Origin of the sequence: Achromobacter sp. UBA4530 (genome assembly GCF_002388205.1) — a bacterium.
Classification (GTDB): domain Bacteria; phylum Pseudomonadota; class Gammaproteobacteria; order Burkholderiales; family Burkholderiaceae_B; genus Achromobacter; species Achromobacter animicus.
This window is the reverse complement of record NZ_DGMA01000050.1, coordinates 1-56,467: the sequence shown is the minus strand read 5'-3', so window position 1 is coordinate 56,467 and position 56,467 is coordinate 1. Positions and strand designations below refer to the sequence as shown.

At 66.9% G+C, this 56,467-nt stretch carries 49 protein-coding genes (1 of these 49 cut by a window edge); 26 read left to right on the top strand and 23 right to left on the bottom strand.

What is annotated here, in order from left to right; all coding sequences use genetic code 11:
* Both B2W22_RS28110 and B2W22_RS28105 read left to right on the top strand, forming a co-directional pair.
* On the top strand, positions 1–37 hold the final stretch of the coding sequence (locus B2W22_RS28110) for an alcohol dehydrogenase (protein ID WP_286940444.1). It extends 1,076 nt beyond the left edge of the window; 37 of the gene's 1,113 nt are visible here — the last part of the coding sequence; its start codon lies off the left edge, out of view; it ends in the stop codon at positions 35–37.
* Positions 34–1,455, top strand: a complete 1,422-nt coding sequence (locus B2W22_RS28105) for an aldehyde dehydrogenase family protein (protein ID WP_286940443.1) — start codon at positions 34–36, stop codon at positions 1,453–1,455. The genes B2W22_RS28110 and B2W22_RS28105 overlap by 4 nt, the downstream gene beginning before the upstream one ends.
* 37 nt (positions 1,456–1,492) lie before the next feature.
* Here the strand turns inward: B2W22_RS28105 and B2W22_RS28100 are convergent, their stop codons facing one another.
* Positions 1,493–2,713: an MFS transporter gene (locus tag B2W22_RS28100; protein WP_286940442.1), complete on the bottom strand. Its 1,221-nt coding sequence runs from the start codon at positions 2,711–2,713 to the stop codon at positions 1,493–1,495.
* 97 nt (positions 2,714–2,810) lie between these two features.
* Between B2W22_RS28100 and B2W22_RS28095 the strand changes: the two genes are divergently transcribed.
* Positions 2,811–3,746 carry a LysR family transcriptional regulator gene (locus tag B2W22_RS28095; protein ID WP_175123784.1) on the top strand — a complete coding sequence of 312 codons (936 nt, stop codon included), beginning with the start codon at positions 2,811–2,813 and terminating at the stop codon, positions 3,744–3,746.
* Positions 3,747–3,777: 31 nt separating this feature from the next.
* On the opposite strand, the gene B2W22_RS28090 is transcribed toward B2W22_RS28095, so the two are convergent.
* The 3 genes from B2W22_RS28090 to B2W22_RS28080 form a co-directional block, all read right to left on the bottom strand.
* On the bottom strand, positions 3,778–4,758 hold the full coding sequence (locus B2W22_RS28090) for a quinone oxidoreductase family protein (protein WP_286940440.1): 981 nt from the start codon (positions 4,756–4,758) through the stop codon (positions 3,778–3,780).
* Between the two features lie 41 nt (positions 4,759–4,799).
* Positions 4,800–5,735: an ornithine cyclodeaminase family protein gene (locus tag B2W22_RS28085; protein ID WP_286940470.1), complete on the bottom strand. Its 936-nt coding sequence runs from the start codon at positions 5,733–5,735 to the stop codon at positions 4,800–4,802.
* Positions 5,736–5,865: 130 nt separating this feature from the next.
* On the bottom strand, positions 5,866–6,798 hold the full coding sequence (locus B2W22_RS28080) for an N-carbamoyl-D-amino-acid hydrolase (RefSeq protein ID WP_286940468.1): 933 nt from the start codon (positions 6,796–6,798) through the stop codon (positions 5,866–5,868).
* Between the two features lie 469 nt (positions 6,799–7,267).
* On the opposite strand from B2W22_RS28080, the gene B2W22_RS28075 reads away from it, so the two are divergent.
* The gene (locus B2W22_RS28075) at positions 7,268–8,788 is read left to right on the top strand and encodes an EAL domain-containing protein (protein WP_286940439.1); all 1,521 of its coding nucleotides are present in this window, start codon (positions 7,268–7,270) and stop codon (positions 8,786–8,788) included.
* 174 nt (positions 8,789–8,962) lie between these two features.
* A complete protein-coding gene (locus B2W22_RS28070; protein WP_175185629.1) occupies positions 8,963–10,015 on the top strand; it encodes a helix-turn-helix transcriptional regulator in 1,053 nt (350 codons plus the stop codon).
* Positions 10,016–10,031: 16 nt separating this feature from the next.
* Here B2W22_RS28070 and B2W22_RS28065 read toward each other — a convergent pair whose 3' ends face one another.
* Positions 10,032–10,811 (bottom strand): Sir2 family NAD-dependent protein deacetylase, encoded by a 780-nt coding sequence (locus tag B2W22_RS28065; RefSeq protein ID WP_286940437.1) that lies wholly within the window; start codon positions 10,809–10,811, stop codon positions 10,032–10,034.
* A gap of 247 nt (positions 10,812–11,058) precedes the next feature.
* Here B2W22_RS28065 and B2W22_RS28060 point away from each other — a divergent pair, with 247 nt between their 5' ends.
* Positions 11,059–14,469: a TM0106 family RecB-like putative nuclease gene (locus tag B2W22_RS28060; RefSeq protein ID WP_286940436.1), complete on the top strand. Its 3,411-nt coding sequence runs from the start codon at positions 11,059–11,061 to the stop codon at positions 14,467–14,469.
* Between the two features lie 96 nt (positions 14,470–14,565).
* Here B2W22_RS28060 and B2W22_RS28055 read toward each other — a convergent pair whose 3' ends face one another.
* The 3 genes from B2W22_RS28055 to B2W22_RS28045 all read right to left on the bottom strand — a co-directional run bounded on the left by B2W22_RS28055 (position 14,566) and on the right by B2W22_RS28045 (position 18,328).
* Positions 14,566–14,778, bottom strand: a complete 213-nt coding sequence (locus B2W22_RS28055; protein ID WP_175123779.1) for a DUF1059 domain-containing protein — start codon at positions 14,776–14,778, stop codon at positions 14,566–14,568.
* A 146-nt stretch (positions 14,779–14,924) separates the two neighbouring features.
* A complete protein-coding gene (locus tag B2W22_RS28050; protein ID WP_286940435.1) occupies positions 14,925–17,036 on the bottom strand; it encodes a putative bifunctional diguanylate cyclase/phosphodiesterase in 2,112 nt (703 codons plus the stop codon).
* A gap of 182 nt (positions 17,037–17,218) precedes the next feature.
* Positions 17,219–18,328, bottom strand: a complete 1,110-nt coding sequence (locus B2W22_RS28045) for a YcjF family protein (RefSeq protein WP_175123777.1) — start codon at positions 18,326–18,328, stop codon at positions 17,219–17,221.
* Between the two features lie 339 nt (positions 18,329–18,667).
* Between B2W22_RS28045 and B2W22_RS28040 the strand changes: the two genes are divergently transcribed.
* Both B2W22_RS28040 and B2W22_RS28035 read left to right on the top strand, forming a co-directional pair.
* The gene (locus B2W22_RS28040) at positions 18,668–19,669 is read left to right on the top strand and encodes a hypothetical protein (RefSeq protein WP_218342305.1); all 1,002 of its coding nucleotides are present in this window, start codon (positions 18,668–18,670) and stop codon (positions 19,667–19,669) included.
* Positions 19,666–20,841: a glycosyltransferase family 4 protein gene (locus B2W22_RS28035; RefSeq protein WP_286940433.1), complete on the top strand. Its 1,176-nt coding sequence runs from the start codon at positions 19,666–19,668 to the stop codon at positions 20,839–20,841. Before B2W22_RS28040 ends, B2W22_RS28035 begins: the two co-directional genes overlap by 4 nt.
* On the opposite strand, the gene B2W22_RS28030 is transcribed toward B2W22_RS28035, so the two are convergent.
* Entirely contained in the window at positions 20,780–21,889 is a 1,110-nt protein-coding gene (locus B2W22_RS28030; protein ID WP_056319378.1) for an S-(hydroxymethyl)glutathione dehydrogenase/class III alcohol dehydrogenase, read from the bottom strand. The genes B2W22_RS28035 and B2W22_RS28030 overlap by 62 nt on opposite strands.
* Positions 21,890–21,912: 23 nt before the next feature.
* Positions 21,913–22,203, bottom strand: coding sequence for a metal/formaldehyde-sensitive transcriptional repressor (locus B2W22_RS28025; RefSeq protein WP_175123774.1), 291 nt, complete (start codon positions 22,201–22,203; stop codon positions 21,913–21,915).
* 157 nt (positions 22,204–22,360) lie between these two features.
* Between B2W22_RS28025 and B2W22_RS28020 the strand changes: the two genes are divergently transcribed.
* Both B2W22_RS28020 and B2W22_RS28015 read left to right on the top strand, forming a co-directional pair.
* Entirely contained in the window at positions 22,361–22,963 is a 603-nt protein-coding gene (locus tag B2W22_RS28020) for a HutD family protein (RefSeq protein ID WP_286940432.1), read from the top strand.
* Positions 22,964–23,050: 87 nt separating this feature from the next.
* Complete coding sequence (locus B2W22_RS28015) at positions 23,051–23,815, top strand: carbon-nitrogen hydrolase family protein (RefSeq protein ID WP_175123772.1); 765 nt, start codon at positions 23,051–23,053, stop codon at positions 23,813–23,815.
* Positions 23,816–23,819: 4 nt separating this feature from the next.
* On the opposite strand, the gene B2W22_RS28010 is transcribed toward B2W22_RS28015, so the two are convergent.
* Together B2W22_RS28010 and B2W22_RS28005 are read right to left on the bottom strand one after the other, a co-directional pair.
* On the bottom strand, positions 23,820–25,442 hold the full coding sequence (locus B2W22_RS28010; RefSeq protein WP_175137140.1) for a methyl-accepting chemotaxis protein: 1,623 nt from the start codon (positions 25,440–25,442) through the stop codon (positions 23,820–23,822).
* A 168-nt stretch (positions 25,443–25,610) separates the two neighbouring features.
* Complete coding sequence (locus tag B2W22_RS28005) at positions 25,611–27,020, bottom strand: MFS transporter (protein WP_175123770.1); 1,410 nt, start codon at positions 27,018–27,020, stop codon at positions 25,611–25,613.
* A gap of 438 nt (positions 27,021–27,458) precedes the next feature.
* On the opposite strand from B2W22_RS28005, the gene B2W22_RS28000 reads away from it, so the two are divergent.
* From B2W22_RS28000 to B2W22_RS27985, 4 genes are read left to right on the top strand one after another with little or no spacing between them, the layout of a single operon-like run.
* The gene (locus tag B2W22_RS28000; protein WP_175123769.1) at positions 27,459–27,962 is read left to right on the top strand and encodes a Csu type fimbrial protein; all 504 of its coding nucleotides are present in this window, start codon (positions 27,459–27,461) and stop codon (positions 27,960–27,962) included.
* 12 nt (positions 27,963–27,974) lie between these two features.
* The gene (locus B2W22_RS27995; RefSeq protein ID WP_175123768.1) at positions 27,975–28,682 is read left to right on the top strand and encodes a fimbrial biogenesis chaperone; all 708 of its coding nucleotides are present in this window, start codon (positions 27,975–27,977) and stop codon (positions 28,680–28,682) included.
* A 59-nt stretch (positions 28,683–28,741) separates the two neighbouring features.
* Positions 28,742–31,087, top strand: a complete 2,346-nt coding sequence (locus tag B2W22_RS27990; protein WP_414632040.1) for a fimbria/pilus outer membrane usher protein — start codon at positions 28,742–28,744, stop codon at positions 31,085–31,087.
* Positions 31,084–32,067 (top strand): Csu type fimbrial protein, encoded by a 984-nt coding sequence (locus tag B2W22_RS27985; RefSeq protein WP_175123767.1) that lies wholly within the window; start codon positions 31,084–31,086, stop codon positions 32,065–32,067. Before B2W22_RS27990 ends, B2W22_RS27985 begins: the two co-directional genes overlap by 4 nt.
* 67 nt (positions 32,068–32,134) lie before the next feature.
* Here the strand turns inward: B2W22_RS27985 and B2W22_RS27980 are convergent, their stop codons facing one another.
* Both B2W22_RS27980 and B2W22_RS27975 read right to left on the bottom strand, forming a co-directional pair.
* Positions 32,135–34,216: a site-specific recombinase gene (locus B2W22_RS27980; RefSeq protein WP_286940428.1), complete on the bottom strand. Its 2,082-nt coding sequence runs from the start codon at positions 34,214–34,216 to the stop codon at positions 32,135–32,137.
* Positions 34,217–34,232: 16 nt separating this feature from the next.
* The gene (locus B2W22_RS27975; RefSeq protein WP_175185644.1) at positions 34,233–35,924 is read right to left on the bottom strand and encodes an MFS transporter; all 1,692 of its coding nucleotides are present in this window, start codon (positions 35,922–35,924) and stop codon (positions 34,233–34,235) included.
* Between the two features lie 256 nt (positions 35,925–36,180).
* On the opposite strand from B2W22_RS27975, the gene B2W22_RS27970 reads away from it, so the two are divergent.
* Positions 36,181–36,612, top strand: coding sequence for a DUF2809 domain-containing protein (locus B2W22_RS27970; RefSeq protein WP_175123764.1), 432 nt, complete (start codon positions 36,181–36,183; stop codon positions 36,610–36,612).
* Between the two features lie 136 nt (positions 36,613–36,748).
* On the opposite strand, the gene B2W22_RS27965 is transcribed toward B2W22_RS27970, so the two are convergent.
* Positions 36,749–36,964 (bottom strand): hypothetical protein, encoded by a 216-nt coding sequence (locus B2W22_RS27965; RefSeq protein WP_286940426.1) that lies wholly within the window; start codon positions 36,962–36,964, stop codon positions 36,749–36,751.
* Positions 36,965–37,190: 226 nt separating this feature from the next.
* On the opposite strand from B2W22_RS27965, the gene B2W22_RS27960 reads away from it, so the two are divergent.
* From B2W22_RS27960 to B2W22_RS27945, 4 genes are all read left to right on the top strand, one after another.
* On the top strand, positions 37,191–37,922 hold the full coding sequence (locus B2W22_RS27960; RefSeq protein ID WP_056319353.1) for a TenA family transcriptional regulator: 732 nt from the start codon (positions 37,191–37,193) through the stop codon (positions 37,920–37,922).
* 72 nt (positions 37,923–37,994) lie between these two features.
* Positions 37,995–38,294 (top strand): 2Fe-2S iron-sulfur cluster-binding protein, encoded by a 300-nt coding sequence (locus tag B2W22_RS27955; protein ID WP_056566926.1) that lies wholly within the window; start codon positions 37,995–37,997, stop codon positions 38,292–38,294.
* Positions 38,291–38,626: a ferredoxin gene (locus tag B2W22_RS27950; protein WP_254594298.1), complete on the top strand. Its 336-nt coding sequence runs from the start codon at positions 38,291–38,293 to the stop codon at positions 38,624–38,626. The genes B2W22_RS27955 and B2W22_RS27950 overlap by 4 nt, the downstream gene beginning before the upstream one ends.
* A gap of 4 nt (positions 38,627–38,630) precedes the next feature.
* The gene (locus tag B2W22_RS27945; RefSeq protein ID WP_175123763.1) at positions 38,631–38,978 is read left to right on the top strand and encodes a 2Fe-2S iron-sulfur cluster-binding protein; all 348 of its coding nucleotides are present in this window, start codon (positions 38,631–38,633) and stop codon (positions 38,976–38,978) included.
* A 67-nt stretch (positions 38,979–39,045) separates the two neighbouring features.
* Here B2W22_RS27945 and B2W22_RS27940 read toward each other — a convergent pair whose 3' ends face one another.
* Positions 39,046–39,768 (bottom strand): GntR family transcriptional regulator, encoded by a 723-nt coding sequence (locus B2W22_RS27940; protein ID WP_105237069.1) that lies wholly within the window; start codon positions 39,766–39,768, stop codon positions 39,046–39,048.
* 79 nt (positions 39,769–39,847) lie between these two features.
* Positions 39,848–40,591, bottom strand: coding sequence for a sulfite exporter TauE/SafE family protein (locus tag B2W22_RS27935; RefSeq protein WP_175185646.1), 744 nt, complete (start codon positions 40,589–40,591; stop codon positions 39,848–39,850).
* Between the two features lie 230 nt (positions 40,592–40,821).
* Between B2W22_RS27935 and B2W22_RS27930 the strand changes: the two genes are divergently transcribed.
* The 4 genes from B2W22_RS27930 (at position 40,822) to B2W22_RS27915 (ending at position 45,513) form a co-directional block, all read left to right on the top strand.
* Positions 40,822–42,354, top strand: coding sequence for a hypothetical protein (locus tag B2W22_RS27930; RefSeq protein WP_175123761.1), 1,533 nt, complete (start codon positions 40,822–40,824; stop codon positions 42,352–42,354).
* Positions 42,355–42,524: 170 nt separating this feature from the next.
* Positions 42,525–43,985, top strand: coding sequence for an aldehyde dehydrogenase family protein (locus tag B2W22_RS27925; protein ID WP_286940423.1), 1,461 nt, complete (start codon positions 42,525–42,527; stop codon positions 43,983–43,985).
* A 29-nt stretch (positions 43,986–44,014) separates the two neighbouring features.
* On the top strand, positions 44,015–44,494 hold the full coding sequence (locus B2W22_RS27920) for a GlcG/HbpS family heme-binding protein (RefSeq protein ID WP_056319338.1): 480 nt from the start codon (positions 44,015–44,017) through the stop codon (positions 44,492–44,494).
* A gap of 11 nt (positions 44,495–44,505) precedes the next feature.
* Positions 44,506–45,513, top strand: a complete 1,008-nt coding sequence (locus tag B2W22_RS27915) for a 2Fe-2S iron-sulfur cluster-binding protein (RefSeq protein WP_286940421.1) — start codon at positions 44,506–44,508, stop codon at positions 45,511–45,513.
* 34 nt (positions 45,514–45,547) lie between these two features.
* Here B2W22_RS27915 and B2W22_RS27910 read toward each other — a convergent pair whose 3' ends face one another.
* The 6 genes from B2W22_RS27910 to B2W22_RS27885 form a co-directional block, all read right to left on the bottom strand.
* Positions 45,548–45,985: a universal stress protein gene (locus B2W22_RS27910; RefSeq protein ID WP_175123758.1), complete on the bottom strand. Its 438-nt coding sequence runs from the start codon at positions 45,983–45,985 to the stop codon at positions 45,548–45,550.
* Positions 45,986–46,089: 104 nt separating this feature from the next.
* Positions 46,090–47,796 (bottom strand): ABC transporter ATP-binding protein, encoded by a 1,707-nt coding sequence (locus B2W22_RS27905; protein WP_286940420.1) that lies wholly within the window; start codon positions 47,794–47,796, stop codon positions 46,090–46,092.
* Positions 47,797–47,810: 14 nt separating this feature from the next.
* Positions 47,811–48,689, bottom strand: coding sequence for an ABC transporter permease (locus B2W22_RS27900; protein WP_175137151.1), 879 nt, complete (start codon positions 48,687–48,689; stop codon positions 47,811–47,813).
* Positions 48,686–49,663: an ABC transporter permease gene (locus tag B2W22_RS27895; RefSeq protein WP_175137152.1), complete on the bottom strand. Its 978-nt coding sequence runs from the start codon at positions 49,661–49,663 to the stop codon at positions 48,686–48,688. The genes B2W22_RS27900 and B2W22_RS27895 overlap by 4 nt, the downstream gene beginning before the upstream one ends.
* A gap of 19 nt (positions 49,664–49,682) precedes the next feature.
* Positions 49,683–51,365 carry an ABC transporter substrate-binding protein gene (locus B2W22_RS27890; RefSeq protein ID WP_286940418.1) on the bottom strand — a complete coding sequence of 561 codons (1,683 nt, stop codon included), beginning with the start codon at positions 51,363–51,365 and terminating at the stop codon, positions 49,683–49,685.
* 61 nt (positions 51,366–51,426) lie between these two features.
* Entirely contained in the window at positions 51,427–52,254 is an 828-nt protein-coding gene (locus B2W22_RS27885) for a hypothetical protein (RefSeq protein WP_286940415.1), read from the bottom strand.
* A 226-nt stretch (positions 52,255–52,480) separates the two neighbouring features.
* Here B2W22_RS27885 and B2W22_RS27880 point away from each other — a divergent pair, with 226 nt between their 5' ends.
* The 3 genes from B2W22_RS27880 to B2W22_RS27870 are packed head-to-tail and all read left to right on the top strand — an operon-like array spanning position 52,481 to position 56,334.
* The gene (locus B2W22_RS27880; protein ID WP_286940413.1) at positions 52,481–53,722 is read left to right on the top strand and encodes an SfnB family sulfur acquisition oxidoreductase; all 1,242 of its coding nucleotides are present in this window, start codon (positions 52,481–52,483) and stop codon (positions 53,720–53,722) included.
* Positions 53,723–53,726: 4 nt separating this feature from the next.
* Positions 53,727–54,944: an SfnB family sulfur acquisition oxidoreductase gene (locus tag B2W22_RS27875; protein ID WP_286940412.1), complete on the top strand. Its 1,218-nt coding sequence runs from the start codon at positions 53,727–53,729 to the stop codon at positions 54,942–54,944.
* Positions 54,945–54,963: 19 nt separating this feature from the next.
* A complete protein-coding gene (locus B2W22_RS27870; RefSeq protein WP_286940410.1) occupies positions 54,964–56,334 on the top strand; it encodes an LLM class flavin-dependent oxidoreductase in 1,371 nt (456 codons plus the stop codon).
* Positions 56,335–56,467 lie beyond the last annotated feature (133 nt).

Here is a 56,467-nt window from a genome sequence, read left to right as displayed (position 1 = left end):
ATCCCCGGTCACTCTTGAACAGGCAACACAACCATGAGCATCAATCTGGATTCCGATTACACGATGACGGTGAACGGCCGCGCGGAGACGTCGCCGCAGACCTTCGACGTACTCAACCCGGCCACCGAGGAGCGCATCGCGGCCGTGCCCGATGCGTCGCTAGACCAGTTGAACGCCGCCATCGCGGCGGCCCGCGCGGCGTTCGGCCCGTGGCGCGACCGCCCTATCGGCGAGCGCCAGGCGGCGCTGCGCAAGATGGCCGATGCACTTGAACAGCACGCCGACGGCTTCATGCGCCTATTGACACGCGAGCAAGGCAAGCCGCACGCGGACGCGCGCGCAGAAGTGGGCCGCTGCGTTGCCTGGCTGCGTGCCTTTGCCGCGCGCGATCTGCCGGTGGCGCATCACGACAGCGGCGCGGGCCATCGGTTCGAAACGCGTCGCGTGCCGATCGGCGTGGTCGCCGCCATTGCGCCGTGGAATTTTCCGATGACGCTGGCCATCTGGAAGATCGCGCCGGCGCTGCTGGCCGGCAACACGGTGGTGCTCAAGCCCTCGCCGTACACGCCGCTGACCTCATTGAAGATGGGCGAACTGTTTCGCGGCCTGCTGCCGCCCGGCGTGCTGAACGTGGTCAGCGGCGGCGACCGTCTTGGGCCGTGGCTGACCGAGCATCCCGGCATCGACAAGATCGCCTTCACCGGCTCGACCGTGACCGGCCGCCGCGTCATGCAAAGCGCATCAAGCCGGCTCAAGCGGGTGACGCTGGAGCTGGGCGGCAACGACGCGGCCATCGTGCTGCCCGATGTCGACGTCAAGGAAACGGCGGCCAAGCTGTTCTGGGGCGCGTTCCGCAATTCGTCGCAGTATTGCCTGGCGACCAAGCGGTTGTACGTGCACGAGTCCATCTATGACGCGTTTGCCGACGCGCTGGCGGGCGAGGCGCACAACGTCGTCGTGGGTGACGGTTCGCAGCCCGGCACCGGACTCGGCCCCATCCAGAACCGCGCGCAGTTCGAACGCGTGAAGGACCTGATCTCCGACGCGCACCGGACCGGCGTGCGCTTTCTGACGGGAGGCGAGGTGCCGGAGGGCAAGGGCTACTTCGTGCCGGTCACCATCCTGGACAATCCGCCCGACGATGCGCGCAGCGTGGTCGAAGAGGCCTTCGGGCCGGTGCTGCCGCTCTTGAAGTACCGCGATATCGATGAGGTGATCCGGCGGGCCAACGACACCGAGTACGGATTGGGCGGTTCGGTGTGGTCCAAGGATGTGGCCCTGGCGCAATCGATTGCGCGGCGGCTGGAGACCGGCACCGTGTGGATCAACCACATCCACGTCATGTCGCCCGACGTGCCCTTTGGCGGGCACAAGCAGTCGGGCGTGGGGGTGGAAAACGCGCTGGACGGACTGCTGGAATACACCAACACGCAGACGGTGTCGGTGCTGGTGTAGCGGCAAGGGCCGGCGTGGTGATACGCCGGCCCGATCCTCACGCCGCGTAGCGGCTGGCCTCGCCGTTGCGGTTGCTGGCGGGCCACAGGCGCAGGGCCAGGGCGGCGGCCGCGGCGCCGGCTGCGGTCAGCGTCACGCCGGTCCAGCCCCAGTGGGCCAGCGCCAGGCTGCCCAGTGCGCCGCCGGCGGCCATGCCGATGAAGACGCCCGTCATCAGGATGGCGTTCAGGCGGCTGCGGGCGGCCGGATCGATGCCGTAGACGATGCTTTGATGCGCGATCAGCGAGGTCTGGATGCCCAGGTCGAAGCCGACCGCGGCGCCGCCGATGAGCCACAGCGCGGCATGCGTGGGCAGGAAGGGCAGGAAGATCATCGCGGCAAACGACACCATCGTCAGGCCTGCGCCCAGGCTGGCGACCGCCAGCGGCCCCCGTGTATCGGCCACGCGGCCAGCCAGCGGCGCGGCCAGGGCGCCCGCGGCGCCGGCAAGACCGAACGCGCCGGCAGCGCCCGCGCCCAGGTGAAACGGCGCGTCGTGCAGCATCACTGCCAGCGTCGACCAGAAGGCGCTGAAGCCCAAGGACAGCAGACCCTGCGCGGTGGCGGCGCGGCGCAGACCGGGGTGCTGGCGCCACAGCGTCAGCAGCGAACCCAGCAACGCGCTGTAGGCCAGCCGCGTCGACGGCTCGAACCGCGGCAGGCCGCGCCACAGGGCCGCGCCCAGCGCCACGATGCTGACGGCGGCGGCCGCGAACATCATGCGCCAGCCGAACTGCTCGGCCACGAAGCCGCTGACCACCCGCGACAGCAGGATGCCCAGCAACAGGCCCGTCATGACGGTGCCGACGATCTTGCCGCGCTGGTCGGCCGGGGCCAGATGCGCGGCGGCCGGCACGATGTCCTGCGCCAGCGTGGCGGACAGGCCGATGGCGAAGCTGGCGGCCAGCAGCAGGCCGATCGTCGGCGACACGCCGGCCAGCAGCAGCGCCAGGCTCAGCACGGCGGCCTTGATCAGGATGATGCGCTTGCGGTCATAGCGGTCGCCCAGCGGCGCCAGCATCAGGATGCCGAAGGCGTAGCCCAGCTGCGTCAGCGTCGGAATCCAGCCCAGCGTTTCTGCGCTGGCGTGGATGTCCGCGCCCAGCACGCCAAGCATCGGCTGGCTGTAGTAAAGAGAGGCGACGCCCAGGCCGGCGCCCACGGCCAGCAGGAAGACCAGGCCGCGCGATAGGGAGGGGTGGGAAGTGGGGGATGACATGGTGGTGTCCGGTGGCTTTGGGTACGGGGCAGATTCTGGGCTTGCCGCCGGGGTTTTGGTAGCCGACCTTCGGGTACAGGCGTTATACGATAGGCGTATGACCGCCTCCGCCCTCCCCGCCGCAGCCGGCACCGACCGCATGCTGCTGATCGAAACCTTCGTGCGCATCGTCGAGGCCGGCAGCCTGTCCGCCGCCGCCGCCCAGATGGGCGGCACTCAGCCTACCGTCAGCCGCCGCCTGCAACTGCTGGAACGCACCATGGGCGTACGCCTGTTGAAGCGCTCCACCCACGCCATCCGCCTGACCGAAGACGGCCAGCGCTGCTACGAGCGCGGCAAGGAGCTGCTGGCCAGCTGGCAGTCCTTCGAGAGCGAGGTGCGCGGCGCGGACGATGACCCGGCGGGAATGCTGCGTGTGGTGGCGCCGCACGTGTTCGGCCAGGATCAGTTCATCGAGCCGCTGGCCAAGTACCTGAAGCGTTATCCGAACATGCGGGTGGAGTGGCTGCTGCATGACCGCATGCCGGACCTGATCGCCGAGAACGTGGATTGTGCGATCCGCGTCGGGGCGGTGACCGATCCGTCAGTGATTGCGGTGAAGCTGGGCGAGGTGCCGCGCATCGTCGTGGCGTCACCGGACCTGCTTGCGGGCGGGCCGGTTCCGCAGGATCCGTCGGATCTGGCGCGCCTGCCGTGGCTGGCGCTGCGCACCTTCTATCGCACCGAGGTGACCCTCACGCACTGCGGCAGCGGCGACAGACAGTCTTTCGACATTCAGCCGCGCCTGTCCACCGACGGCCTGCACGCGCTGCGCAACGCGGCCATCCAGGGGCTGGGCGTGGCGCTGGGATCGGCGTGGGCCATGCAACCCGATCTGGCCGCCGGCCGCCTGGTGCACCTGGCGCCGCAGTGGCGTGCGGACGCCCTGCCCGTCTTTCTGGTCTATGCGCCGTCGCGCTTTCAGCCGGCGCGCCTGCGGCGCTTCATCGAGATCATGCGCGAGCATCTGCCGATGGAGCTGGCGGGGGCCTGACTTTGCGTGGCGCCGGCCCCCGCGTCGTCGATCAGGGCGTGATGACGATGGCGCCAGTGACCGCGCGGCTTTCAGCGGCGCGATGCGCGTCCTGGATCTGCGCCAGGGGATAGCGCGCCCCGATGGCTGCGCGGACCGCGCCACTTTGCATGGCGTCGAAGACGTCCGCCGCATTGGCGCGGAACGTCTGCGTGTCCGCGTTGTGCGGAAACACGGACGGACGCGTCAGGAACAGGCACCCCTTCTTGTTCAGCAGTTCCGGATCGATGGCCGGGGCAGGGCCGGACGCCGCGCCGAACAGCACCACCATGCCGAATGGCGCGGCGCAGTCCAGCGATCCCATGAACGTGTGCCGGGCCACGGAGTCGTAGACGACGCGCGCCTTTTTTCCGCCCGTGGCCGCGATCACCTGCTGGACCCAGTCTTCCTGCGTGTAGTCGATGGCCACATCGCAACCGGCCGCCCGCGCGGCCTCGCACTTCGCGGGCGAGCCCGCCGTGCCGATGACCCTGGCGCCCAGCGCATGCGCCCATCCGCTCAGAATCTGTCCGACCCCGCCCGCGGCCGCGTGCACCAGCACAATGTCGCCGGGTTGGACCGCATAGGTTTTCTTGACCAGGTATTGCGCCGTCATGGCCTTGAAGAACACGGCGGCGGCGACTTCGTCGGAGATAGCCGCCGGGATCTTCACCAGTTTGGCGGCCGGCACGTTGCGCCGGTCGGCGTAGGCGCCCACGCCGGCGTTCATGTAGACGACATGGTCGCCCACGCGCAGGTCCGTCACGCCTGCGCCCACCGCCTCGATCACGCCGGCTGCTTCATGCCCCAGGCCTGTCGGCGTGGGCAGCGGATACTTGCCCGCGCGCTGATAGATGTCGATGTAGTTGAACCCGATGGCCGTCTGGCGCAGCTGCGCTTCGTCCGGCCCCGGGGGCGGCAGGTCGGCGTCGACAAGCCGCATGACTTCCGGGCCGCCGAACTCGGTCAATTGGATGGAACGTGACTGCGTCATGCGTTGTCTCCTTTGCGTTATGGGTAAAGCACCATCTGCCCTCATTCCTTCACGGATTCATACACCAGCGTCGCCAGCGTCAGGTCTTCCAGCGCGCTGCCCACCGCCTTGAACACCGTGATCTCCTGATCGTTGCGCCGTCCGGGGGCCTCGCCTTTGGCGAGCTGGTGCAGGTTGCCTTTGATGCCATCGCGCGTCAGCACGTTGGCGTCGAATGCCGACAGCAGGTCGCCGGACTTGGTCGGCGCCTCGTCGGTATCGACATAGACGGTGGTGCCGTCAAAGCACGCGGGATCGGTCTCGCGCATTTCCGGCTTGAAGCTGCCGATCAGGTCCAGATGCGTGCCGGGACGCAGCCACGTGCCGTGGATGAGCGGTTCGGTGGATAGCGTGGCGCAGCTGACGATGTCGGCCTGCCCGGCGGCTGCCTGCAGGTCAGTGACCGCCTGCGCATCGAAGCCCTGCTCGCGCAGGCCGGCCGCCAGCGTCTCGGCGCCGGCTGGCCGAACGTTCCATACCAGCACGCGCTGGATCGGGCGCACCGTGCGCATGGCCTGCGCCACCAGCCCGGCGATGCGGCCGGATCCCACGATCAGCAGCGTGCGGGCATCGGCGCGCGCCAGGTAGTCCGCGCCCAGCGCCGCCGCGCCCGCGGTACGGTATACGGTGACGATATCGCCGTCGACCTGCGCAACCGGCACGCCCGTGGTGGCGCTGTACAGGTTGTACGTGGCGTGCAGGCCCGGCAGGCCCTGATGCGTGTTCTCGGGAAAGATGTTGATGATCTTCACGCCAAAATACCCGCGGTCGCTCCACGCCGGCATGATCAGCGACGTGCCGTGCGCGTTGCCGGACTGGATGGCGTGCACGTGGCGGGCGGGCACCGTGGCGTCTTCGCGGAAGGCGTCCCGCAGGGCGGGAATGACGGTGTCGAAGGACAGGGCGTTGCGGGTCTGTTCGGTGTCGATTAAGCGCATCGGATCGTTGCCTGCGTGGTCGGTCAATCAAGGGGCCTCGGGCAGTCTAGCAGCGTGCAGGGCGCGGCCGCCAAAAGAAAATTGCCCGCGATGACGCGGGCAATGGGTCGCTTACCGCAGGCGAACGGCGTCAATCCACTTCGGGCCGGGGCAGCGGATCGCCCGCGCCGGTGCGCTCGACGATGAGCTTGTAGTGATGCGGGCTGCGATGCTTGGCGAAGTTGAACACGTGGTCGCGGAAGGTCTGGCCCATCCCCAGATCGATGCGCGCGGTGATGACTTCGTCTTCCTCGCCGCTGGCGCGGGCCACGATCTCGCCGGACGGCGCGACGATCATCGAGCTGCCGATCATGTGATGGCCGTCCTCGTGCCCGCACTTGGCGGCCGCGCCGATCCACACCGCGTTCTGGTAAGCGCTGGCCTGCAGCACGATCTCGTGCGTGGTGGTGCGCAGGTGCGCGGGCTCGTTCCAATGGATGTTCAGCGACGGCGTGTTGTAGCCCAGCACGATCAGCTCAGCGCTTTGCAGCGACATGACGCGGTAGGTCTCGGGCCAGCGGCGGTCATTGCACAGGCACATGCCGATCTTGACGTCGTTGGTCTCCCACACGCCAAAGCCCAGGTCGCCGACTTCGAAGAACTTCTTTTCCAGATGCTGGAAGGGGGCGTCGACCTTGTGGTCCGAGTGGCCCGGCAGGTGGATCTTGCGGTACTTGCCGATGATCTTGGCGCTGCGGTCCACCAGGATGGCCGTGTTGAACTGGCGGCCTTCCGGCGTCAGTTCGGCATAGCCCAGGTAAAAGCCGATGCCCAGCTCGCGCGCCGTGTCGAACAGCGGCTGCACGTCGGCGTTCGGCATGGTCTTTTCGAAATAGCGCTCCACCGCTTCGGCGTCGTCCATCCAGTAGCGCGGGAAGAACGTCGTCAGCGCCAGTTCGGGAAACACGACGAACTCGGCCTGGCGGGCGGCGGCTTCGCGCATCATCTCGACAAGGCGGCGCACGACCACCGCGCGGGTGTCGGCCAGATTGACGGCGCCCATCTGGGCGACGGCCAGGCCCATTTTGCGGGACGGGGAAGAGGGGGTCACGGAGATCTCCAGAATCTTGCGAAGGGGCCGCCACGCGGGGGCGCGTTCAAGGCCGAAGGCGCAAGCATGCCCGCGCTCGGGCGGATCGGAAACTGCGGTCTGGCCGCCTGGCGCCGCGTTGCATTGGCCCCGTCCCGGCATGCAACCCACTGATCTGAATGGAAAAACCCGAGAAAGCGCGCCATCGCATCCGGCCCTGTGCATAACGCGGGATCATGGGCGTCGCGCAAAGTTTTATATCGGGTTTCCCCGTAGATCCGGTGATTCAGAGGCACTTTGGCGCGGACTGCCCACCGGCTTTCCTAGCAACGTGCCTATTTCCGAAAGCCACAATTAGCGGGTCAGGAGGGGCGAATTTGCCGTTTAGGCTGCTAAAAGTTCGGTTACATTGCCTTACGCGCAGAATTGCATGCCACGCGCCGCCCATGTGCACCGGTCCCCCATGTCACGTTCCAGAATTGCGGCTTTCGTGTTGTTGTTGTCGGCGCTTGGATTCCTCGCGGGGGTGCTGGCTGGACGCCAGATCGAACTGAACCAGGCCGACGACAAACTAGCCGGGCATAACGCCCGGCTGCTTGCGCACGCGCTGCGGGTGGCGCAGGAAAGCCATCGCCTGATGGCTGCGGCCACGCAGGGCGGCCCGCTGTGTTCCGAAGCCGATGTGGCGACCCTGCGCGTGCTGCTCTTCAATTCCACCTATATCCGCGACATCGGCCGCACGCTGGGCGGCATGCTGCGCTGTTCCGCGGCGTGGGGCAAGCTGCCCGATCCGCTGACCCTGCCGCCGCCGGCCTTCACGTTGGCCAGCGGGCTGCAGCTCTGGGTGGGCGCCGCCAATATCGTCGACCGCCGCATCATCGGCGACATGGCGGCAATGCGCGACATCATCGTGTTCACCGCGCCGGGCGCGTTCGACGGCTTTCCGGAACCGGGTTCCGGCATCGACGCCAAGATCGTGACGCGTGACGGCGACCATGTGTACCGGCGCTTTGGCCGCGCGCACGACCTGGACATGCCGCGCGAGAACGTGGACGACCAGGGTTTCGCGCCTGAACGGCGCGCCTCGCTGTGCGCGCCGGACGGCGGTCCCGACATCTGCGTCGTGTCGCGGTTGCGGTCCGACGCCTGGTTCCAGCTTCCGGCGATGGTGCTGTCCGTGGTCGGCGCCCTGGCCCTTGCCTTCCTGGCGGGTCTTTGCGTCATGTGGCGCATGCACGCGGGCAGCGCCAAGAGCGAGCTGCGCAAGGCCATCCTGGGCGGCGACATCCAGGTCCACTACCAGCCGCTGCGCCAGCTTGCGTCCCGGCAACTGGCGGGTTTCGAGGCGCTGGCACGGTGGCGCGCCCGTGGCCGCGATGTGTCGCCCCTGCTGTTCGTGCCGCTGGCCGAAGCCATGGGGCTGGGCCGCGCGCTGTCCCGGCTGGTGACGTCGCAGGCGCTGCGCGACCTGCACAAGCGCCTGCGCGACGACCCCGCGCTGTACGTCAGCATCAACGTGTCGGCGGCGGACCTGAAAGACGCGGGCTACCGGAATTTCCTGTTGGACGCCGTCAGCGAGCGCGGTCTGAAGCCCGGCAACGTGGCGCTGGAGATCACCGAAGGCACGCCGCTGTCCGACGGCCACGTGCTGGCGATGGTCAAGGCCTTGCGCGGCAAGGGCTTCAAGGTGTTCATCGACGATTTCGGCACGGGGCATTCCAACCTGAACTATCTGGCTGAAATGCAGGCCGACGCCATCAAGCTGGACCGCAGCTTTACCAGCGCCATCGGCGCCGAGGACGCGGGCACCCTGATCGTCGACCACGTCATCGCAATATCCCGGGAGCTGGGCATCAGCCTCATCATCGAGGGCATTGAAACCGAGGCGCAGGCCAGCTATCTGCTCGCCCGCCAGCCGGCTGCAGTGGGCCAGGGCTGGCTGTTCGGCCGTCCGGTTCCGCTTGCCGACATCGTGGCCGATTGACCGATGGCCGGCTGGTTGTCGAATGTCCATTTTATTTTTGGCACAACCGACATAATGCAGCGCCGTCGCGCAAACTACGCGGCCCGCATTATCTACACCCCGGCAAAACAATATGCGCCGCTTTTACAGATAGAATGCGGGCGGTATTTAACGGGTTAATTTGCTGCATCTGCCATGGGACATAACCAGACGCTCGTCGACAACCTGCTGCGCATCCTTCCGTATGTCCAGAACGAAGAAACCGATGCGATGGCGATGGGCATGGGCATGGCGGAAATCCGCGACCGGCTGGCCGCGCTGCAGAACCCGGTGCCCGGCGACAAGCAGATCCGCCGCACGCTGCTCAAGCTGGACAGCGTCGGCAGCGTGGGCGCCACCCGCGGCAAGCTCTGGTATCGCACCATCCAGCGCGCTGATTTCCATATCCAGAACATGAACGCGAACATGGCAATGGCGATGTGCGCGCTCAAGCAGGTGGCCGACCGCCACCTGCCGGCCGTCGTGCTGGACGATCTGGAAACCACCTTCGACAGCGCGTGGCGCTACCTGGAAACGCACCGCTCCCAGCCCGGGATCGGGCCGGCACATGACTGGGCGCGCAAGATCCTGCGCATCGACGGCACCCATCCCACCGTGTTGCCCACGGTGTCTGCCGAGGTCTACCGCCAGGTCAGCGGCGCGCTGTACTTCAACCGCAAGCTGTCGTTCCGCAACACGCCCTTCGGCGAGAAGAAGCCCGCCGACCGCCTGTACGTCATGACGCCGCTGGCGATGGTCGACCGCGCGGGCGTGCTGTACATGGTGGCGTGGGGGGCGCGCCAGCCGGGCAGGCGGTTCCTGTTCCGGATGGACAGGTTGTCCGAGGTCCGCCTGCTGGACGAGGCGGCGGACGTGGATCCCACGTTCGACCTGCAGGACTTCGTGCGCCGCGAGGAAGCGCTGAACTTCGATCCGGGCGAGGAAACCCGCATCCGTCTGCACGCCGCCGAACCGGTGCTGGACGATGGCCGGCGCCAGCGTCATCCGCTGCGCGAATTCTGGTTGTCGGCGGACCAGATGATCGACGAGGACGAGCGCGGCTTCACGCTGACAGCCACCGTGCGCCCGTCCGTCATGCTGTGGCAACTGCTGCACGGGCACGCGTCCTCGATCGAGGTGCTGGAACCCGAAGACATCCGCGACCGCTTTGCTCAAGAGGCCCGCGAACTGGCGCGCCGCTACCTCTAGTCCGCCGCCCGCGGCGTCAATCGGCGGGCCAGGCGCGGGCCAGCAACAGCGGCAGCACTTTCTCTGCCGCGCCCCGGATGCTGTGCGTCGCCACGCGATCCAGCGTTGTCGGATTGGGATTGATCTGCACCAACTGCGCGCCGCATCCGACCGCCTCGTAGCAGAGCTCGGCCGCCGCGGATGTCTGGCACGACGTGCCCGCTGTCAAGATCAGATCGGCGTTGGCCACCAGCCCCTTGGCCACCCGCCAGACGGCGGGCGCGGGCGCCTCGCCGTGCCACAACCGCCCCGGGCGCACCAGTTCGCCGCAGATACGGCAGGCGGGCGGCGCGGGGTACGGGCCGTGCCGCGCGGACTTGTCCGGCGGGGCGGTCAGCGTGTGGGGCATGCCACAGCCCGAGCAGCGCGGCTGGTCGAACCGGCCCTGCAGATGCAGGATGCGCGGGCTGCCCGCCTGCTCATGCAGCGTGTCGCCGTTCTGCGTCACCACGAACGTGCCCGGCACGCGACCGGCCAGCGCCGCAATGGCGCGGTGCGCCGCGTTGGGCGTGGCCAGCAGCGCGCGGCGCCGCCGTTCCTCGTGCCAGGCCCACACCAGCGACGGATCGTTGCGGTAGCCGGCATCGGTCGCCAGGGCCGCGGCATCGTAGCGCGCCCACAGGCCGCGCATGCCATCGCGGGTTTGTGGCAGGCGGCTGGCGGGGTTCAGGCCCGATCCCGTCACGACGACGATCAGACGCGCCGCGCGCAGCGTTTTCACCAGGGGATCAGGAATATCGAGGGAGCGAAGTTTCATGCGAACCGCCCGCCGTTTGAATGGGCCGCTGCGCGGCCAAGGCTGCAGTTAAACGTATCGAACAAACCAGGCATGTCGCTTCCATTTACTGAAACAGCCTGGAGTATGAAACTGCATTCGGACAATTCAGGGTTGAATTAATCGGAACGGATTTCAAGGGATTACTCAGGTATTGGCCGGATAATGTCCAAATTCCTGTTTTGCTATTCTTGGCCTCCGCAAATTGCGCCCGGCCTATTTACGCACCATGCAAAAAACCGGCGACCGCCTGTTGTTTTCCGCCTCCGACCTGGTCGGTTTCCTGGAATGCGAGCACCTCACCACGCTGGATCTGCTCAACCTCGAATCGCCGTTGCCGGCCGCGCCAGAGGACGAGCAGCTCGAACTGATCCAGCAGAAGGGGCTGGACCACGAGCGCGCGTATCTTGAACGGCTGCGCGCAAGCGGCCGGCACATCGTCGACGTCAGCGATGCGGGCGACGGGCTGACCACGCGCCTGGCCCGGACGCGCGAGGCCATGGCCGACGGCGCGGATGTCATCTACCAGGCGGCGTTTCGGCATGGCCAATACATCGGCCATGCCGATTTCCTGCTTAAGACCGAACGCCCTTCACGCCTGGGCGATTACAGCTACGAGGCCAGCGACACCAAGCTGGCGCGGTCGGCGCGCGCCAAGTTCGCGATCCAGCTCTCGTTCTATTCATGGCTGCTGGGCCTGGAACAGGGCGCGGCGCCGCTGCACATGCACGTGGTGCTGGGCAGCGGCCGCGAGGTGTCCCTGCGCGTGGCCGACTATGCCCATTACTTCCGCCAGGTCATGCGCCGCTTCGAGGCGCACGTCGATCAGCGGGACGCTGCGTCCTCGTATCCCGACCCCTGTGAGAAATGCGCCCAGTGCCGCTGGGATCCGCTGTGCAAGGCACGCCGCGCGGAAGACGATCACCTGTCGCTGGTCGCCAACATCACGCGGCAGCAGATCCGCAAGCTGAACGCGCAGGGCATCCGCACGCTGGAACAACTGGGCACGCTGGCGCCCGATGCGGCCGTGGCGCGCCTGGAGCCCGCCATCCTCTCCAAGCTGCGATCGCAGGCGGCGCTGCAGCTGCGCGCCCGGACCGACGGCGGCCGCCATTGGGACCGCATCGGCAAAGACCCGGACGACACCGCGCTGCGCGGCTTTGAACGCATGCCGCAGCCGGATGCGGGCGACATGTTCTTCGACATGGAAGGCGATCCGCTGGAGGAAGGCGGGCTGGAGTACCTGTTCGGACTGTACGTCATCGACGATGGCCAGGAACGCTTCGTGCCGTTCTGGGCGCATAACCGCGGCGAAGAGAAGCTGGCCTTCGAGGCCTTCATCGATTACGTCGTGGCGCGGCTGCACCGCCATCCCGATGCGCACATCTATCACTACGCGCCCTACGAGGCGACGGCGATCAAGAAGCTGATGTCCGTGCACGCCACGCGCGAGGCAGAGGTCGACAACCTGCTGCGCATGAACAAGCTGGTGGATCTGTACCAGGTCGTGCGCGAAGGCGTGCGCGTGTCCGAGCCGGGGTACTCCATCAAGAACATCGAACATTTCTACCTGCCGCAGCGCGAGGGCGGCGTGACCAACGCCGGCGCCAGCATCGTCTACTACGAGCGCTGGAAGCGCACCGGCGAGGCGCAATTGCTGCAGGACATCGCCGACTACAACCGCGACGACGTGCTGTCCACGTACAAGCTGCGCGAATGGCTGTGCGCGCTGCGTCCTGACGGCATGCCGTGGGCGAACCGCCGCGACTCGCAGCAGCAGATCGACGCCGCCCGGTTCCAGGTCGGCGAAAAGACCGCGGCCGAACTGCGCCTGGAGCCGTACCGCGCCGCGCTGCTGGGCTCCCTGCCCGCCGACGAGCTGGACTGGTCAGCGCGCGACCGCTATCGCGCGCTGGTCTACCAGTTGCTGGATTTTCATCGCCGCGAACAGAAGCCGGAATGGTGGGCCATGTTCGCCCGCATGGAGGCGACCGATGCCGAACTGATGGAAGACAACGAATGCCTGGCCGGACTGGTGCGCGATGACACTGTGGCGCCCGAACCGGTGGCGCAGTCGCTGCGCTACACCTACCGGTTTCCCGCGCAGCAGACCAAGCTGCGCACCGGGTCGGCCTGTACGGACGTGCGCGGCGGGCCGGCGATCAGCCGGCTGACGGTGGATCCTGCGGCCGGCGTCGCCACCTTCACCCTGTCGCGCAAGGCGACGCCGCCGCAGCGCCTGTCGCTCGGGCCGGGCAGGCCGGTCAGCATCGACGAACTGGCCAACGCCATGTTCCGCTACGGCGACGCGCTGCTCGCCTCGGACGATGGCGCCAGCACGCCGTTCCGCGCGGTGGATGCGCTGCTCAAGCACGAGCCGCCGCGCATTGACGGCGTACCGCCCGGCACCCCGCTGGCCGACCCGGGCGCGACGCTGCTGGATCAGGTGGTGGACATCGTCGGCCGCATGGACCAGACCACCCTCTTCCTGCAAGGCCCACCCGGCGCGGGCAAGACCTACACCGGCTCGCGCGTGCTGGTGAGCCTGCTGCGCCAGGGCAAGCGCATCGCGGTCACGTCCAACAGCCATCACGCCATCAACAACCTGCTGGCCGGCCTGGAGAACGCGGCGCGCGAGGCGGGCCTGACGTTCACCGGCGCCAAGAAGTCGGGCAAGGAGGGCGACGACTCCTGTTTCAACGGCGACTTCATCGAAGACGTCTTTGCCAACGACAAGATCGACCTGGCGCGCCATCAACTGGTGGCGGGCACGGCGTGGCTGTTCAGCCGCGCCGACTTCCAGCAGCAGTTCGATTACCTGTTCGTGGACGAGGCCGGGCAGGTCAGCCTGGCGAATCTGGTCGCGTTGGGCCAATGCGCGCGCAACATCGTGCTGCTGGGCGACCAGATGCAGCTTGGCCAGCCGACCAAGGGCACGCACCCTGGCCGCTCGGGCGAATCCACGCTGGAATACCTCTTGAACGGCCACGCCACCATCGCGGCCGATCGCGGCATCTTCCTGGACACGTCCTATCGCATGCACCCGGCGATCTGCGGCTTCATTTCCGACGCCATCTACGACGGCCGGCTGCGCGCCGCGGAATCGGCCGCGGGTCAGGGCCTGGTGCTGGGCGCGGACGCTGCGGACGCGCTGGCCGCCAGCGGCATCCGGTACGTGCCGGTCGTGCACGAGGGCAACGCGCAGTCCAGCGACGAGGAAGCGCGCGAAGTCGCCGCGCTGTACGCCAGCCTGATGCGGCAGCGCTATCTGGACAAGCACGGGCGCGCGGTGCCGATGACGCCCGACGACGTGCTGGTGGTGGCGCCCTACAACGTGCAGGTCAACACGCTGCGGCAGGCGCTGCCCGACGGTGCGCGAGTAGGCACCGTCGACAAGTTCCAGGGCCAGGAAGCGCAGGTGGTGATCATTTCCATGGCCACCTCCAGCGGCGAGACCATGCCGCGCGACATGGAGTTTCTGTTCAGCAGGAACCGCCTGAACGTGGCGGTGTCGCGGGCCAAGGCGTTGGCGATCCTGGTCGCCAGCCCCGCCCTGTTGTCGGTGCGCTGCCAGACGCCGGAACAGATGGCGCTGGTCAACACGCTGTGCTGGGTGGCCGAGGCGGGTCAGAACGAGTAGCGCGGTCGGCGTAACGCCGTCGCAATACGGGCAAGGAAGGCGGGCGCGCCGTGCCTGACAGAAATTGCCGGCCCGGCGCGCCCGCAGGCGTTGCCGTCAGCCTCGGCGGGGCGCTTCGGCGGGCGGCGTGCCGATGTGGAACAGGGACTTGAGCTGCGAGCGCAGTTCAGGCGAGTCAGCGTGCTTGTGCACCGTGGTGGCGTGCTGCACCGCGGCTTCCAGCAACTCCTCGTCCGAGTCCGCGGACAAGGCGACCGAGCAGTTCATCTCGCTCGGGTACTCACGGCAATCGATGTATTTGCGTGTCATGGGGCTCTCCCCGCGCATGCCTGCAAAGGCATTGCGTGCTTGAACAGCCGGCGCGCCAGGCGCAACACACCAGCGCGATGGCGCGTCGCATCGCGGCCGGTGTTTTCAAAGTATAGGTCCGCGGCGCGCGCCGCAGACGTCTTATTTCAGGGGGCCACACCGGGTCCGTTTCTCGCCGGCGCCGCATCGGCGGCGGTGTCGCCGTGCGATACGGGTCGACCCAGCAGATAGCCCTGGAAGTGCGAGCAGCCCTCCGCCGTCAGGCGTTCCAGCTGCGCTGGTGTTTCCACACCCTCGGCCGTCGTCGGAATGTCCAGACTGCGGCCGATGCCGTTGATGGCGCGGATGATGGCCAGCGCCTCGCGGCTGGATTCGACGTCCTGCGTGAACGACTTGTCGATCTTGATCTTGTCGAACTCGAAGGTGCGCAGGTAACCCAGCGACGAATAACCCGTTCCGAAGTCGTCCAGCGCCACCTTGACGCCCAATTCCTTCAAGCGGTGCAGCGTTGCCAGGTTGCCGGAGGAATTGGTGAGCAGCACCGATTCGGTGATCTCAAGTTCCAGCCGGCTCGCGGGCAGCCCGGACTTGGTCAGCGCAGATTCCACCAGCGACACCAGCGCGCCGTTGGTGAACTGGCTGGCCGACAGGTTGACCGCCACGGTTTCGTGGTCGTCCCAGCGCATGGCCTCGACGCAGGCCTCGTGCAGCGTGAAGGCGCCCAGTTCGTGGATCAGGCCGGTTTCTTCCGCGATGGGGATGAAGTCCTGCGGCATGATCAGACCCTTTTTCGGATGCTGCCAGCGCATCAGCGCCTCGCGGCCCACGATGCGCACGTGGCTCACGTCCATGATGGGCTGGTAATAGAGCTGCAGCTGATGCGAGATGATCGCCTGGCGCAGATCCATCTCGACTTCGTGGCGCCGCAGCGCGGCGGCTTCCATTTCAGGCTCGAAGAACGCCAGGCAGTTGCGGCCGTTGCGCTTGGCCTCGTAAAGCGCCATGTCCGCATAGCGCAGCAGGTGGTCGGCCGACAGCGCCTGTGATTCGGATATGGCGATGCCGATGCTCACGCTGACGGGCACGGTGTGCCCGGCGATCTCGAAGGGCTGGCGCACCGCCTCGATCAGGCGCTCGGCCAGCTTGCGCACGTCGTCCTGTTCGGCGATGTTGGGCAGCACGATGGCGAATTCGTCGCCGCCCAGCCGCGCCAGCGTGTCCTGTTCGCGCAGGTGCTTGGGCAGGCGCTTGGCCAAGAGGCGCAGCAGTTCGTCGCCGTATTGGTGGCCCAGCGTGTCGTTCACGCTCTTGAAGTTGTCCAGATCCAGGCACAGCACCGCGGTCGAACGCTCACGGCTTGCGCCCAGCGCGCTCAGCAGCCGGTCGCGGAACAGGCGGCGGTTGGGCATGCCCGTCAGCGTGTCGTGGTGCGCCATGTAGCGCACCTGCGCGTGCGCGGCATTCTCGTCGGTGACGTCGTCCGCGATCAGCAGCACGTAGCGCGAGCGCGGATCATTGCTGTGAAATGCCAACGTCTTGGTGTTCAGCGTGCGCGGGCCGCGCGCGGTGGCCAGTTCTTCTTCCTCTTCGCGCATGGCGCCGTCCGAACGCAGCGCGTCGTTGGTCAGGCGGTCGAAGAACGCGCACACCAATTCAGGCAGGGCTTCTTGCGCGGTCTGGCCCTGCAGGCCGCCCGGCTTGCCGCCAAACGTTTCCTCGGCCTGCCGGTTCGCCAGCAGGAACTTGCGCGACACGGCATCCAGCACCAGCACGCAGGAGGGAATGTGCGACACCACCGCCTGCAGAAAGGTCGACATGGACGTGAGCTCGCTGTTGTAGTGCTCGACCAATTGCTTGGCCTTCAACAACTGCTGTTCTCGTTCGCGGCGTTCGGTGTTGTCGCGCGTGACCTTGGCAAAGCCGATCAGCGTGCCCGTGTCGTCGTGGATGGCGTCGATGACGACGTGCGCCCAGAACAGCGTGCCGTCCTTGCGCACGCGCCAGCCTTCGGCTTCGAACTTGCCGGTTTCACGCGCGGTGGCCAGGCCGCGCTGCGGGACGCCGCGTGCCTGGTCTTCCTCGGTGTAGAAGCAGGAAAAGTGGCGGCCGACGATTTCGGCGGCGGTGTAGCCCTTGGCGCGCTGCGCGCCGGCGTTCCAGTTGGCGACGGTGCCATCCGGGTTGAGCATGTAGATGGCGTAGTCGACGACGCCTTGCACCAGGTGGCGGTACATGACGTCGGAATTGGCGAGGATCATTGGATGCGGCGGGCTCGCGCTCCGGCCGCGTTGGGGCAACGCGTCTGCGCGGATGTGCCCTGAAGAACTAGGGGTTATACGGATTTACGTCGTGAAGCCGGCAATATTTACCTTACTGTCACGAAAAAGACCAATCTATCGAATCGTGTCGTACAAACGCATTTCATTGCATCGGTCCGCGATCAGAATTTGACGCGTTGCTTCAATGCCTGCGCGATCATGGCGACGTCGATGTCCTTGCCTGGGTTCTTCAGGCAGAAGTCGTGCAGCACCGCGATGTAGGCATTGCCCAGCAGCTTGGTGATGGCGCCTGCCGTGGTGGCCGCGATAGTGCCGCCGACGGCGCTGCCTGCGCCGGGGATGAACTTCAGCATGCCCGAGACCACCGAGCGGCCGATGAGCGTGGCGGCCGACGCGCCCAGCGTGGATGTGACCAGCGTGGTGATTGCGGTGGTGTTCAGTTCCATGCCGAAGGTGATGCCGATCTTGGCGATCATGCCGACCTGGATCGGCACCAGCGCAAAGGCGTCCGAGAACGGAATGGGTGCTGCGGCGGCCGAGGCGGCCAGGCCCGCGGCCACGTTCACCTCGATCTCAGCCCGCTTTTTTTTTACTTCCAGGGCCTTCTTGTTGCGGGTGGATAGCGCGTTGGCGTAAGCGCGTTGCTGCGCCTCGGGCACGTGCTCGGCCGTCACCTCGATCAGGCGGTCCAGCCCCATGGGCGGCAATTCGGCATCCAGTTCGTCGATCCATTCCGGCAGCGCGCGCACGGCGACGACCTGCCGGGCGCGCGGCAACAGCTTGCGCGCCTCGTCGACAAACGGACTGTTCTTGCGCGCTTTGGTCAGCACGGCCACGACAGGGATGCCGGCCTTGTCCAGCATGTCGCACAGCTCGATTTCCGCGTCCTCGACGCGGTGGCTGCTGTCCTGGATGCACAGCCACGCCACGTGCAGGTGCCGGTCCTGGTCGTCGGATGCCGAGCGTTCCTGGATCAGCTCGGCAAGCTGCGCGCGCGAACCCTCGTAGTCGCCGACTTCCAGGCCGCGCGTGTCGATGATCGTGAGCGGATGGCCCGGCCGGGTGAATTCCTGCGTGGTCTGGGTGACGGGCTTGCCCGCGCCCGTCCGGGCAAGATCGCCGCGGAACACCGCGTTGAGCAGCGTGCTCTTGCCCACGCCCGTCTTGCCGGCAACCAGGATATTGACGCGGCCGGCGCCGCGCGTGGCCGTGCTGATGGCATCCGCGATGGCGTCCTGCAGGTCGGGGTGGTCGGGGCGGATGGCGCTCATGAGGGAACAAGGAAAGCGAAGGAAGGATGGCGGAACAATATCAGACGACGACTTCTTTGGCGCAAAACGTAATCGCCGCCAAACGTGTCGTCCATACGGGGGACACCATCGGCACGAGTCATGTCCCTCATGCCGCTCAGGCATCCCGTGGGAGGGAATGGGGTTTTTTCTTGCCGTAAAAGAAGGGGCCGCAGCAGACGCCGCATCAGGAATATTTGGGGGCGGATTGTCCAAGTCTTCAAAGGGTTACATCTCACATAATCCCCTCGCGCTTTCCCAAATGGCGCTGCGTAGAATCAGGCCGTTGTAAGGCTACGCCGCGGCACCCGCGCAACCATCATGCACCGTCTTGCGCTCGTCCCCCGCTTGCTGCGCTCGCGCCCCGTGACCAAGGGGCTGCGCTACTTGTACCGCTACACGCGGTCCAGGGCGGAGCGTCATAACGAAACGCTTTGGCCCTTCGTGACCGTGCGCCGCGACGGGCCGGAACGTCTGACCGGCTGCAATCTGCATGGGGTGCGCGGCCCCAAGACCCTCCCGCTGGCCGAACTGCCGCGAGGCATCGGCGGCGATGCGCACCTGATTCTCAGCGGCCCTTCTGTCGCGCAGATCGACTACGCCCAGTGCCGCATGCGTACCGTGATGGGCGTGAATGGCTCGATCGCGCTGCGCGCCCGCCATCCGGCGCTGCGGTTTGACTATTACGCCATGCTGGACGCGGGGTTCGTGAAGAAGCGCCGCGACCTGGTGGCCGAGGTGCTGGCGCAGGACCTGGTGTTGTTTGTGACGCCCGAGGTGTACCGCTGGATTGCGCTGCTGTTCGACGATCGGGCAGTGCGTTGCCGCATCGCACTGTTCGAGGAAGTGCATCAGCGCGCGCAACGGCCGCGTGCGCAACCTGCGGCGCTCGAGGCGCAGCTGCGGGCTGACGAAGAATTGGTGTTGTTCGATGCGCATCATCCGATGCACGCGCACGGCTTCAGCCTGAATGCCGCCCGCGGCCTGTTTGGCGGCGGAACGGTGGCCTACACGGCGTTGCAGCTGCTGGCCTGGCTGGGCGCCAAGACGGTGTACCTGCATGGGCTGGACCTGACGGCCACGGCGGGCCCGCGTTTCTACGAAAGCGCCGGCGCGCAGTTGCCCACCGCGCTGGACCGCCAGTTTGCGGGACACATCGAACCCGCGTTCCGGCAGGCCGGCAAGCTGCTGCGGGCGCGAGGTGTCCAGGTCTACAACCTGTCGCTGCTGAGCCGGCTGGGCGACGACATATTTGAAAAACGGCATTGGAGTTGTTTGCTGGAAGACCCCTCCCCGCAACCGCCGACGAGACCCGAATCATGAAGATCCTCTACACGAATTTCCACCAGGGCGATGGCGGCGGTCACACGACGTACGTGATGTCGCTGGCCCGCATCCTGTGCCAGAAATCGCAGGTCACGATCGGCGCGCCGCGCAAGAGCCGCCTGCTGGCCGAAGCCGAGGCCCTGCCCGGCCTGCGCACCGTCGATCTCGAATTCAAGGGAAAGGTGTTCGAACAGCTTGCCGCGCTGCGCCGCCTGCGCAACCTGGTCCGCCAGGAACAGTTCGATGTCATCCACGTCAATGGTTCGGCCGATCACCGGCTCTGCATGCTGGCCACCATGGGCATGGGACGCAAGCGCCCGTTCATCGTGTACACGCAGCATAACGACCGCGATGCCAACAGCTTGGGCGTGCGCCTGCGCGCCAAGTGGGGCACGAACCGCGTCATCTGCGTGTGCAGCCACACGTTCCGGCGCATGAAGCAGTCGGTGTTCCGCAACGAGGATCTGCGCGTGGTGCACAACGGTGTGGATACCGAGAAATACCGTCCGGCCTGCCGCACGGAAACTGCCCAGGCGCGCGCGCGTTTTCTGCCGCCCGCGCTGCGCGACCGGCTGGTGATCGGCAGCAATGCCGGCACGGCGGACTACAAGAGCTGGATCGACATGGTGGCTGCGGTGTCGCTGCTGCCCGCCGGCCAGCGCAGCCAGGTCGCCGTCCTGATTGCCGGCGCGATGCCGGGCGATGACATGCTCAACCGGGTGGCCGAGCTGGGCATGCAGGATCAGGTGGTCTTCACCGGCCTGCTCGACAACGTGGAGCCCGTGCTGGCGGCGCTGGATGTGGGGTTTGTGCTGTCGTCCCGGCTTGAGACGATTTCGTTCGCGTGCCGCGAGATGATGGCCGCGGGCAAGCCGGTCATCGTGTCGAGCGTGGGCGGTCTGACAGAAAACGTCACCGAGGGTCGCAATGGCTGGATCGTGCCGCCCGGGTCCCCGGAATCGGTGGCCCGGACGCTGTCGGACATCCTGGCGAACCGCGGCGTGCTGCACGCCATGGGCGTGGATGCGCGCAGCACGGCGCTCAAGGAGTTCTCGCTGGCGACCTTCGTCGGCAATACCGAACGCGTCTACCGCGAGAACGCTTACGTCAGTAGTGGATCACCGTCCGGATCGACTTACCTTCATGCATCAGATCGAAGGCTTCGTTGATACGGTCCAGGGGCAGCGTGTGCGTGACGAACGGATCGAGGTCGATCTTGCCGCTCATTGCGTCTTCGACCATACCCGGCAGCTGCGTGCGGCCCTTGACGCCGCCGAACGCTGAGCCGCGCCACACGCGGCCCGTCACCAGCTGGAACGGACGCGTGCTGATTTCCTGACCGGCGCCGGCCACGCCGATGATGATGCTTTCGCCCCAGCCCTTGTGGCAGCATTCCAGCGCGGCGCGCATCACGTGCACGTTGCCGATGCATTCGAACGAGAAGTCCACGCCGCCGTCGGTCAGTTCGACGATGACTTCCTGGATGGGCTTGTCGTAGTCCTTGGGATTGATGCAGTCGGTCGCGCCCATGGCGCTGGCCAGCACAAATTTGTTCGGGTTGGTGTCGACAGCGATGATGCGGCCGGCCTTGGCCTGCACCGCACCCTGGATGACCGCCAGGCCGATGCCGCCCAGCCCGAATACCGCGACGGTGTCGCCTTCCTTGACCTTGGCGGTGTTGTGCACCGCGCCGATGCCGGTGGTCACGCCGCAACCCAGCAGGCAGACTTTTTCATGCGGGGCCGCCGGGTTGATCTTGGCCAGCGAGATTTCGTTGACGACGGTGTATTCGCTGAACGTCGAGCAGCCCATGTAGTGATAAAGCGGCTTGCCTTCGTAGCTGAAGCGCGAGGTGCCGTCCGGCATGACGCCCTTGCCCTGCGTGGCGCGCACTTTCTGGCACAGGTTGGTCTTGCCCGACAGGCAGAACTTGCACTCGCGGCATTCGGCCGTGTAGAGCGGAATGACGTGATCGCCGGGTTTCAGCGAGGTCACGCCTTCGCCCACTTCCACCACCACGCCCGCGCCTTCGTGACCCAGCACGGCCGGGAACAGGCCTTCGGGATCGTCGCCGCTCAGCGTGAAGGCGTCCGTGTGGCAGACGCCCGTGTGCGTGATCTGCACCAGCACTTCACCGCGCTGCGGCGGCGCGACGTCGATTTCAACGATTTCCAGGGGCTTGCCGGGGCCGAATGCGACTGCTGCGCGTGATTTCATAGCGATGCTCCACGTAGATGGGGTTATTTCAGATAGGAACGGACGATGCGCATGAGGTCATCGATCTGCGATTCGGTCTCGGGCCTGGGGTCGGGCGGATTCGCCTGAGTAGACTGCAGGAAGGTTTCCCGCAGATGGCTTTCCAGCACTTCGGCCATCAGGCCGTTCGTGGCGCCGCGCAGCGCCGCCAGCTGCTGCAGCAGCGCGCCGCATTCCGTGCCTTCGTTCACCGCGCGTTCCAATGCTAACGCCTGCCCCTGAATGCGGCGCAGGCGCGTGACAACGCGTTTCTTTTCTTCTGGGGAGTGCGGCACGGCAGGCTCCGATTCGATACAGGGGGGGAGTATACGGATTTCGAGGGGGCGCGTCCAGGCGGGGCGTGCGCCGACGCCCCGCTGCGTCGGTCACCCGCATCGGCCACCTATAATTTCGCCTGTCTTCCGCCCGACCCGACAGGACTTATCCGTGGCCATGATTCCCTCTGATGTGCGGCTGTACCGGGCCGCGGACTATCCCCGCATGCCTTGGCGCAACGGCGGCGGCACGACGCAGGAAGTCGCCTGCAATCCGGGCGGCCATACCGCGTCGTTCGGCTGGCGTCTCTCGCTGGCCGACGTCGCGCAGGACGGCGGCTTTTCTGCCTTTGGCGGATATCAGCGGATCATCACCGTGCTGGAAGGCCGCGGTATCGAGCTGACGGTGGACGGGCAGCGCCAGCCGCCTTTGGCGCCAGGCATCGCGTATGCGTTTTCCGGCGACGCACAGGTGGCATGCCGCCTGCTCGACGGCCCCATCCGCGACTTCAACCTGATCTACGCGCCCGACCGGTGGCACGCCCGCCTGCAATGGGTGGGCGGCGCAGAGCCCTGGGTGTTTCACAGCAGCGCGACGAGCGTGCTGGTGTTCAATGCCGGCGGAGACCTGACGGTGGAGCTGGACGGCGCGCAGCATCGGCTGGCCTCGCGCTACGATTGCCTGCACGCCGAAGGACGGGATGGGTTTGGCCAGTATCGTCTTAGCGCGGAACACGGCGTCGACGCGTGTGTCATTGAACTGTCGCCGCGCGCGGGCTGATGCGCGTCGCGTGGATGTAAGCAACGCATCAGCGCCACCGAAGCCACGACAACAGCGCATCAACGGCGCTTCGAAAAAGGGGTGTGCATGCGGATCTGCATGATGGAAGGCCCGGCCGGCCTGATGCCGGAAGGCGCGAACTGGGTAGGCATCGCCGAGCGCATCCACGAGTTGGCGCCCGACCTGCTGGTCACCAACGAGATGCCGTTCGGCCCCTGGCTGGCGGCGTTGCCGTCCTATGACGCCGCGCTGGCTGCCGAGTCCGTGCGTATCCACGAGGCCGGTCTTGCCGCGCTGGCGGCGCTGAACGTGCCAGCCATCGTGTCGTCCCGCCCCGTGTTTGCCGGCGGGCGGCTTGCCAATGAAGCGTTCGCGTTGCGGGACGGACACTATGCGGCGCTGCATCACAAACAGTATTTTCCGCAGGAACCAGGCTTTTTCGAGGCGGCCTGGTTCCACAGCGCGCGCGACGGATTCGAGGTCGCCGACGTGGGCGGCATTCGCGTCGGCGTGCTGCTGTGCACCGAGCTGATGTTCAACGAACGCGCGCGCCGCTATGGCCGAGACGGCGCCGAGCTGATCGTCGTGCCACGCGCCAGCGGCGCGTCTAGCGGCCGCTGGCTGACGGCGGGCGCCATGGCCGCGCTGGTGTCCGGCTGCTACGTTGTCAGTTCGAACCGCGCCGGGCGCACGCCCGAGGGCCAGGTGTTCGGCGGCGTGGCGTTTGCGTTCCAGCCAGGGGGCGAGCCGCTGGCGCAAAGCACCGATACGGAGTCCATCGTGGCGTTCGAGGTGGACCCCGCCCGGGCGCGGGCGCAGCAGGCGCTGTATCCCTGCTACGTAAAGGAATAGCCCATCAGGCCGGCAGTAGCGCCGGCTGGCCGTAGGCAGGCACCGCGTGCTGCGCGCCGCCCTGTCCCTGCGCCGGCAGCCGGAATGCGCTGACCGCTGCCTGCAGCCGCTGCGCCTGCGTTTCCAGCGACGACGCGGCCGCCGCGGCTTCCTCGACCAGCGCCGCGTTCTGCTGCGTGACCTGGTCCATCTGCGTGACGGCGGTATTGACCTGGTCGATTCCGGTCACCTGCTCGTTGGACGCGGTGGCGATGTCGTTCACCAGCATCGTCAGCCGCTCGATGGTCTCCAGGATCTCGGTCATCGTCAGGCCCGCCGCCTCGACCTGCGTCGAGCCGGCCTGCACCGTGGCGCCCGAGGCGTCCAGCAATTGCTTGATTTCCTTGGCGGCGCTGGCGCTGCGCTGCGCCAGCGACCGGACCTCGGCGGCCACCACGGCAAAGCCCTTGCCTTCCTCGCCCGCGCGGGCCGCTTCCACCGCCGCGTTCAGCGCCAGGATGTTGGTCTGGAACGCAATTCCGTCGATCACACCGACGATGTCCTCGATGCGGCTGGAGTCCTGCGCGATCTTGCGCATCGTGCTGACCGCGGCCTGTACGGCGTCGCCGCCGCGCTGCACCACCTCGGACGCGGTGGCGGCCATCTCGTTGGCCATGCGGGCATTTTCAGCGTTGCTCGTCACGGTGGACAGCAGTTGTTCCATGCTGGCCGCGGTTTCCTCCAGCGACGCCGCCTGCTGTTCTGTGCGGCTGGACAGGTCCTGGTTGCCCGCCGCGATCTCGCTGGAACCCGTATTGATCTCGACGACGCCGTCGCGCACGGCGTGCACGGTGCGCACCAGGCTCGCCTGCATGTCCTGAAGGAACGGGATGATCTGGCCCACGCAGTTCCTGCCGAACGACGGAATCGGCGTGGTCAGGTCGCCGCCCGCGATGCGCTGGAAGTGGCCCTTCAGCGAATCCAGCGGACGCTTGACGAAATACACGACGTAGCGGTCGCCCAGGATCAGCAGCAGCAGGCAGATGCCCAGCACCACACCCATGCCGATATAGGCCTGGCGGCGGTTGGCATCGGCATTGCCCAGCAGCTGGACTTCGCGCGCCTGCGCGTACGCCTCGTATTCCTCCATGCTCTTGCCGAAGCTGCGGCTGGCGGTGACCACCGGCCCGGACGCCTGGGCGCGCGCCTTGTCGACCTCGCCCGCATCCAGATGCCGGCGCTGCACGGCAATGCCGTCGGCCAGCGCGTCGAATCCCGAACGCATGGCGTCCAGCAACGCCGCCGGGGCGTCGCGCCGGGCCAGCTCGATGAATTGCGCCTGATGCTTCTTCGCTTCGGTCAGCGCGGTGTCGATGCTGCGCCCTTCGGCCGCGGCCTGGTCTTTCTGGCCGCCGGCCACGTATTCCAGCTGGCGCGACAGCCGCAGCCGCGCGCGCATGATCTGGTCGTTGACGCGGGAAAGCGCCGATACCTCGTGCAGGAGTTCGTTGCTGGCTGCGAGCGCTTCCTCTGCGCTGCGCAGCCCATGGACGCTGATGGCCGACAAGCCGGCGATGAAGAGGCTGATCACGAGCAAGGTGCCCAGGATCATGCGGCGGATGGTGATGTCTTTCAGAAACTGTGTCATGCGCGTCGTCCCAAAGGTGCAGCAAGCCTGCATAAGGACAACGGCCCCGCCAGAACCTTATTTAGCGGATGTTGCACATCTTACGAATATGACGTCGCACCGCCCGAATATATCGACACGAACGGCAATAGTGTTGCGTGATGACGTTGTCATCGGACTACTGGCGTATCAGCGCGACGCCGGGGTCTGCACCGGTTCACTTGCGTCGAACCGCAGGCGGGCAAAGCTGGCGATGCAGGCCAGCCCGGCGCACAGGCCGCCCAGCCACAGGGCCGCGATGGCGCCGTGCGTGGTCGAGACGTTGAAGCACGCAGCGACCAAGGCCGCGCCCGTGGCTTGGCCCAGCAGGCGCACCGTGCCGATCATGCCGCTGGCGCCGCCCGCCCGCGACGCCGGGGCCGAGGTCATGATGGCGCGCAGGTTGGGCGACTGGAAAAAACCAAAGCCCGCGCCGCAGATCGCCATGCGCCACGAGATGTCCAGCACCGACGGGTCGGCCGGCATCAGCGCCAGCAACGCCATGCCCAGCGCCAGCAAAGCGAGCCCCACGCCGCCCAGCATGCCCGCCGGATAGCTGTCGGACAGCCTCCCCGCGATCGGCGCCATGATGGCCACTACGACGGGCCATGGCGTGATGAGAAAACCGGTCTGGACCTGGCTGTAGCCCAGCACCGACTGGAACAGGAATGGCAGCGACACGAAGGCCAGCGCCTGGGCGGCGAACGCGCATACCGCGGTGGCCGCGGACAGCGCAAAGAGGGGGCGGCGCAGCAGGTCCACTGCCAGGATGGGCGCGGGGTGGCCTGCCTGGCGCCGCATCAGCAGCCAGAGGCTGGCCGCCGCCAGACCGCCCTCCAGCGCCACGCGCGGCCACGGCGCGCCGTGCGCAAGTTCATTGGTCGCCAGGACAAGCAGCCCCAGCGCCATCGCGCACAGCAGCGCGGCCAGGCCGTCGAATCCGTGACCGGATCGCGTGGTGTCGGGCAGGCCGCGCAGGGCCAGCACCGCCGCCAGGATGCCGATGGGGAAATTGACGAGGAACAGCCAGTGCCAGGACCCGAGCAGCAGGATGGCCGACGCCACGGTGGGCCCGCCGGCAAACGACAGCCCCACCACCATGGCGTTCAGTCCCAGGCCGCGGCCCAGCATGTGCGAGGGGTAGATGAAGCGCAGCAGCGCGCCGTTCACGCTCATCACGCCCGCCGCGCCCAGCCCTTGCAGAATGCGCGTGGCCACCAGGACGGGCAGCGACGGCGCCAGGCCGCTTGCCAGCGAGGCCAGCGTGAATACCGCGAGCCCCACGATGTAGACGCGCCGGTGACCCAGGATTTCGCCCAGCGCGGCCGCCGGCAGCAAGCCGGCCACCATCGCCAGCTGATAGCCGCTGATGACCCAGATGGAACCCGCCTCGCTGGCCTGCAGGTCGCGCGCGATGGTCGGCAGTGCGGTATTGGCGATGGCCGTATCCAGGCTGGCCATACAGACCGCCAGCATGACGGCGATGAGTGCGCCCAGCCGTTCGGCGGCGGGCAGGCCGACGCCGGCCGGATAGACGGTGCTGCGGGAGAACGAGAGCATGAATGGGCTGCGCTGCGAGGGCGTCCGGCCGGTGCGTCCGGATTCGTAGGCACTGATTCTAATGCGCTGTTTGAATTCGGGCTTTTCGTCTGACGGCATGCGCGTCAGGGTGGGCTCGGGTCAGGGCGGCAATTCAGGATGTGCGCGCCCGATTAAACCTGTCATGCGCGGCGATTATCCGATTGGATAATCAGACGGTAATTGTCACTTAATGAAACTGCTACGGAAATTCAATCACAACAATATGTACAGCGGAAATTTCCACGATCTCTAAGGAGAGGTTAATTATTGCGGTGCAGTATTCCAGGCTGATTCGTTAATAATCGTAATAAATACCCCTGGTATATGAAACTATTTGGTGCCGCATACCAATATTTGGACGTACGATTATCCGCAGCAGGATTGATGGTGCAACCGTATACCGTGGAGGCATACCTCATGAAACGCCCGACCTTGCGCGCAGCGACGCTGTGTTTGTTTATCGGTGGTGCAGCGCCCGGCATAGCGCTCGCTCAGACCGCCACCGCCAATTTCAACGTCACGCTTACCATTACGGCCAATTGCGTCATTTCCGCGACTGACCTCAGTTTCGGCAGTCAGGGCGTGCTGAATACCGCGGTTACCGGCAATACCAACCTGTCAGTTACGTGCAGCAATACCACCCCGTATACCGTCGGCCTGAACGCGGGCACGGGCACGGGGTCGACGGAAGCCCAGCGATTTCTGAGCGGCACCGGCGCCAATACCGCGACGGTGGCTTATCAGTTGTACAAACCGGGCAGCACGACCGTCGTGTGGGGCGATGCCGACGTTGCAGCGCGAGTGGGCGGCACCGGCACCGGCGCCGCGCAGCCCATCCAGGTGAACGGCGTCGTGCCCGCGCAGACCACGCCGGCGCCCGGCACCTACTCTTCCACGGTTACCGCGACGGTCTACTTCTAAGGGGGCCGCCCGATGCGGATGTTTTTTCGGGCGCTGCTTGCCGCCTGCCTGGCAGGCTGGGGCGGCGCAGCGGTGGCGGCTGCCCTGCAGATCTCTCCGGTGCTCGTCGAGCTTGCGCCCACGCAGGGTGCAAGCGGCATCATGCTGCGCAATCCCGGGTCCACGCCGATCTACGGGCAGGTGCGCATCTACGGTTGGGAACAGGCGGACGGCGACGACGTGCTCTCGCCAACCGACGACATCCAGGCCAGTCCACCCATCATCCAGGTGCCGCCCGGCGGCGAGCAGCTCGTCCGTCTGGTGCGCGTGTCCAAGGATGCGCCGTCGCTGCAGCAGGGGTTCCGCCTCATCATCGACGAAATTCCTGACCCGTCCTCGCCCGGCGTGAATGGCGTGGTGCTGCGCCTGCGTTATTCGGTGCCGGTGTTCGTGTCCGGCACGACGCCATCTCCGGAACCCGAGCTGGCGTGGCGCGCGGAACGCTCTGGCGGCGACTGGGTGGTGAGGCTGTCCAACAGCGGCAGCCGCTATGCGCAGGTGGCCGCGCTGCAGATCCTGAATGCGGCGGGCAAGCCCGTGGCCGAGGTGGAGGGGCTGCTGGGCTATGCGCTGGCCAACCGGGCGCGCCAATGGAGCATTCCGGCAAAGCAGGGCGCGGCCGGGCCGGTAAAGATCAGGGCAATGATCAACGGCGACACGGTCACCGTCAGCCCGCGTTGACCGCATGACCGCGTTCCGGCTTGCCGCTCGGCCCGCCGGCAACCACAGAAGGGCAGTCTATGGCAGTGCGCGCTACCCGTCTCCGCGGGCAACGCGCCTTGGGAGTCGCACTCTTCCTGCTGGGTGCGCCTGCCCAGGCGGCGGATGTGCCCGGTCAACTGGTCTCGTTCGGCAGCATCGCCGAGCGTGACGTGTACCTGGAGGTCAGCATCAACGGCGTCAACACATCCCAGCTATTGCGCTTTCACGACACGCATGGCCGCCTGTCCGTCAGCGGCGCCGCGCTGCGTTCGCTGGGCGTGGACCTGTCCGTGATCGGCATGTCCGCGACGCGCGAAGTCAGCCTGGATGCCGTGGCCGGCCTGCGCTACGTGTACAACCCGGCGGCGCAGTCGGTGGATCTTGTGCTGCCCGACACGTTGCGCGTGCCGTACGAGGTGAATACCCGCGGACTGCCGGCCACGCCGCTGGCGACGGCCGGGCGCGGCGTGGTGGTGAACTACGACGCCTATGCGCAGACCGACTACGAGTACGGGCTGTCGCTGTATTCCGAACAGCGTTACTTCGATTCGAATGGCGTGTTCAGCAATTCGGGCACGGCCTACTTCGGCGGCCGCGGCGATGAATACGTGCGCTACGACACATTCTGGACGCGCTCGGATCAGGAGACGCTGCGCACGCTGCGGCTGGGCGACACGATCACCTCGTCGCTGAACTGGTCGCGCTCGGTACGCGTGGCCGGCGTGCAATGGGGGCGCAACTTCGCGCTGCGTCCGGACCTGGTCACCTTTCCCGTGTCGTCGCTGAGCGCGTCGTCGGTCGTGCCGTCGTCGGTGTCGCTGTTCGTCAATGGCGTGCAGCAGTACTCGGGCAACGTGCCGCCGGGGCCGTTCGTGGTCAACCAGATTCCGGGCATCACCGGCGCGGGCCAGGCAACCTTGATCACGCGCGACGCGCTGGGCCGCACCGTCAGCACGTCGGTCCCCTTGTACATCGACCCGCGGATGCTGGCGGCGGGGCTGTCCAGCTGGTCGGTCGAGGCGGGCTTCGTGCGCCGCCAGTTCAGCGTGCGCTCGTTCGACTACGACAGCAAGCCGGTGCTGACGGCATCGGGTCGTTACGGCTACACCGACAACCTGACGCTGGAGGCGCACACCGAGGCCGGCCCGGGGCTGTACAACGCCGGCGCCGGCGCGATGGTGAAGATGGGGCAGCTTGGCGTGCTGAGCAGCTCGCTTTCCGGCAGCGCCGGGGACTACAGCGGCGGACAGGTCAGCCTGGGGTACCAGTACGTGCGGCCCGAATTCAGCGTGGACACGCAGGTCACGCGCCTGATCGGCAACTACGGCGACCTGGGCTCGCGCGAGGACGCGCCGGTGCCGCGCCAGACCGACCGCGTGACGGTGTCGATGCCGCTGAGCCGCTCGCAAAGCGTGGCGCTCAGCTACATCGGCTACCGCATGCCGGACGTGCCGATGGCAAAGCTGGGGTCGGCCTCGTACACGGCCAACCTGCACAGCCGCGTGGTCCTGACGCTGAGCGCGTACAAGGACTTTTCGCAATCGAATTCGGAAGGCGTGTTCCTGGGTCTGGCGGTGATGCTGGGCGAACGCGCGCAGGCCGGCGTGTCGGTCGGCCGCCAGGGCGGCGAGGACACTTACAGCGTCAACGCGCAGAGCAGCGTGCCCTATGAGGGCGGCTGGGGGTGGGCAGTGCAGAACGGCCGCAGCGGCGGCATGCAGCTCAACCAGGGCCAACTTCAGTATCTGGGCCAGTACGGGCTGGTCAGCGGGCTGGTCCAGGACTACGGCGGCCGGACGCAGGCGTCGGTGCAGGCCTCGGGGTCGCTGGTGATGATGGACAGCACCGTGATCCCGTCGCGCCGCATCAACGACAGCTTCGCGCTGGTCTCCACCGATGGCACGGCCGATGTCGCGGTGCTGCACGAAAACCGCCGGCTGGGCCGCACGAACGGCAGCGGCCATCTGCTGGTGCCCGACCTGAACGCCTACCAGACCAACCGCATCTCCATCGACCCGGAAGACCTGCCCGTGGACGTGCGGCTGGACTCGACGCGGGCGGTCGTCGTGCCGCAGTCCGGCGCCGGCGTGCTGACCACGTTCAAGGTGGAAAAGTACGACGCGGCCTCGGTGATCCTGACGCTGCCGGATGGGGCGTTCGTGCCGGTCGGGGCCGAGGTTGCGCACATCGAAAGCGGCAAGCGCACGGTGGTGGGCTACGACGGCCTGACGTTCGTGGAGGACGTGGCAGCGACCAACCGGTTGCGGGTGCGCGGTGGTGGCGTGTCGTGCGAGGCCGTGTTCGATTACGCGCACTCGGATGCCGATCCGCTGCCGACGCTGGGACCGATCGTGTGCGAGCCGTTGGAAAGGGGGCAACCATGAGAATCGGCCTGCTGCTTGCCGCCATGGGCGTCTGCGCGGGCTACGCCGGCTCGGCGCAGGCTAACACCTGCGCGCTGTCGGCCGGCACGACTGCCACGCTGGACTTCGGCACGGTCAATCCGCTGCTGCCGGGCGACACGGTGGCGGACGGAACGGTTGCCGTGACCTGCAATTTTTCGCTGCTCGCCATCGGCGCGCGGCTGTGCTTCAGCCTGGGGGTGGGCAACACCAGTCCGTCCATCGCGGCGCGCGCCCTGGGCGCGGGCACGAACCGCATGAACTACAACCTGTACACGGACGCGGCGCGGACGCAGATATGGGGCGCGGCGACGGCCGGGCAACCGACGTCGCAGACGCTCACCGGCCCGCTGCTGGGGGGCGGCAACGTGTCGACCACCTTCCGGTTCTACGGCAAGCTGCCGGGCGGGCAGTCCACAGTGAGAACCGTGAACAACGCCAACACGGTCTACAGCGAAACCTACACCACCACCGGCACGCTGGACGTGCTGTTCGGCCTGCTTTCGGGCCTGTCCAACTGCCCGCTGGCGGCGCCGACGCAGCGCATCACGATTCCGCTGGTGGTGCGCACGACCGTGCAGAAGAACTGCACCATCAACGCGACGGACATGGCGTTTCCCCCGCGCGGCGTGTTGAGCGCCGCGGTCACGGCCAACAGCCAGATCACCGTCCGATGCACCAACGCCAACGCCTTCTCCCTGGCGTTGAATGGCGGCTCGGTCGCCGGCAACGTGCTGGCGCGCAAAATGAAGCACACGACCGCCGCCGACACCGTGAGCTATCAGCTCTACCAGGATGCGGCCTACGGCACGGTCTGGGGCGATGCCTCGGGCGGCGCGCCGCGGGCGGGCGTGGGCACGGGCGCCAATCAGACCTTCACGGTCTATGGCCGCGTGCCTGCGCAGACGACGCCTCGGCCCGGCACGTACCGCGACGTGGTCACCGCCACGATCACGTTCTGAACACGCGGCGCCGCAGCCGCGTCCGTTCAGGCGCACCATGTCAGTCAGGCCTGCCCAGCGCAGCGCGTCAGGATTGCACGGGCGTGGCGCGCGGCTTGACCGGCCAGAACAGCGCCGCCGGCCGCCGCAGGATGCGGCGGCGCACCCCGGCAGTCAGCGACACGCGATCGTCGCGGCGCATGTCGCGCGACGCCAGCGCCACGTTGAAGGCCAGCGCAAAACTGACGATGACGTTTAGCGCGCCTGTCGCCACCGTGCCCGCCACGGCCAGCCAGAACACCTGCGTATGCACGAGCTCCCAGCCCAGCGTCGCAATCGCGGCCGCGATCTGGCCGGCGCTGAGCGACACGTGGCGGACCTCCAGCGTCGATCCCAGCGCGCTGACGAGGGCCGGCAGCAGGCCCAGCATCAGTCCCAGCGAAACGTTGGCGGCGATCTGCGAAACGTTGCGCCGCCAGAAGCCCGCCCACCGAACGGCGCCGCGCGCCCCGAGCAGGTAGCGGGTGCGCCGGCCGTACGCCATCACGTCGTGCACGCGATGCAGCGCGAACCAGTTGTCGGCCCAACCTGCAATCAGGCTGGACACCCAGATCAATGCGCCGGTCACCGCGGCATACAGCGGCGTCGGTCCCCAGAACGACAACGATTGCAGCGTGTCTTGCGCCTTGTCGGCATCGATCAAAGGCTGTTCCAGAAACCGCATGGCCAACCATTGAATCGCCCAGGCCAGCGGAAACACCACGGCCAGGTTGCCCGCGATCGCGGCGGCGTTCGAACGCAGCATCGCCAGCGTGTCGTCGACGAAGGCCTCGCGCCCGTCGGGCGAGTAGGCCGCGTCCAGCCGGCGGGCAAGCGCAGGCCCGGTCATGGCCGGCTGCTTGGTGGCCAGCGTGAAATGCGCGAACTGGATCACGAGAAAACTGCCGGCGTAGTTCAGTGCGTTCAGCAGGCCTTCCATCCATTTGTCCAGGTGGGCCGACGTGATGATGAACTTGACGTACACCGTGAACGCCACGACGAAGCCGCCGCCCATGGACGCCTTCAGCATGTCCATGTATTCCAGCGTGTCGCGGGCGATGTAGTGTTCGCCGGTCTCGGCGCTGCGGTCCATCACGCGGCGCGCCAACTGCAAGAGCGACGACGCCGCCAGATGCCGGATGCTGCTGCGGGCCAATGTGCACCGGATCAGCTCGGCCATCAGGTGCGCGTACCGGTGGCGTTGCGTGGGGTCGATCCACACGCCCAGCAGCAGTTCGATGCGCGCCAGGCGCAGCTTCATGCACTCGATCTGGTAGACCACGTCGACCGCGACGCCATTGCGCTTGAGTTCTTCATAGACGGCGTCGCCGGCCGCGCGGCAGTCGTCCAGCAAGGCGCGCAGCACGTTCAGGCGCTGGCCCACCACCTCGCGCGGCGTGTCCGGTGTGCTGTCGAAGAGTTCTGCCGCGGTGCCCTCCAGCGTGAAAAACGGCGATTCTTCGACGCGGCCCGGCACACGGGAGCGGATATCCTGGCTGAGTCCGACGGCGCCCACCTGGCTGACGAGCACCTGCATGCTGCTGGTCAGTGCCTGGTCCAGCCGCCGGGCAAGCGCCTCGGGCGTGGGGGCTGACAACGCATCGGGTTCTTTTGCCGGGTCGTCCTCTTTCAGACGCGGCAGCGCGCGCACGCGCGCCAGCGTCTCGTCGTCCAGCGATTCGATCCATTGCGCGTCGCCGGCGCGGCGAAACAGCAGCGTGAAGAGGCCCGACATATCGCCCTGATTGACGGTCGGCGGCAGCATCCAGGCGACGACGCGGCGCCACAACTCACCCCAGAAGCCGGGGCGTGACGCCACGCCGGTGTCGCACAGGAGCGCGGTGGGGTCGTTGTCCACCAGCACCGAGCGCAGCGTGGCCGCCGTGCGCGCCGCAACAGCGGGATTGCGTTCCAGCACCTGCAACAGGTAGCGCAGGCGGGCGTGACGCGGGTCGCGCCCGTCTTCCCGTGCCGGTTCGCCGTCCGGACGGTTCAGCCAGCGGCCAAGGTCGACCAGCCACAGATTCCGTTCGGCCAGCGGGGCTTGGGGGTCGGCGTTGGACAGGATGACGTCAAGCTGCGACCCGCCACGCCGCCAGGTCCGCCAATTGCGCCACAGAGAGGTAAGCATGGTCGGGCCTCGCGCGTCATCGGGAATCGGGGGCGCGGCGCAGCGAGAAACCCTGCGCCTCGTTCATGGCCAGGTAGCTGACGTTGCGCGACACCACCGGCGGCTTGTCGTCCGCATGCAAGGCGCGCACCTCGTCCAGCACCATCTTGTCGGCCAGCGTCATGCGGTCGATCATCCGCAGGTACTGCATCCAGCTTTCCACCAGAAAGACCTCGCGCCAGACGCCCTCGCGCTCCAGGTCGCGGAACAGCTGCCACTGCTGCGCGCCATTGCGCAGCCGCAAGAGGCGCAGCGGCCGGGCGGCATGGATCAGCGCGGCCAGCTTGTCCGGGTTGATCAGGTATTCCACGGCGACCAGCACCGCGCCGCGCTGCGTGTTGAAGCCGGCGGCGGCCATGGCCGGTTCGGTGTCGTCGGCGCGCGTCAGCGACCGCGCGTCCACCTGTTCCGGCAGACGCGAGCGGTACAGCAGCGCCACGGTCACGCCCAGCACGATGCCGGCGGCCGACATCGCGCCGGACACGCCCATCGTGCCCGCGAAGTGACCCCACATGAACGAGCCCGCCGCCAGGCCGCCGAAGATCGCGGTCTGATACAGCGCCAGCGCGCGCGCCTTCACCCAGTCCGGCACCAGAAGCTGCACGGTCGTGTTGTAGGTGGCGAGCACGCCGATCCAGCAGCCGCCCGACAGGAGCAGCGCCGGAAACGCGACCCACAGCGTATCGGTCAGCCCCAGCGCCAGCAGACAGACGGCCAGGAGCGCTGCGGCCACGCTGATCAGGCCGCCGGATCCCCACGCCGCGCGCGCCCGGCGCACCACCACGCTGCCCAGGATGGCGCCCACGCCCAGCGCGCCAAGCATGTAGCCGTACAGCAGCGCGCTGCCGCTTTCGTGCTCGTGCGCCAAGAGCGGCAACAGCGCCCACAGCGCGCTGGCGGACAGGCCGAAGGCGAACGAGCGCAGCATCACCACGCGCGTCACCGTCGAATGCTGCGTGTAGCGCAGCGCGGCGACCACGCCTTCAAAGAGGCCTTCGGGCGGGAGCCTGCGCACGGGCAGGTCGCGCTTCCAGCGCCAGATCGCCCAGATCAGCCCGGCGTAGCAGAAACAGTTCAGCAGAAAGACCCAGGACGTGCCCAACGCGCCCAGCAGCAGGCCGCCGATGGCCGGCCCCACCGCCCGCGCGACGTTGAAGTTGACGCTGTTCAGCAGCACGGCGCTGCCGACGTGCTCGCGCGGCACCTGTTCGCCCACGGCGGCCTGCCATGCGGGCGTGACGATCGCGCTGCCGATGGCGATGCAGAACACGGATGCAATCAGCGTGATGGGGTGCAGCAGCCCCGCGAAGGCCAGGATGGTGATGAAGACCCCGCCCGCCAGCTCCAGCAGCATGCCCGCAAGCATGACGCGGCGCCGGTCGTGGTTGTCGGCCAGCACCCCGGTCAGGATCGACAGGGCGACCAGCGGAAACGCCGCCGCCACCTGGATCATCGCGACCATCAGTGGGCTGCTCTGCTCCGTGGTGATGACCCACGCGGCGGCCACCGATTGCGCCCAGGTGCCCAGGTTGGCAAACAGGTTGGCGATCCAGATGATGCGAAAGGCGGGAAAGGCGAGGGGGGAAAGCGTGCTGACCTGGAGGACAGGCGCGGGCGCGGCCGGTGGGGCCGCCGGCAGATCGGTCGAAGCCGAAACGGGCTGCAGCATGGGAACGTGGCCGGACGCGAGGATCGCGCCCGTTCTGGGCTGGGTCGGGGTCGCTCCATGGTACGCCCAAGGCAGGCGGTCGAGGAGGGCGGCCCGCGCTTTTCCGGTAACCTGCGCGCTGCCCTTGTTACCGGCCGGGGCGCGGGCTTAGCAGCGCTGCGTGTGCGGATTCTTGCGCGAATTCAGGCAGCGATGCGCAGCCGCCGCCAATGCAGGCGCGCGCCTCCCTGTTTCACTATTTACGTTTGCTGATTCAATGACTTTGACTTTCAACGGGCGCGCGTTCGCCGCCCTGCTTGCCGTGACCGCCGTACTGGCGCTGATCGCCACCGTGGGCGCGCCCTATCCCTTCCTGCGTGGATTCGTGGGGGACGTGGTGGCGGTGGGCTGGGCCTATCTGCTGTACCGCAGCTTTGTTCGAGCGGGCGTGCTGCCGCTGGCGCTGGCGGCGCTGTTCACGGGGTATGCGGTCGAACTGGGCCAATACCTGGCGCGACACTTTGGCTGGCGCATCGAGCAGCCGGTGCTGCGCGTGGTGTTCGGCAGCGTGCCGGATTGGTGGGACGTGCTGGCCTATACCGTAGGCTTTGCGATTGTGCTGGTGCTTGCCGGCGGCAATGCCCGGCGCCAGCGGAACGCGGCGCAGCAGAACGCCCGGATGCAGGTCAGCCTGCGCGCACGGCGCTGACGGGGCTAACAGCGCTGACGGGGGCTAACAACGCTAACGGCGCCGCGCTCGTCCGGGAAGACGTCCCGGGCGTTCTAGCCGGGGTGTTTCAATCCCGGCCTTTTCAGGCCAGGACGTTCAGTCCCAGGCTTTTCCTTCAGCCAGCTTGGCAAACGGTGCCGTCGCGTTGCGTGCGTGCGGCGGGTGCGGCTGCGCGTAGTGGTTGCAGACGCGCGTTGCGGAACGGGGCCAGCAGTTCGGCCCAGGACGACGGGAACAGCGGCGTGGCGTGGCGCACGGCGTCGCGGCGAGCGTAGTGGGTGAGCAGTTGTTGACCGATCGGGGCGTCGCCCAGCGGGTGGCGGGTGTTCATGGTATTTCCGTATTGCGTTGAAATTGTATTCATTGTACGCCTGCGGCGCGCTTTGGTCCAATTCGCCTAGTGGATGGTAAGTGCTTGATCTGGTTGAAACTGTCCCTCTTTAAGCGAGGAACTTCGGGATTGCCCTAGCGGTTCAAAACAGTAGACGGTATACAATGTTCATCATGCCCGGGCTGACACAGGCCTGGAATTTCTCCCACTGGACCTGGAGCGAGTCATGGCAGAACTGATGAACCGAGATGAATTCCGCACGGCACTGGAAAACGCGATCAAGGGCAAGAGCGCCAACGCGTCGCCCTTTTCGATCGCCTGGGCCGAAGGCAAGCTGAGCCGCGAGCATCTGTCGCGCTGGGCCGAGAACCACTATCACTATGTCGGCCCCTTTGCCGACTACCTGGGCTACCTGTACGCCCGTACGCCGGACACCTATACCGAGGCCAAGGATTTCCTGCTGGCAAACATGTACGAAGAGGAGATTGGCGGCGACCGCCACACCGACCTGCTGATCCGCTTTGCCGAAGCCTGCGGCACCACCCGCGAACGGGTCACCAATCCGGACAACATGTCGCCCACGACGCGCGCGCTGCAAAGCTGGTGTTATGCCGTTGCCATGCGCGAGGATCCGATCGTCGCGGTGGCCGGCCTGGTGGTGGGCCTGGAATCGCAGGTGCCCTCCATCTACCGCAAGCAGACGCCGACCCTGCGCGAGAAGTACGGCTTCACCGACGAGGAAGTGGAGTTCTTCGACCTGCACATCGTGTCCGACGAGATCCATGGCGAACGCGGCTACCAGATCGTGCTGGAGCACGCCAACACGGTGGACCTGCAGCAGCGCTGCCTGAAGATCTGCGAAATCGGCGCGCAGATGCGGCTGCTGTACACCACGGCGCTCTACACCGACTACGTGCAGGACGAGATCAAGCTGCCCGAACTGGGCCTTGCCGCCTGATCGCCCGAACGCGCGCGGCCCGCCCAGCCCGGCCGGGCGGTGGCCGCACCGCAGAACCTGGACGAAGACCTCATGCCTACCGTTGTGTTTCATAAAGGCGGCCAGACCTACACCGACGTGGTGAAGGACAACACCAACCTGGTGGTGCGGGCCGGCATCAAGCAGTTTCCGTTTCCGCATCTGCGCTATGAATGCGGCATGGGCAAGTGCGCCAAGTGCGCGTGCCGCATCATCGCCGGCGCTGAGCATCTGCCGCCGGTGAACTGGAAGGAAAAGAAGCAGCTGGGCGACCGTGTCGACCAGGGCTACCGCTTGGCGTGCCAGCTTTGGCTGAGCAGCGACATCGAGCTGTCGCAGGACGTGGAGGCATGATGGCGACGCAATCCACCTATGTGATCCTGACCTCCAAGCCCGGCGTCTTCCGCACCGAGGCGGGCGACGGCGCCGACATCATCGAGACCTACGACTACGTGTTCTACGGGCGCGCGCTGGCGGTGTTCAGCATTGCCCGCCTGGACCGTGAGATCAAGCTGGTGGTCACCGAGGAAACGCCGCCCTACGTGGTGAACCACGTGCCATCCAAGTTTCTGGAGAAGTTCTCGTCGGTGGACGCGGCCCGCAAGGAGCTGGCGCACCTGACGCGTTTTGGCAGCATGGCGTCGACGCTGACGCTGCGGTCCGGCGTGCGCGCCGCGGAGCACTGAATATATGGTCCAGATCACGTTCCTATCCAACGGCGGCATGGTCGCCACCGCGCCGGAAAACAGCAACCTGTTGCGCGTGTCGCTCAAGGAAAAGGGCGGTATCCCGTTCAAGTGCGGGGGCGGCCTGTGCGGCACCTGCAAGTGCCGGATCGAAGAGGGGCTGGAAAACACCGACGCCATCAAGCCGAAGGAGCGCAAGCACCTGCGGCCGGAAGACTTCGAGGCCGGCTACCGCATGGCCTGCCAGACGTTCGTGAATGGCGACGTGAAGGTGTCGTGGGTGGTGCAGAACGGCAAGGGGATCGTGGTCGGCGCGGCGCCGGGCGCGGTGGAAACGGCCACGACGGGATGAGTGGATGGCGGGGGCGCCCCGGCGCCGGCGCGGCGGCGGTGACAGCCGCTCGTCAGGGATCAGGCGCTCAGGCCACCGACGCCTGCTGTGGCGGCTGCTGCGCCTCGGTGTAGGCCTTGGCCGCGTTGTGCACGTGCTGGCTGGCCAGCAGCGCCGCCAGATCGCCGTTGCCCGCGATGACGGCATTCAGGATCTGCGAATGCTCGTCCCAGTTCTGCTTGGCGCGGCGCATGTTGCTGGGCGCGAACAGCAGGGCGGTGCGATCGCGCAGCGAGCGCATCAGGTCGGTCAGCACCACGTTGCCGCCGATCGTGGCCAGCATTTCATGGAACTGCGAATTGAGCGCCAGGAACTTGTCCAGTTTCTCGTCGCGCGCGGCTTCCGTGCCTTCGCGCAGAAACGCCTGCAGGCGCTCCACTGTCTTTTCGTCGCGGCGCTGCGCGGCCAGCTTGGCGTTCAGACCTTCCAGCGTGGCGCGCACTTCCACCATGTCGTAGGCCACGGCATCGGATAGCACCGACACCGACGCGCCGCGCCGCGGCTCGATCGTGACCAAGCCTTCGGCGGCCAGCGCCCGCAACGCCTCGCGCACCGGAATACGGGATACACCCATTTCTTCGGACAGGCGGCCTTCCACCAGGCGGTCGCCGGGCGTGAACTCGCCGCTCAGGATGCGTTCGCGCAGCTTGTCGCGGATGACGGCAAACAACTGCGGGTGCTGCTCGCCGATCTTCAGCGGGGAGGAATGCTGCGTCTCGACGGCTTGCGGACTGACGGGGGAGGTTGTCATGGCGAGCAGGTTTGGCGTAATGGATATAGTCGGCATTGTATTACCGGGTGTAGCCGTCCGTCGCTGGCGGTTTGCCGCATCAGTGCACCCAGAATGACTTCACCAGCACGCCCACCGCGCCCATGGCGCAGGCGACGAGCAGCACACCGCGCACCGCGCGGGGAGGCAGCATGGTGCGCAGCCGGCTGGAGACGGCGAATCCGGCCAGCAGAAACGGCGCCAGGCTGAGCGCCAGCCCGGCGTGATAACCCGTGTAGCGCTTGGCCAGCGCCAGCATGGCGAGCGAAAAAATGGATCCCAGAAAGAGCACCATGCCCAGCGTGGCACGCAGCCGCGGCGGCGCGGCGTGCTGCAGCACGATGGCGATGGGCGGGGCGCCCACCGACGTCATCGTGCCCATGATCCCCGAGGCCACGCCCGCCCCGGACACCCGGCCCGGCGTCGCGGAGAACTTCAGTCCCGCCACGCTGAGCGCGACGGCGGCCAGGATCATGCAGGCAAAAAGCACGCCCAGCGCCTGGGGCGCAAAGCGCGCCATGGCGTAGATCGCGATCAGGGTGCCGACGGCGCGCCCGGCTAGGGCGTAGGAGACGGCGGGCCAATCGATGGCGGCCCGCTCGCGCAGGGCGGTCAAGAGCGAAATGAAGCCGCCCAGGGTCAGAAGCGGGCCAGGCGCCAATTGCGGGAAGAACATGGCGGCGACGGGTGCGGCGAACATCGCAAACCCCACGCCGCCCACGCCTTGGGCGACGGCCGCGCCAAACACGACGGCTGCCATGGCGGCGTAATGCCACAGATCGGTGGTTATCAGGGAGGACAACATGCCTGAGGGCTTTGTAATTTATGTATACGATAGTCTATCGATGAATTCGGACGCTGATCGCAAAATTCCAAAAACTCCGGGTAATCCCTTGATTTTCAGCTGAAAATCAGGCTGAAACCCGCACTATCGGTTTCCCTAGGCGGCGCATATTTCGGTTGGTATGACTACTATCGAAATATAGTATACCGATTGTGGCGACCCAACAGCCACGCATACAAGGGGAATAGCGCATGCAATCCGACGTCGTGCTCACTGCCGCTCATTGGATTTACCTGATCAGTGTGGCCGCCATCATCCTGACGATGATCCTGCGCGCCAATGTCGTGGTGCCTTCCGTCATCGGTACATTCCTGGTCGTGCTGGCGATCACGGGCAATCCGATCAGCGGGCTGATCGGCATCTTTTCCGCCAGCTTCGTCGCCGCCAAAGAGCTCTTCAACATCTTTCTCGTCATCACCTTCATGACGGCGCTTCTCAATTCCTTGAAGACGCTGCAGGCGGACGTGCGCATGGTCCAGCCATTTCGGCGGGTCATGCGGGGCGGGCATTCGTCGTTCGTGATCATCGCCCTCTGTACCTATGTAATCTCGCTGTTCTTCTGGCCCACGCCCGCCGTGCCGCTGGTGTCCGCCATCCTGCTGCCGGCGGCCATCGCGGCCGGGCTGCCGCCGCTGGCCGGCGCCATGGCCATCGCGATCGCGGGGCAGGGGATGGCCTTGTCGTCGGATTACGTGATCGGCGTGGCGCCGAGCATCAGCGCCAAGGCGGCGGGGGCGGCCGTCAGCGCCGCCGTCGTGGCCGACCGCGCGCTCGTGCTGTCCTTGATCACCGGCGGGATCGCGCTGGTGGCGGCCTACCTGCTGGTGCGCCGTCACATCGTGCCGGCCGATCCTGCACTGCTGACGGCCTGGCAGGCCCGCGCGCAGGACGGCAGCCTGGCGCGCATGGAACAGGCCGGCTCGTTCGACAAGGCGGAACTTGCCCGCGGCACGATGGGTGCCGATCCCGCGCTGCCCGCCGGTCCCGCGCTGAGCGAGGAAGAGCAGCGCCGTGTCCGCTGGTCGAAGGTGTTTGCGGTGGTGACGCCGCTGGCATTCCTGGCCGTGATCGCCGTGATGGTGCTGCCCCGGCTGTTTCCGTCGCTGCCCGCCCTGCGCGGCGGCGATGCGGCGGCGCTGGTCGGCGGCGTCGCCTTCGTGGTGATGATGCTGGTGACGCTGGCCGCCGAAGGCCCTCGCAAGATGCTGGACGTCTGTCCCGAACACGTGACCGACGGCTTCGTGTTCGCCTTCAAGGCGATGGGTTCCGTGCTGCCCATCGCGGGCTTCTTCTTCGTGGGCGCCAATGAGACGGCCGCGCAGATCCTGGGCGTGCCGGCGGCGCAGGCGCCCGGCCTGCTCTTCGAGGTGATCTCCGCCGCGCAGCATCTCATCCCGGAAAACCACTTCCTCGTCGCCTTCGGTGTGCTGCTGGTCGGCATGATCACCGGCATCGACGGCTCGGGCTTCGCAGGCCTGCCGCTCACGGGCACGTTATCCGGCGCGCTGGGTCCGGTCGTCGGCGTAGACCCCGCGACGCTGGCGGCGGTCGGCCAGATGGGCGCCGTCTGGACGGGCGGCGGCACGCTGATCGCCTGGTCCTCGCTGATCGCGGTGGCGGGGTTTGCGCGGGTGAATGTGCTGTCGCTGGTGCGCGCGCTGTTGCTGCCCGTGGTGCTGGCGCTCTTCGTCTCGACGATCTGCGCTGTGCTGATCTGGAGTTGAACGGCGCGACGTGACGCTAAAAGGCTCCCGCGCGGGAGCCTTTTTGCTGACGCTTCAGGTGGGGTTTCCACGGATCGTCGCTTAATGATTAAAGTATACAATGTTCTGACAGTAGCCCAGGCGCCTTGCGCCTGCCGCGCCCGCCCAGACTCAATCAAGGAAGCGCTCCCGTGGACGATCTCTCGCAGCAGACCTTTTTGAACTACATCAGCGGCAAGTGGACGCCCAGCGGCTCGGGTAAAACTGCGCCGAACCGCAACCCGGCCGACACGGACGACGTCGTCGGGCAATTCCAGGTCTCCAACGCCGAGGACGCCCGGCAGGCGGTCCTGGCGGCCGAGGCGGCGTTTGCCGCGTGGCGCGACACGCCGATCTCCAAGCGCGCGGCCATCCTGTTCAAGGCGGCCCAGCATCTGGAAGACAACGCCGCGTCGATCGCGCGCGAACTGACCCGTGAAGAAGGCAAGGGCCTGAACCTGGCCAAGGACGAAATCTTGCGTTCGGCGCAGACGATCCGTTTCTACGCGGTCGAAGGCCAGTCATTCACCGGCGAGACCTATCCCAACGACGATCCGGACATGATCGTCTACAGCCAGCGCGAACCGCTGGGCGTGGTGACGGTGATCTCGCCCTGGAATTTCCCCATCTCGATTCCGGCTCGCAAGATTGCACCGGCCCTCATCACGGGCAACACGGTGGTGTTCAAGCCCTCGTCCGACGCGCCGATGTCGGGCTATCGCCTGACCGAGGCCTTCGTGCAGGCCGGATTGCCGGTCGGCGTGCTGAACTTCCTGACGGGCCCGGCAGGAGCGGTGGGCGAAGCCATCACGGGGGCGAGCCAGGTGCGCGCCATTTCGTTCACCGGCTCCACCGCCGCCGGCGAGCAGATCCATCGCACGGCCGGCCTGACCACCCGGACGCAGATGGAACTGGGCGGCAAGAATCCCTTGATCGTGCTGGCCGACGCCGACCTGGACCGCGCAGTGGACCTGGCGGTCAAAGGCGGTTTCTCGCTGAGCGGCCAGGCGTGCACCGGCACCAGCCGCGTGCTGGTCGACCGCAAGGTCAGCGGCGCCTATACGGACAAGCTGCTCGCCAGGATCAAGACGCTGACCATCGGCAACGGCCTGGACGGCAATTTCGACCTGGGCCCGCTGGCCACCGCCCGCCAGCTCGACAACGTGCTGGGCTACATCGAACTGGGCAAGCAGGAGGCCACGCACCTGTACGGCGGCGATCGCCTGACGGGTCCGGGTTTCGACCGCGGCTATTACGTCACGCCCGCGCTCTTTGCCAGTGTGACGCAGCAGATGCGCATTGCCCGCGAAGAAATCTTCGGTCCGGTGATCGCGCTGATCGAGGTCGACGGCTATGAAGACGCCATCGCGCAGGCCAACGACACGGAATACGGCCTGTCGGCCGCCATTGCCACCACCGACGCGCGCTACGCGCACCGCTTCGCCCGCGATATCCAGGCAGGCACCGTGAAGATCAACCGCACCACTACCGGCAACCTGATCAACGCGCCCTTCGGCGGGCTGAAGCATTCCAGCACCTCCACATTCCGCGAATCGGGCCGCGTGGGCCTGGAGTTCTACACGCAGATCAAAACCGTCTACCGCGCCGGCTGACGGCTCATCCATCCAAAGAGGCTTTGCACATGAAACAGATCTATCGCCTGGAACTTGAAGAAGCGCGCGTCATGGTGCGCGCCGCCATCGCCAAGTCGCAGGAAATCGGCGTGCTGGAGTCGATCTGCATCGTGGACGACGGCGGCTATCCGATTGCGCTCGAGCGCATGGACGGCGCCCGCATCACGGGCCCGCAGATCGCCTGGAACAAGGCGTTCACCGCTGCCGGGCACAAGCGCTCGACGCACCTATTCAATACGCCGCCCAACGGCCCCGCGCTGCCCGGCAACGAAGCCTTCGGCATCCAGTGGAGCTTCGACGGCAAGTTCGCGGTGTTCGTCGGCGGCTTTCCCATCGTCGTGAATGGCGAGGTGATCGGCGGCGTGGGCCTGAGCGGCGGCAACGGCGAGCAGGACACCAAAGCAGGTCTTGCGGCACTGGCTGCGCTGGGCGAACTGCTGGAGCCGCGCGGCATGAAGGTGCTGGTCGAAGCGGACATCAAGAAATAGGCGAGGGCGCCATGGCATACCGCGTGCACATCCTGGAAACCGCAGAAGCCTTTGTCGTCGATGAAGGCGAATCCGTGCTGGAAGCCGCGGAGCGTTCGGCGGTGAAGCTGCCGCACGAATGCACGTTCGGCGGCTGCGGCACCTGCCGCATCAAACTCGAATCGGGCACTGTCCGGTATGACGAATTCCCCATGGCGCTGACCCCGGAAGAGGCCGAGCAGGGCTACGCGCTGGCGTGCCAGGCCCGTCCGACGGCCGACCTGTGCATCAGCGTGGCGAGCAGCCGACAGACCTTCCCGGAACCTCGCCGCATGCCCGCCACGATCCATCGTATCGCCGCGTTCTGTGACGACGTCATCCACCTGACCCTGGCGCTGCCCGGTGAGGGCCTGGATTACGTGCCGGGACAGTACATGAACGTGGTGCTCCCCGACGGCGAGACGCGCAGCTTCTCCATGGCGTCGGCGCGGGCGGGCAACCTGATCGACTTCCACGTGCGCCGCATTCCCGGCGGCCGCTACACCGACCAGTGGCTGGGGCAGGCCAGCGCCGGCACGCCGGTGGAGATCGAGGCGCCGCTTGGCGTCTTCAGCTATCACGAGGAAGATTGGCGCCCGCTCATCATGATGGCCACGGGAACCGGCATCGCGCCCATCAAGGCGATTCTCGAGTCGCTGCTGGGCAACGAGGACTGCCCGCCCGTGACCCTGTATTGGGGCATGCGCACCGAGGCGGACCTGTACCTGCGCGACGAGATCGAAAGCTGGGCCGGACGGCTCTACGAATTCAATTTCGTGCCCGTGCTGTCGCGCGCGGGGGCGGACTGGCAGGGGCGCCGCGGCTACGTGCAGCAGGCGGTGCTGGAAGATCACGCGGACCTGTCGGAACATGCGTTCTATCTGTGCGGCGCGCCGGAGATGATTCGCCAGGCCAAAAGCCTGTTGGCCGAACGCGGCGCCAGTCTGGATCACCTGTACGCGGACAGCTTTACGTTCCAGCACGCGCTGGCGGCCGCTTGACCGCGGCCGCCCGGCCCGGCACCTTGACGCAAGGCTAGCGATACACCAGCACCGGCAGCCGCGTGCGCGCCAGCACGCGCTGCGTCTCGCTGCCCAGCAAAAAGCCCGTCATGCCGTGCCGTCCGTGCGAGCCCATCACGATCAGGTCGCACCCGGACTTTTGCGCTGTCTCCACGATGGCCTCGTGCGGATGGTCGTTCACCGTGACGATGGCTTCGCAGGGCACCAGCGCGTGCCGCGCCTCGGCTTCAAGCCCGTCCAGATACGCCTGCGCGTTCTTGCGCGCCTGATCGGTGTGATGCCCTTCGGTGGTGCCCAGCATTTCGGCCTGGTAAACCAGCAGGTGGTCTTCCGGGATGGCGCGCAGCAGGGTGATGGTGGCGCCCATTTCCTTGGCGAAAACGAGGGCGCGCTTGAATGCCGATTCGGACAGCAGGGATCCGTCCACGGCGATGAGCAAGTGCCTGTACATGTTGCCTCTCCTTTAGGTAAAGGAATGTCCAGCAACGGCGAATCCAGTATAGGCCTGCGGGCAGGCGCAAGCCAGCCCCCCTTAAGGCGGAGCCCGCGGCGGCGTCAGGCGATCCGCCGCTGCGCCTCGTCCCGCGGTTCCAGTCCCCGGGGCAGCGCGGCGATGAGGCTGCGCGTGTACGGGTGGCGGGCGTCGCGCCAGAGCGTGGCGTTCGGCCCCTCCTCGACGATTTGCCCCGCGTTCATCACCAGCACCCGGTCCGCCAGGTAATGCACCACGGACAGGTCGTGCGAAATGAACAGGTAGGACAGCCGGAACTCATCCTTCAGGTCGACCAGCAGGTTGAGGATCTGCGCCTGCACGGACACGTCCAGCGCCGACACCGGTTCGTCGCAGATGACCAGCGCCGGGCGCAGCACCAGCGCCCGCGCGATGCCGATGCGCTGGCGCTGGCCGCCCGAGAATTCGCTGGGGTAACGTGCCAAGGCGTCGCGCGGCAGGCCCACGGCGTCCAGGATGTGGAGGATGCGGCGGCGGCGTTCGTCGCGATCCTTCACACGGTGAATGCGAAGCGCCGCCTCCAGGATGTCCGCCACGGTGTGCCGGGGATTGAGGGACGCGTACGGATCCTGAAAGATCATCTGCACGCGCTGGCGGTAGCCCGCCAGACGTCCGGCGTCCAGTTCCGTGGTGTCTTCGCCGCCAAGGAGGATGCGGCCCGAGGCCGGCGGCAGCAGCCGAACCAGCGCGCGCGACAGCGTCGACTTGCCGCAACCCGATTCGCCCACCAGACCCACGGTTTCGCCCGCTGCGATCTCGAACGACACGCCATCGACCGCGGCGGTGACGCCGCGGGACGTCCGGTACTGCACGCGCAGTTCCTGCACCTGCAGCAGCGGGCCGTTCGCGCTGGCCGCGGGATCGTTGGCGGCTGCGGGCGCGCGCGGCGGCGTCACCAGTCCAAAAACCGGTTTGCCCGACGCAGGATCCAGCCGCGTGCGAATCTCCGGCAGCCGCAGCCTGCTGTAATGCGTGGCGTCGTCCAGCCGCAGCGATGCACCAAGCAGGCCGCGCGTGTACGGGTGGCGCGGCTGGCCCAGCAGCGTGGACGCCGCGCCTTCTTCCACCTTTTCGCCTTGCACCATCACCGCCACGCGGTCCGCCCATTCGCCAACGACGGCAAGGTCGTGCGTGATCAGCAACAGCCCCATGCCCAGTTCACCGCGCAGGTCGTCCAGCAGTTTCAGGATCTGCGCCTGGACAGTCACGTCCAGCGCGGTGGTGGGCTCGTCGGCCACCAGCAGCGCGGGCTGGCACGCGATGGCCGCGGCGATCATCGCCCGCTGGCGCTGACCGCCGGACAGGTGATGCGGATAGTCGTCCACCCGGCGCTGCGGCTCGGGCACGCGAACCAGGTCGAGCAGTTCGATGGCGCGGGCGCGGGCCGCGCGGGCGGACGCGCCGCGATGCAGACGCAGCGCTTCGCCGATCTGGTCGCCCAGGGTCAGCACGGGATTCAGGCTGGTCATCGGCTCCTGGAAGATCATCGCGATGCGGTCGCCGCGCAGCGCGCAGCGGCGGCGTTCGGACAGCGCCAGCAGGTCCTGGCCCTCGAACAGCACGCGGCCCTGCACTTTCGCATGGCGCGGCAGCAGCCCCAGCAGCGCGAGCGCGGTGGTGGACTTGCCGCAGCCGGACTCGCCCACCAGCGCCAGTGTTTCGCCCGCGCGCAGTTGCAGGTCCAGGTTCCGCACGGCCTGGTGGCCGGGGAAGGCGACGTTCAATCCTTGGATTTCGATCAGCGTGGTCATGGCAGGAGATGAAGTTACGGCTGGCCGGCAGCGGCGGGCTGTGCCGCGACGCGGCGGCGGCGCAGCTTGGGGTTGAGCGCGTCGTTGATGGCGTCGCTGAGCAGGTTCAGCGCCAGCACAGTCGCCATGATGGTCAGGCCGGGCAGCGCGGTCATGTACCACGCGGTGCGCAGCGCCTCGCGGCCCGCGCCGACCATGCTGCCCCAGCTCACCACGTTGGGATCGCCCAGTCCCAGAAAGGACAGTCCCGCTTCGGACAGGATGGCGTGAGCCACCAGCACGGCGGTGGTCACGATGATGGGCGGCAGGGCGTTGGGCAGGATCTCGCGGAAGATGATGCGGGCGTGGCCGGCGCCCAGCGTCTGCGCGGCCCGCACGAATTCGCGTTCGCGCAGCGAAATGAATTCGCCGCGCGTCAGCCGCGCGATGCCGGTCCACGACGTGATGCCCAGCGCAAAGATGATGGTCGACAGCGACGGCCCCAGAATCGCCACCAGCACGATCGCCAAGAGGAACGAGGGCACCGTCTGGAACAGCTCGGTGATGCGCATCAGCACGGCGTCGGTACGCGGACCGGCATACCCGGCAAAGGCGCCCACCAAGAGGCCGATGCCCAGCGCGATCGCGGCCGACGCGCCGCCCACCAGCAGCGACACGCGCGCCCCGTGGAACAGTCCGGCCAGGATGTCGCGGCCCATCAGGTCGGTACCCGCCGGAAACGCGGCGTCCTCGCCGGGCCAGGTGAACGGCGCGCCGACCATCTCCAGCGGATCGTCCGGGAACAGCCAGGATGCGGTGGCGGCCGCGCCGATCACGATGGCCAGAATGACCGCGCCGACGGCGGCCGAAGGCGTGCGCAGCAGGCGCAGGGCGGCAAGGGCGGGTGCTTTCATGTCTTTCTCACTCGGGGGTCGAGCAGGCCGTAGCAGGCATCGACGGCAATGTTCATCAGGGCGACCAGCGCCGCGCTCATCAGCAGGATGCCCAGCAGCAGGTTCACGTCGCGGCTGGCGATGGCCTCGAACGACAACTGCCCCAGGCCCGGCCACGCGAACACGGTTTCGACCACGATGCTGCCGCCCAGCAGCGCGCTGCTTTGCAGACCCAGCATGGTGATGACCGGCAGAATGGCGTTCTTCAGGGCATGGCGCCAGATCACACGCGCCTCGCCGTTGCCGCGGGCGCGGGCCGTGCGGATGTAGTCCTCCTGCAGGGTCTCGATCATCGATGCGCGCGACAGCCGGGCGTAGATGGCCACGTAGTAGATCGCCACGGTCGTGACCGGCAGCGCCAGGTGGCGCGCGTAGTCCAGCCACAGCGCCCAGCCTTGATGCGCCGCGCCCACGTCACGGATGCCGCCGACCGGCAGCCAGTTCAGATGAACGCCAAAGCCCACGATCAGCATCAGCGCCGTCCAGAACATGGGCGCGGAATAGCCGGCCGTGGCCAGCCCGGACAGCAGCGTGTCCAGGAGGCCCTGCGGACGCCGGGCGGCCAGCACGCCCAGCAGCACGCCGACGGCCACGGACAGCGCCAAACCCGTGCCAATCAGCGCCAGCGTCGCGGGCAGCCGGTTGAAGATCAGGTCCGACACCGGCTCGCCATAGCGGAACGAATACCCCAGGTCCAGCGACAGCAGGCTCTTGAGGTAATAGCCCAGCTGCGCGAACACGCTCTGGTCCAGGCCATACGCCTGGCGCAACTGCGCGACGTGCTCGGGCGTGATGCCGCTGTTTTCAGAGGCGATCACGTCCACCAGATCACCTGGAACAAGTTTCAGCAGGAAGAAGTTGGCAATCGCGGTGACGCCCACCACGAACAGGATCTGCAGCAGGTAGCGCAGCGGACGGGGCAGGCGCAGGGACATGGCGATCTTTCCCCGGCCGTCAGGCCTTGCCCAGCCAGACGTTGGCAAAGTTGTTGCGCGAATGGGACGAGGCATCCGTCACGTTGCGCACCTGTTTGTCCCACACGCCAAACCAGCGGAACTCAAACAGCCCGATCAGCGGCAGATCACGCTGCGCCAGCCGCTGCACCTCGTTGTACTGCTCGATGCGCTTTTGCGGATCGGTTTCGATCTGCGCCGCTTCGATGGCCCGGTCCATGTCTGCGTTCTTGTAGCCGGACACGTTGTACCAGGGCGTGCCCTTGGCTTCAGCTTTGCTCCAGTAGCGCGTCTCCACGCCCAGCTGCGGATCGATCAGCACCGTGCCCCAAGAACTGATGAGCTGGAAGTTGTAGTCGGTGAACACGTTGCGCGTCCACGTCGCCAGGTCCAGCCCGCGCAGCGTCACGTCGATGCCGATCTTGCGCAGCGCCTGGCGCACGAACTCGCCGGTGCGCCGGTAGTCGTCGCCGAACGGGATGTAGTCGTGCGTCAGCGCAAAGCGCCAGCCGTCGGCCTTGCGCGGATAGCCCGCTTCGTCCAGCAGCTTCTCGGCCAGCGCCGGATCAAACGGATACTGCTGCACGTTGGGATTGTGATAGGGCTTGACCAGCGACGGCACCGGGCTGATGAACGGTTCGGCATAGCCGTTCCACACGGTCTTGACCAGCACTTGCTTGTTCACCGCGTGCGCGATGGCCTGGCGCACCTTCAGGTTCGACAGGATGGGATCGCGCAGGTTGGCTTCCAGCCACAGCCAGGCGGCAAAGCCGTTGTAGCCGGACGTGTCGACCGCCAGCTTGGGCAGCTTGGACAGACGCGTCGCATCGGTGAAGGCCACCGGATTGCGCTCGCCGTAAGCGACGCCGCCGGTCTCCAGCGCGGTGGCGCGGCCCGAGACGTCCGGGATGATCTTCCAGACGATGCGGTCCAGGTACGGGCGCTCCGGCTGCCAGTATTTCTCGTTCTTCTCCAGCACGATGTAGTTGCCGCGGTTCCATTCCTTGAACACGAAGGGACCGGTGCCGATCGGCTTGTTGTTGTACGGATTGTTCTGGATGTCCGTGCCTTCGAACAGATGGCGCGGCAGGATCGGCGCGCCCAGCGAGTCGATGGCGTTCAGCGCCACGGGCGTGGGCTGGGACAGGTGCAGCACCACGGTGTGATCGTCCGGCGCCTCGACCTTCTGCAGATACTGGAACACGCGGCGCGCGCTGGGCGCGTGCTTCAACCACACTTCCTCAGCCGACCACTTCACGTCCGCCGATGTGAACGGCTTGCCGTCGTGCCACAGCACGCCCTGGCGCAGCTTGAAGGTGATGGTCTTGCCGTCCTCCGATACGGTCCAGCTTTCGGCCAGGACGGGACGCGGCCTGAGGTCCGGGCCGTACTCCACCAGCCCGTCGAAGATCTTGCTCACCACGGCCCCCGTGGGCGTGGACGAGTTCAGGTAGAACGCCAGCGTGGGCGGCTCCGGATGCACCACTGCATTGAGCACGCCGCCGCGCACCGCGCCGTCCACGGTGTTGGGCAGGCTGTTCGTGTCGGCGTGCGCGGGCGCGAAGATCACGTTGGGAAACAGGGCGCCCGAGCCCATCAGCGCCGCGGCGCCCATGAGCCAGCGTCGCAACGGGCTGGCGGGCTGGTCCTGGTCGTCCGCGGCGGGGGGAAGAGACTGCGTCATCGTGGTGTCCTTGCGTGTGAAATGGAAGCGTCGTGCAGAGAAGGGGGGAAGGTGTGCGGAATCACGCCGCCAGGCTGGTCAATGCAGGCAGATCCGCCGGATCACGCCGCAGCAGCGTGGCCAGCAGCTCGCGCCGCCACGCGTCGTACAGCGCGACGTGGTTGCGGGTGTCCAGGCGCGTGGCGTGTTGGTTCAGTTGCCAGGAGTCGCGCAGATAGGGACCCAGGATGCGCTGCGCATCCTCGTCGGCCTGGATCAGGCCTTCCACCCAGTCTTCACGTTGGGCCGGGTCGGCGCGTTCCAGCTTGTTCAGCCACCACTGCGTGATGCGGATGCGGTGCGCCTCCTCGTCCGGCAGAATGCGGTTCTCGCCGAATTCGCGGTGGCCGAAGTCCAGCACCTGTGCGGTGCGCCGGTTCACGAACAGGCGCGCCAGGATGTAGTGCTCGTAGTGAAACTGCCACGCCAGGAAGTTCTGCCAATTGCGCAGCGCAAAGCCGCCGATCAGGTCCCATGCGTCACGCACGCCCTCCTCGACCAGCGGCAGCGGATCGGCGCCCAGCAGAATTGCGGCGCGTCCGCGCGAAAACTCCGCGTGCGCCGCGTCGTCGCCAAGCTGACGCGCCAGCGCAAACTGAAACTCGACGTCGTCGTCGAACAGGCCCGATATCGCATGCGCGGCGACCTGCGTGATGAAGAGGTCATGCACGGTGTTCCACACGGCATAGCGGCCGGCGGCCTCGCGCTCTTCCGCGTTTGCCAGGTCGCGCGGCGCGTCGAGGCGCGCGGCCGGAATGCTCGGCGCAACGACAAGCCGCAGATCGTCAAACAGCTGCGCTTCAAGCGCGCCGTCGTAATGCAGGGACAAGGGCAGATCCAGTTCGGGCATGGCGGCTGCTAGGTGGTTGGCGGAAAGACTCGACTCTAAGCAAGCGCCAACGCCCGCCACAAACATTCTTTGGTGATTTGGATATGCGCGCCGCGCCCCGCTAACAGGGGCGTACGCAGCGTTCGGGCGCATATGCCGATTTCAAATAAGCCAATGCAAAATCAGTTCTTCCGCTTCGCCTCGGCCGCGACGTAGGCTGCATGTCTTCTCAACGCCGGGGCATTCCATGCCGCAAGCTTCAAGCATTTCCACCACGCACGACATCGACGAGGCGCCGCGGGTCGTGCCTGCCGCCCGCATCGCCGGCGACGCGCAGGCCATCGACGCCGCGCATGCGCTGGCGTCCGATTTCGCACAAGGCGCGGCGCAGCGGGACCGCGAACGCGGCTTGCCGTGGCGCGAGATCGAACGCTACTCGGCGAGCGGCCTGGGCGGCATCACGGTGCCGCGTGAATACGGCGGACCGGACGTGTCCCATGTCACACTGGCCGAGGTCTTTCGCATCATCAGCGCGGCGGACCCGTCGCTGGGCCAGATCCCGCAGAATCACTTCGGCTTTCTCAACCTGTTGCGCCTGACCGGATCGCCTGAGCAGAAGCGCCGTTACTACGAAGGTGTGCTGGCGGGACGGCGGCTGGGCAACGCGGGCCCCGAACGTCACACGCGCCATACCCGCGATATACAGGCGCGCCTTGTCCCCGACGGCGACGGCTTTCGCCTTACCGGCCGCAAGTTCTACTCCACCGGCGCGCTGTTCGCGCACTGGATTCCCTCCAAGGTGCTGGACGCTCAGGGCAGGCTGGTGACGGTCGTGCTGGAACGCGGCGCGCCGGGCCTGACGGTGGTGGACGACTGGTCCAGCTTCGGTCAGCGCACCACGGCCAGCGGCACGGTGCTGCTGGACAACGTGCGCGTGGAAGCGGAAAGCATCCTGCCCGCCTGGACCGTGCAGGAAAGCCCCGTGCTGATCGGCCCCTTCGCGCAGCTGATGCAGGCCGCCATCGACGCCGGCATCGCGCAGGGTGCGCTGAACGACACGGTGGCCTTCCTGCGCGAACGCGCGCGTCCCTGGGTGGAGGCCTACGTCGAACGCGCGACGCAGGACCCGTACGTCATCGCCGACGTGGGGCGTCTGTACACCGACCTGCATGCTGCCGAGGCCTTGCTGACCGAGGCCGCCCAACACCTGGACGACGCCGCACGACGCGAGCTGGACGCCGACGCCGTCGCGGCCGCGTCCATCGTGGTGGCGCGCGCCAAAGCGCTGACCACGGAGATCGCGCTTACCGCCAGCGAGAAGCTCTTCGAACTCTCGGGCTCGCGCGCATCGCTGGCCGAGTTCAACCTGGACCGCCACTGGCGCAATGCGCGCACGCACACGTTGCACGACCCGGTGCGCTGGAAGTACCACGCCATCGGCAACCACGTGCTGAACGGCCAGCGTCCCAACCGCCATTCCTGGATCTGACCTCATGCCGCATCAGAACGTGTCCACGCTGGCGCCCCGCCGCGCCGCCATCATCCAGAACGACGCGCAGGCCATCGAAACCGCCCACGCGCTGGCCGCCGAATTTGCCGAAGAGGCTTCCGTACGCGACCGCGAACGCCGACTGCCCCTGCCGGAGCTGGAGCGATATTCCCAGTCGGGCCTGTGGGGCATCACCGTGCCCCGCGAGCATGGCGGCGCCGGCGTCTCCCGCGTAACGCTCGCCGCCGTCACGGCGATAATCTCGCGCGCTGACGGCTCGCTGGGCCAGATCCCGCAGAACCACTACTACGCGCTGGAAGTCCTGCGCGTGAACGGCAACGCCGACCAGCAGGCCCGCTTCTACGCACGCGCCCTGGCCGGCGACCGCTTCGGCAATGCGCTCGCCGAGGTCGGCACACGCACCGCCGCCGAGCGCCGCACCCGCCTGACGCCCGATGGCCAGGACGGCTGGCGCATCAACGGCAGCAAGTTCTACTGCACCGGCGCACTCTATGCCCAGTGGATTCCCACCGCCACCGTGGACGAGGGCGGCATCCAGCGACTGGCCTTCGTGCGTCGCGACAGCCCCGGCGTCGAAGTCATCGACGACTGGTCCGGCTTCGGCCAGCGCGTGACCGGCAGCGGCACCGTGGTCTTCAAGGACGTCGCGGTGCCGCGGCAAGACGTGCTGCTGCTTGCCGATCCGTCCGCGCCCGCCAACACGATCAAGCCGCTGGCGCAGCTGATCCACGCCGCCATCGACCTGGGGATCGGCCAAGCCGCGCTGGCCGACGCCGTCGACTTCGTACGCGAACGCTCGCGGCCATGGATCGACGCCGGCGTCGACGAGGCGCGGCACGACCCGCTGACAATCAGCGAATTCGGCCGCCTGTCCGTCCGGTTGGAGGCCGCCCGTGCCCTGGTGGCGCGCGCCGGCCGAATCCTGGACATCGCCACCACGGACGCCACCGCAGAACACATCGCCGCTGCCGCCATCGCCGTGGCCGAGGCCCGCGCGCTCACCACCGAGGCGTCGCTGGCCGCCGGCACCAAGCTCTTCGAGCTATCGGGAACGCAATCCACGCTGGGCCACCTGAACCTCGACCGCCACTGGCGCAACGCCCGCACCCACACGCTGCACGACCCGGTGCGCTGGAAGATCCATGCCGTTGGCAACTACTACCTCAACGACGCCCCGCCCGCGCGCGTGGGCACCACCTGATACGCCGGAGCGGCTCGCCATGGCTAAAAAGCAAATCCTCCTGAACGCGTTCAACATGAACTGCGTCGGCCACATCAACCACGGCCTGTGGACGCATCCGCGCGACACGTCCACCCAATACAAGACGCTGGAGTACTGGACGGATCTGGCCAAGCTGCTGGAACGCGGCCTGTTCGATGGCCTGTTCCTGGCCGACATCGTTGGCGTGTACGACGTCTACCAGGACTCGGCCGACATCACGCTGCGCGAGTCCATCCAGCTCCCGGTCAACGACCCCCTGCTCACGGTCTCCGCCATGGCCGCGGCCACGCGCCACCTGGGCTTCGGCGTGACGGTGAACCTGACCTACGAAGCGCCGTACCTGCTGGCGCGCCGCTTCTCGACGCTGGACCACCTGACCAACGGCCGCATCGGCTGGAACATCGTCACCGGCTACCTGGAAAGCGCGGCGCGCGCGATGGGCCTGTCCGAACAGATCGCCCACGACGAACGCTACGACCGCGCCGACGAGTTCCTGGAAGTCGCCTACAAACTCTGGGAAGGCAGTTGGGACGACGACGCGGTACACGCCGACAAACGCGCGCGCCGGTACGCAGACCCGGCCGCCGTTCGCCCGGTGGACCACAGCGGCAAGTACTACCGAGTACAGGGCTATCACCTGTCCGAACCCTCGCGCCAGCGCACACCGGTCCTCTACCAGGCTGGCTCCTCCGGCCGCGGCCAGGCCTTCGCCGCGCGCCATGCCGAGTGCGTGTTCGTCTCAAGCCAAACCAAGGAAGGCCTGCGCAAACTCGTCGCCGACGTCCGCGACGCGGTGGCACGCGAAGGCCGCAATCCGCGCGACATCAAGTTCTTCATGGGCGTGACAGTGGTGCCGGGAAGAACGGAAGCCGAGGCACGCGAGAAGCACGCCGAATACCTGCGCTACGCCAACCCCGAAGCGGGCCTCGCGCACTACGCCAGCTCCACCGGCATCGACTTTTCGCGCTATGCCCCAGACGAGCCGATCCGCTACGTGAAGAACAACGCGATCGAATCGGCCGTCAAGAACCTGACCGTGGCCCGCACCGACCGCACGGTCAACGACCTGCTGGCCGACATGGCATTAGGGGGCAGATATCCGGCGCTGGTCGGCAGCGCATCGCAGATCGCGGACGAACTGGAATCGTGGGTGGCTGAAACGGATATCGACGGATTCAACCTGGCGAGGACGGTGACGCCGGAATGCTACGAGGACTTCATCGACATCGTGGTGCCTGAATTGCAGGAGCGGGGGTCGTACAAGCGGGCGTATTCGGAGGGGTCTTTGAGGGAGAAGTTGTTTGGGGAGGGGAGGGGGAGATTGGCGGAGGGACACGTGGGGGCTGGATTTGGAGGTGTGTTGGTTTGAGATGTTGAGGCAGGGCGTAGTAGGCGGCGTCATATCTTCGTAGGTCATATCAGATCTACGTAGGTCATTTCAGATCTACGTAGGTCGCCCGACGCCGCGGTCACCGGGGAGGCGAGCGCCCACGATTGCGGTC

What these genes read in the sequence shown, in the direction of transcription:
- B2W22_RS28105 (WP_286940443.1), top strand. Translation starts at nt 34, where the DNA reads ATGAGCATCAATCTGGATTCCGATTACACGATGACGGTGAACGGCCGC.
- B2W22_RS28100 (WP_286940442.1), bottom strand. Translation starts at nt 2,713, where the DNA reads ATGTCATCCCCCACTTCCCACCCCTCCCTATCGCGCGGCCTGGTCTTC.
- B2W22_RS28095 (WP_175123784.1), top strand. Translation starts at nt 2,811, where the DNA reads ATGACCGCCTCCGCCCTCCCCGCCGCAGCCGGCACCGACCGCATGCTG.
- B2W22_RS28090 (WP_286940440.1), bottom strand. Translation starts at nt 4,758, where the DNA reads ATGACGCAGTCACGTTCCATCCAATTGACCGAGTTCGGCGGCCCGGAA.
- B2W22_RS28085 (WP_286940470.1), bottom strand. Translation starts at nt 5,735, where the DNA reads ATGCGCTTAATCGACACCGAACAGACCCGCAACGCCCTGTCCTTCGAC.
- B2W22_RS28080 (WP_286940468.1), bottom strand. Translation starts at nt 6,798, where the DNA reads ATGGGCCTGGCCGTCGCCCAGATGGGCGCCGTCAATCTGGCCGACACC.
- B2W22_RS28075 (WP_286940439.1), top strand. Translation starts at nt 7,268, where the DNA reads ATGTCACGTTCCAGAATTGCGGCTTTCGTGTTGTTGTTGTCGGCGCTT.
- B2W22_RS28070 (WP_175185629.1), top strand. Translation starts at nt 8,963, where the DNA reads ATGGGACATAACCAGACGCTCGTCGACAACCTGCTGCGCATCCTTCCG.
- B2W22_RS28065 (WP_286940437.1), bottom strand. Translation starts at nt 10,811, where the DNA reads ATGAAACTTCGCTCCCTCGATATTCCTGATCCCCTGGTGAAAACGCTG.
- B2W22_RS28060 (WP_286940436.1), top strand. Translation starts at nt 11,059, where the DNA reads ATGCAAAAAACCGGCGACCGCCTGTTGTTTTCCGCCTCCGACCTGGTC.
- B2W22_RS28055 (WP_175123779.1), bottom strand. Translation starts at nt 14,778, where the DNA reads ATGACACGCAAATACATCGATTGCCGTGAGTACCCGAGCGAGATGAAC.
- B2W22_RS28050 (WP_286940435.1), bottom strand. Translation starts at nt 17,036, where the DNA reads ATGATCCTCGCCAATTCCGACGTCATGTACCGCCACCTGGTGCAAGGC.
- B2W22_RS28045 (WP_175123777.1), bottom strand. Translation starts at nt 18,328, where the DNA reads ATGAGCGCCATCCGCCCCGACCACCCCGACCTGCAGGACGCCATCGCG.
- B2W22_RS28040 (WP_218342305.1), top strand. Translation starts at nt 18,668, where the DNA reads ATGCACCGTCTTGCGCTCGTCCCCCGCTTGCTGCGCTCGCGCCCCGTG.
- B2W22_RS28035 (WP_286940433.1), top strand. Translation starts at nt 19,666, where the DNA reads ATGAAGATCCTCTACACGAATTTCCACCAGGGCGATGGCGGCGGTCAC.
- B2W22_RS28030 (WP_056319378.1), bottom strand. Translation starts at nt 21,889, where the DNA reads ATGAAATCACGCGCAGCAGTCGCATTCGGCCCCGGCAAGCCCCTGGAA.
- B2W22_RS28020 (WP_286940432.1), top strand. Translation starts at nt 22,361, where the DNA reads ATGATTCCCTCTGATGTGCGGCTGTACCGGGCCGCGGACTATCCCCGC.
- B2W22_RS28015 (WP_175123772.1), top strand. Translation starts at nt 23,051, where the DNA reads ATGCGGATCTGCATGATGGAAGGCCCGGCCGGCCTGATGCCGGAAGGC.
- B2W22_RS28010 (WP_175137140.1), bottom strand. Translation starts at nt 25,442, where the DNA reads ATGACACAGTTTCTGAAAGACATCACCATCCGCCGCATGATCCTGGGC.
- B2W22_RS28005 (WP_175123770.1), bottom strand. Translation starts at nt 27,020, where the DNA reads ATGCTCTCGTTCTCCCGCAGCACCGTCTATCCGGCCGGCGTCGGCCTG.
- B2W22_RS28000 (WP_175123769.1), top strand. Translation starts at nt 27,459, where the DNA reads ATGAAACGCCCGACCTTGCGCGCAGCGACGCTGTGTTTGTTTATCGGT.
- B2W22_RS27995 (WP_175123768.1), top strand. Translation starts at nt 27,975, where the DNA reads ATGCGGATGTTTTTTCGGGCGCTGCTTGCCGCCTGCCTGGCAGGCTGG.
- B2W22_RS27990 (WP_414632040.1), top strand. Translation starts at nt 28,742, where the DNA reads ATGGCAGTGCGCGCTACCCGTCTCCGCGGGCAACGCGCCTTGGGAGTC.
- B2W22_RS27985 (WP_175123767.1), top strand. Translation starts at nt 31,084, where the DNA reads ATGAGAATCGGCCTGCTGCTTGCCGCCATGGGCGTCTGCGCGGGCTAC.
- B2W22_RS27980 (WP_286940428.1), bottom strand. Translation starts at nt 34,216, where the DNA reads ATGCTTACCTCTCTGTGGCGCAATTGGCGGACCTGGCGGCGTGGCGGG.
- B2W22_RS27975 (WP_175185644.1), bottom strand. Translation starts at nt 35,924, where the DNA reads ATGCTGCAGCCCGTTTCGGCTTCGACCGATCTGCCGGCGGCCCCACCG.
- B2W22_RS27970 (WP_175123764.1), top strand. Translation starts at nt 36,181, where the DNA reads ATGACTTTGACTTTCAACGGGCGCGCGTTCGCCGCCCTGCTTGCCGTG.
- B2W22_RS27965 (WP_286940426.1), bottom strand. Translation starts at nt 36,964, where the DNA reads ATGAACACCCGCCACCCGCTGGGCGACGCCCCGATCGGTCAACAACTG.
- B2W22_RS27960 (WP_056319353.1), top strand. Translation starts at nt 37,191, where the DNA reads ATGGCAGAACTGATGAACCGAGATGAATTCCGCACGGCACTGGAAAAC.
- B2W22_RS27955 (WP_056566926.1), top strand. Translation starts at nt 37,995, where the DNA reads ATGCCTACCGTTGTGTTTCATAAAGGCGGCCAGACCTACACCGACGTG.
- B2W22_RS27950 (WP_254594298.1), top strand. Translation starts at nt 38,291, where the DNA reads ATGATGGCGACGCAATCCACCTATGTGATCCTGACCTCCAAGCCCGGC.
- B2W22_RS27945 (WP_175123763.1), top strand. Translation starts at nt 38,631, where the DNA reads ATGGTCCAGATCACGTTCCTATCCAACGGCGGCATGGTCGCCACCGCG.
- B2W22_RS27940 (WP_105237069.1), bottom strand. Translation starts at nt 39,768, where the DNA reads ATGACAACCTCCCCCGTCAGTCCGCAAGCCGTCGAGACGCAGCATTCC.
- B2W22_RS27935 (WP_175185646.1), bottom strand. Translation starts at nt 40,591, where the DNA reads ATGTTGTCCTCCCTGATAACCACCGATCTGTGGCATTACGCCGCCATG.
- B2W22_RS27930 (WP_175123761.1), top strand. Translation starts at nt 40,822, where the DNA reads ATGCAATCCGACGTCGTGCTCACTGCCGCTCATTGGATTTACCTGATC.
- B2W22_RS27920 (WP_056319338.1), top strand. Translation starts at nt 44,015, where the DNA reads ATGAAACAGATCTATCGCCTGGAACTTGAAGAAGCGCGCGTCATGGTG.
- B2W22_RS27915 (WP_286940421.1), top strand. Translation starts at nt 44,506, where the DNA reads ATGGCATACCGCGTGCACATCCTGGAAACCGCAGAAGCCTTTGTCGTC.
- B2W22_RS27910 (WP_175123758.1), bottom strand. Translation starts at nt 45,985, where the DNA reads ATGTACAGGCACTTGCTCATCGCCGTGGACGGATCCCTGCTGTCCGAA.
- B2W22_RS27905 (WP_286940420.1), bottom strand. Translation starts at nt 47,796, where the DNA reads ATGACCACGCTGATCGAAATCCAAGGATTGAACGTCGCCTTCCCCGGC.
- B2W22_RS27900 (WP_175137151.1), bottom strand. Translation starts at nt 48,689, where the DNA reads ATGAAAGCACCCGCCCTTGCCGCCCTGCGCCTGCTGCGCACGCCTTCG.
- B2W22_RS27895 (WP_175137152.1), bottom strand. Translation starts at nt 49,663, where the DNA reads ATGTCCCTGCGCCTGCCCCGTCCGCTGCGCTACCTGCTGCAGATCCTG.
- B2W22_RS27890 (WP_286940418.1), bottom strand. Translation starts at nt 51,365, where the DNA reads ATGACGCAGTCTCTTCCCCCCGCCGCGGACGACCAGGACCAGCCCGCC.
- B2W22_RS27885 (WP_286940415.1), bottom strand. Translation starts at nt 52,254, where the DNA reads ATGCCCGAACTGGATCTGCCCTTGTCCCTGCATTACGACGGCGCGCTT.
- B2W22_RS27880 (WP_286940413.1), top strand. Translation starts at nt 52,481, where the DNA reads ATGCCGCAAGCTTCAAGCATTTCCACCACGCACGACATCGACGAGGCG.
- B2W22_RS27875 (WP_286940412.1), top strand. Translation starts at nt 53,727, where the DNA reads ATGCCGCATCAGAACGTGTCCACGCTGGCGCCCCGCCGCGCCGCCATC.
- B2W22_RS27870 (WP_286940410.1), top strand. Translation starts at nt 54,964, where the DNA reads ATGGCTAAAAAGCAAATCCTCCTGAACGCGTTCAACATGAACTGCGTC.